Source organism: Pantoea stewartii (assembly GCF_011044475.1).
Classification (GTDB): domain Bacteria; phylum Pseudomonadota; class Gammaproteobacteria; order Enterobacterales; family Enterobacteriaceae; genus Pantoea; species Pantoea stewartii.
This window is the reverse complement of record NZ_CP049115.1, coordinates 3,845,337-3,902,106: the sequence shown is the minus strand read 5'-3', so window position 1 is coordinate 3,902,106 and position 56,770 is coordinate 3,845,337. Positions and strand designations below refer to the sequence as shown.

Genomic DNA, 56,770 nt, shown 5'->3' with positions numbered 1-56,770 from the left:
TTTGCGTCGGGCCTGGGCGTGGTCGAGCTGACGGTGGCGCTGCATTACGTCTATAACACACCGTTCGACCACCTCGTGTGGGACGTCGGTCATCAGGCTTATCCGCATAAAATTTTAACCGGCCGCCGCGATCGCATTGGATCGATTCGGCAAAAGAATGGCGTGCACCCCTTTCCGTGGCGGGGAGAAAGTGAATACGACGTCCTGAGCGTCGGTCACTCCTCAACCTCCATCAGTGCCGGGCTGGGCATGGCTGCTGCGGCCGAACGGGAAGGTAAAGGGCGCCGTACCGCCTGTATTATCGGCGACGGTGCCATCACCGCAGGCATGGCCTTTGAGGCCATGAACCACGCGGGCGATATTAAACCCGATATGCTGGTTATCCTGAACGACAACGAAATGTCGATTTCTGAAAACGTCGGGGCGCTGAATAACCGCCTGGCACAGATTTTATCGGGTAAGACCTACGCGCGTCTGCGCGAAGGAGGCAAGCGCGTACTGACCGGCCTGCCGCCGATTAAAGAGTTGGTAAAACGCACCGAAGAACACCTGAAAGGCATGGTGGTGCCGGGCACCCTGTTTGAAGAACTGGGGTTCAATTATATCGGGCCGGTCGATGGTCATGATGTCCTGACGCTGGTGAATACGCTGACGAATATGCGTAGCCTGAAAGGCCCGCAGTTCCTGCATATTATGACGAAAAAGGGTAAAGGTTATGCCCCGGCAGAGCAGGATCCGATCGCCTGGCATGCGGTGCCCAAATTTGATGTCGCCAGCGGCGAACTGCCTAAGAGCGCCGAAGGATTGCCGAGTTATTCGAAGATCTTCGGTAACTGGCTGTGCGAAACGGCGGCTGACGACGCTAAGCTGATGGCGATTACGCCCGCCATGCGCGAAGGGTCGGGTATGGTAGGATTCTCCCGCAAGTATCCCAACCAGTATTTTGACGTTGCCATTGCCGAACAGCACGCCGTGACCTTTGCGGCGGGCCTGGCCATTGGGGGCTATAAACCGGTTGTTGCGATTTACTCGACCTTCCTGCAGCGCGCCTACGATCAGGTTATTCACGATGTCGCGATTCAGAAGCTTCCGGTCCTTTTCGCGATTGACCGTGGCGGCATCGTTGGGGCCGACGGCCAGACGCATCAGGGTGCCTTTGATCTCGCCTATCTGCGCTGCATTCCGGATATGGTCATCATGACGCCGAGCGATGAGGACGAATGCCGCCAGATGCTTTATACCGGCTATCACTATCAGGCAGGTCCGGCTGCCGTGCGTTATCCACGCGGAACCGGCACTGGCGTTGCTCTGACGCCACTGCAAAGCCTGCCGCTGGGCAAAGGTGTGGTTAAACGTCGGGGCGAAAAGCTGGCGATCCTTAACTTCGGTACACTGCTGCCTGAAGCCAGCCACGTTGCCGAAGCGCTGAACGCCACTCTGGTGGATATGCGTTTTGTTAAACCGCTGGATGAAGCGTTAATTACCGAACTGGCCGCACAGCATGAGTCGTTGATTACGCTGGAAGAAGGCACGATTAAGGGCGGCGCAGGCAGCGGCGTCAACGAGTTCGTGATGGCGAAACGTCTGGGCATTCCCGTTCTCAATATTGGCCTGCCTGACGAGTTCATTCCCCCGGGCACGCAGGAAGAGATGCGTCACGACTACCACCTGGACGCAGACGGTATTCAGCAGCAAATCAGTCACTGGCTGGCGCAGTAGTTCCCCTCCCCCGCTCTCTGCGGAGAGCGGTATTCCTGCTATGCTTAATTCCCCTGGAAGGACATAGCAGGAGTCATGATGAAAACCGTTCCACTCGCGAATACTGATTTAAAAGTTTCCCAGCTCTGCCTGGGCTGTATGACATTTGGTGAGCCCACCCGCGGTAAACATGCCTGGACACTGCCTGAAGAAAGCAGCCGACCGCTTATCAGGCAGGCGCTGGAGGCCGGGATTAACTTCTTCGACACCGCTAACAGCTATTCAGACGGCAGTAGTGAGGAGATTCTGGGGCGAGCGCTCAGGGATTTCGCCCGCCGCGAGGAGGTCGTGGTCGCCACCAAAGTCTATTTCCCGCTGAGTAATCTGTCACAAGGCCTGTCCCGTAAAAACATTCTGCAATCCATTGATGACAGCCTGCAACGGCTGGGCATGGAGTATGTCGATCTGCTGCAGATTCACCGCTGGGACTATGACACGCCGCTCGAAGAAACCCTGTCGGCACTTGATGAGGTGGTGAAATCCGGCAAAGCACGTTATATCGGCGCCTCGTCCATGCACGCCAGTCAGTTTGCACAGGCCTTAACCATGCAGGCAGAACAGGGCTGGGCACGCTTCGTCAGCATGCAGGATCAGTACAACCTGATTCAGCGCGAAGAAGAACGTGAGATGCACCCGCTGTGCCAGCGTGAAAATGTTGCGGTCCTGCCATGGAGTCCACTGGCACGCGGTAAGCTCACCCGGCCATGGGGCGAAACCACCGCCCGCTCCGTTTCTGATGAGGTGATGAGCACGCTCTATGCTTCAACGGAGGAAAACGATGCGGCGATTGCGGCGCGCCTGGCGCAGGTAGCAGCCGACAAAGGCGTAACGCGAGCGCAGGTCGCACTGGCGTGGTTACTGAGCAAACCGGTGGTGACAGCGCCCATCATTGGCGCCTCTCGTGCAGAGCAGTTTGCTGAGCTGGTGGAAGCCGTGAACGTTGACCTGACAACGCAGGATATTGCCGCCCTGGAAAGTGAATATCAGCCTCACCCGGCAACCGGCTATCAGTGATACCAACGCAGCGTGTTCACAGGCGTGACGCGCTCATTCGGCCCGGCCGGGAGAGAGATAATGGTGAGACAACCGTACGCCGGTATTTCGGCTACGGTTGCAAAACGGTGATGATAAGGGGCGCAGGACAAACGCTTAACCGGCGAGATAAACCCCGGCACCATAAAGGATGGCTGCAGCAATAATACCCGCAATAATGTCATCGACCATAATGCCCATGCCGCCATGCACGTTACGGTCGAACCAGCGAATCGGCCAGGGCTTCCAGATATCCAGCACGCGGAACAGCACAAAACCGGCCACCACCCACTGCCAGCTGTTCACCGGAATGGCCATCAGTGTAATCCACATCCCGATAAACTCATCCCAGACAATGCTGCCGTGATCGTGAACGCCCATGTCTTTGGCGGTGCGATGGCAAAGGTAAACGCCCACGCTGATGCCTAGCAGCACGACCAGCGAATACAGATCGTGCGGAAGCAAGGTCAGCAGACACCAAAAAGGAATGGCGGCCAGCGATCCCACTGTACCGGGCATAACCGGGCTGAGCCCACTGCCAAAACCGGTCGCCAGTAAATGCCAGGGATTACGCATCCGCAGACGACCTTTGGCGATATGTTTATCTGATGTCAAAATGGTCGAATCCTTTAAAACGCACATCTGCCGGTTTGCCGTTTTCGAGCAGTGACAGCCCTTCTGACTCGGGTGCCATCTGCCCAATACAGGTATAAGGCACGCCAAGATGTCCCAGCGCCACGTCCAGTGCACCCCGATTCACTTCCGGCACACTGAAGCACAGCTCATAGTCTTCGCCGCCGCTGAGCGCCCAGCGCAGCACCTGTGACGCGTCAAAATTGTCACGCAGTGCCGGGGACAGCGGAAGCGCGTCAAGGTTGATACGTGCCCCGCAGCCGCTGGCTTTCAGCACATGACCTATATCAGAAATCAGCCCGTCTGAGATATCGATAGCGGAAGAGGCCAGCGAACGCAGTGACTGCCCCTGTAACACGCGCGGCATGGGCCGCAGGTGACGTTTAATCAGGGCTTCATGAATGGCCGGATCGTCAATGCGGCAGTGATGCTGCAGCAACGCCAGCCCTGCCGCGCTGTCGCCCAATGTACCGGTGACATAGATCCAGTCGCCGGGTTTTGCGCCCGAACGCTTTAACGCTTTGCCGTGAGGAATCAGCCCATGAATACCCAGCGTCAGGCTGAGAGGCCCCCGCGTCGTGTCTCCCCCCACCAGCTGCATATCGTAATATTCCAGCAGGTCAAACAGGCTTTCGCTGAAGCTGCTCAGCCAGCTTTCATTCACATCCGGCAAGGTCAGCGCCAGGGTTAGCCAGGCAGGATCAGCACCCATCGCGGCCAAATCGCTCAGATTCACCGCCAGTGATTTATAGGCTAAATCTGCAGGATGGATCGTGGGCAGGAAGTGGATACCGGAAACCAGCGTATCGGTGCTGACCGCCAGCGTTTGCTTTTCGGGCACGCTCAGCAGCGCGCAATCGTCGCCGATGCCGAGTTCGACATCACGGCGGCTACGCGTTCTGCGATTGAAGTAGCGTGCGATGAGTTCAAATTCACCACATGACATAATTGCGTTCCGCTTAACCATTAATGAAAAAGGCCGGCAAGCCGGCCTTATTGATTATTTGCGTTGGGGTCGAATTTGCGGACCGGCTTTATCCAGCACACCGTTGACAAATTTATGGCTGTCTTCAGCGCCAAATACTTTCGCCAGTTCGATACCTTCGTTGATGGCCACTTTATAAGGCACATCAGAACGCTTGCTCAGTTCATACAGCGACACACGCAGAATGGCTTTTTCCACCTGCCCCAGTTCTTCTAACTGGCGCGACAGATAGGGTTGCATCAATCCATCCAGGTACGCGCTGTTGGTCGCCACACCGGCCAGCAGTTCGCGGAAATAAGTAATATCGACGTCTTTAACGTCCTGTTCCGCCAGAAACTGGTATTCCACATCGGCAATGTCGTTGTTAGACAACTGCCAGGAGTAAAGCGCCTGGACAGCGCACTCACGGGCGCGACGACGAGCAGCAGGTTTCACAAAATTCCCCTTACAAAAATCAGGCTTTAATGGCTTTCAATACGTTGATCATTTCAAGTGCGGTCAGGGCCGCTTCGGCACCTTTGTTACCCGCTTTGGTTCCAGCACGCTCAATGGCCTGCTCGATATTTTCGGTTGTCAGTACGCCGAATGCCACAGGAATATCGCTGTCCATGGCAACACTGGCAATGCCCGAGCTGGCTTCACCCGCGACGTATTCGAAGTGCGCCGTGCCACCGCGAATCACGGTACCCAGCGCAATCACGGCATCGTGTTTGCCGGTTTTAGCCAGCGCACGCGCGGCCAGCGGCAGTTCGTAAGCGCCCGGTACCCAGACGACAGTGATATTGTCATCGTTGACCTGGCCGATACGCTTCAGGGCATCCACAGCGCCGTCTAACAGGCTCTCGTTGATAAAGTTGTTAAAACGCGCGATAACGATGGCAATTTTTGCCTCTGGCGTTGCAACGGCAGCTTCGATAACTTTCATACATATCCTTTCAGGGGTTTGTTTAGCCCCGCGCAGGGGGGCGGATTCTAACATACTCTTTGGCGGCGTGCTCTCGCTTTTCCGCCTCTGTTATTGCGGTATCAGAGTCAGACGGAGATCGCTGCCGACCTGGCGCACGTCGCTGAAGGCAAAAACCGGCGCGTCAGCCAACTGCGTCAGCCCCGTAAGCTGACACAAACCGCGCGCGTCATTACCCAGTAATTTCGGTGCCACATACACAATGAGTTCGTCAACCAGACCGGCCTGAAGCAATGCCCCTGCCAGCGTGGCACCGGCTTCAACCCAGACGCTGTTAATCTGGCGCTGGCCCAGCACCATCATCAGCGCCACTAAATCCAGTTGGCTGTCGCGTAAAGGAACCGGAATTTGCGTCACCGAGTCAGGCCAGCGCTGAGTGTCGGCCTGCTGTCGCATCAGCCAGGTTTCGCCCAATTGTTCTATAAGTTTGTGCTGCGGTGTTACGCGATTCTGGCTGTCGACGATGATGCGTACCGGCTGGCGTAAGGTCTGCGCATCAACCAGGCGCTGACTGTCGCTGTCCAGTTCGGCCCAGCGTACAGTCAGGGAAGGATCGTCGGCCAGCACCGTTGCGCTGCTGCTGAGAATGGCGGCGCTCTGCGCTCGCAAACGCTGGACATCGCGTCGGGCAGCCGGCGAGGTGATCCACTGGCTTTCGCCACTCGCCATGGCGGTGCGGCCATCCAGTGATGCCCCCAGTTTAAGCTGTATCCAGGGGAAGCCGGTCCGCATGCGTTTCAGGAATCCCCTGTTCAGGGCTTCCGCTTCCTGCATCATCAGTCCGTGGCTGACTTCAATGCCCGCCTGCTGCAGTCGATGTAATCCTCGTCCGGCGACCTGCGGATTGGGGTCCTGCATCGCGGCCACGACGCGTTTTACACCGGCCTCAATAAGCGCGTCGCAACACGGCGGCGTGCGCCCGTGATGACTGCATGGCTCCAGCGTCACATAGGCTGTCGCCCCACGCGCACGCGCACCGGCCATGCGCAGGGCATGCACTTCCGCATGCGGTTCTCCGGCGCGCTGGTGCCAGCCTTCGCCAACAATGTCGCCATCGCGTACAATGACGCAACCGACATTGGGGTTTGGCATGGTAGTAAAACGTCCGCGCCGCGCCAGTTCCAGCGCGCGCGCCATATAACGTTCATCGGTCATGATTTAATCCTGTAATCTGGCAATCTCTTCGCCAAAATCACGCACGTCCTCAAAGCTGCGATAAACAGATGCAAAGCGAATATAGGCCACTTTATCGAGTTTTTTTAGCTCGTCCATGACCAGGTTACCGATCAGCTTGCTGGGAATTTCACGTTCACCCGTCGCACGCAACTGTGTTTTGATATGGCTTACCGCACTCTCTACGGCATCCGCACTGACCGGACGTTTCTCCAGCGCTTTCATCATGCCGCTGGCAAGTTTGTCTTCATTGAAAGGTTCACGCACATCGTTGCTTTTCACCACGCGTGGCATGACCAGCTCAGCGACTTCAAACGTAGTAAATCGCTCATGGCACACCAGACACTGACGACGGCGCCGCACTGACGAACCCTCACTGACCAGACGAGAATCAATCACTTTTGTGTCTACAGCGGAGCAGAATGGGCAATGCATGACGTTTCCTGACACGAGATAAATGGGCCGTACAGTGTAGCGCGAACTGCAAGTCAACAAAATCGATTCCCGTGTTTTACCCCATCCGCTTCACAGACCGGATGGGAAATGCCCGCCCGCGTAAAACCCGCTACGCTTAAAGCGCTCAGGGCAAAAAGCGGAGAACGTAGCCACGTTCGTGCCGATCCGGGGTACTGCATCACCGGATACCTGCGCCACCGCGCTGGCCGGATGCCCGATATCAACCTGTTTCACCATGCATCATTACGCGTAACGCGAGGTGAAATCGGCACGCCAGCGGCTACGGCATTTTATCGCTCAGGGAAAGGCAATTTCAGAGCACACTTAAGGTAATCGGCGTGATTTCAGTTCAGGCTTCAACGCCATAAGCGGATGCTGATGGGTCCCGCGACAAGGGGCAATTATTACGTCATTTGAATAAAGGATAAAAAAACATGATGAACAGGATGGTTTGGGCACCCGCGGCCCTGTCACTGGTTCTGCTAAGTGGTTGCAGCACCCCAGCCCAGCCGCAGGTGAAACAACTGCACCGGGAAGTCAGTCAGCTTAATCAGCAGATGCAGCAACTCACCAGCCAGGCAAGTGCGGTTGAAATTCAGGGACAGCTGAACGCCCATTCACAGCAGGGCGCATGGCTGTTGCCGCAGGCAAACACGCCCGTGGCACTTCAAACGCAGGTTGGCACGCTGCGCCTGTCGCTCGCACGCATTGAGGCCGAGGCCGGCGGTACGCATGCTGACCTGACGCTTCGCACACAAGACAATTCACCGCTGCCCGGACTGCATGTGACAGTAGTCTGGGGCCAGCTCGATCCCGCAACCGGTAAGCCACTTGAGGCCGACAGCCTGACGCAAAACCTCAGCGTTCCCGCTTCACTGACGCCACGCAGTTCGGTCACCGTACCATTACGGTTAAAGGATGTGACGCCGGAGCAACTGGGTTATGTTCGAATTCACCAGGTGATCGCGGATACGTCCAGGCCCTGAAAACAAAAAAGCCGCCAGATTACGCTGGCGGCTTTTTTTATCGTACCAATACTACGGCAGGATCGAAGGCTGATCGGCGCCCTCTTTCTCCACTTTCTGTACCAGCATATGTTCGCGTTTCATGCCCAGCTTCAGCGCCAGCGCTGAAGAAACGTAGATCGACGAAACGGTACCGATGGTGACACCAATCAGCATGGTCAGTGAGAAGCCTTTCAGCAGCGCACCACCAAAGATGAAGAGGATCAGGATCATCGCCAGCGTAGTCAGCGAGGTGATCAGGGTACGGCTTAACGTCTGCGTCAGGGACACGTTCGTAATGTCATAAGAGGAGCCGCGACGGATCTTGCGGAAGTTCTCACGAATACGGTCCGAGACCACGATTTTATCGTTCAGCGAGTAACCGATGACCGACATCAGCGAGGCCACAATCGTAAGGTCAATCTCGACCCGGAACAGCGACAGCAGTCCACAGGTGATAATGACGTCATGCGCCAGCGCCAAAACCGTACCCAGTGCCAGACGCCACTCAAAGCGAATACCGATATAAATCAGAATCGCAATCAGTGCCGACAGCAGGGCTAACGCCCCGGCCTGCGCCAGATCGCTGCCCACGCTCGGTCCGACAAACTCGATACGTTTGACCGTCGCGTTTTGCTGCGTCGTCTGGTTGATAACCGTTACCACTTTATTACCCAGCTCGGTTCCCGCAGGCCCTGTGACCGGCGGCATGCGCACCATCACATCGCGGCTGCTACCGAAATTCTGGATCAACGGTTCCTGGAACCCGGACTTCACCAGCGCACCGCGGATGGCGTCGAGATCGGCCGGTTTCTCCAGATTGATCTCAATGACCGTACCGCCGGTGAAATCGAGCCCCCAGTTAAAACCGCGTACGCCAACAATGGCAATCGAGATGATGATTAACAGTCCCGAAATGATGAATGCCAGCGTATCCCAGCGCATAAAGTCAACGACTTTACGGCCGTGGTTTAACTGCTCAATGTTATATTCCTGTGCCACAACGCACTCCTCAGATAGACAGCTTCTTAACGCGCTTGCCACCGTACATCAGGTTGATAATGGCGCGGGTTCCGACGATCGATGTGAACATGGAGGTCGCAATACCGATAGCCGTTGTAATCGCAAAGCCCTTAATGGAGCCCGTACCAATTGCATACAGAATCACCACCTTAATCAGGGTCGTCACGTTCGCATCGACAATACTGGAGAAGGCACCTTTGTAGCCCTCATGAATTGCCTGCTGTACGGAACGCCCGTTGCGCAGTTCTTCTTTGATACGTTCATTGATCAGGACGTTTGCATCGACTGCCACCGCCAGCGTCAGCACAATACCGGCGATGCCTGGCATGGTCAGCGTGGCCCCCGGTAACAGCGACATAATGCCGACAATCAGCACCAGGTTTGCCAGCAGTGCGCTGGTCGCAATCAGGCCCACTTTCTTGTAGTACAGCACCATAAACAGGATGGAGGCGACCAGGCCCCACAGGCAGGCTTCCAGCCCCTGAGTAATGTTCTGCTGACCCATTGTCGGACCGATTGTCCGCTCTTCCACAATCTGGATAGGCGCAATCAAGGCCCCGGCGCGCAGCAGCAGTGACAGCTGACGTGCTTCGTTCGGGTTGCTGATACCGGTGATGCGGAAGCTGTTGCCCAGGCGTGACTGGATGTTGGCGACGTTAATCACCTCTTCCTGTTTCACCAGAATGGCGCGACCATTCGCATCTTTCTTACCGCTGTCTTTGTACTCCACAAACAGGGTCGCCATCGGTTTACCGATGTTGTCCTTGGTGAAGTTCGACATGATATTACCGCCCGCGCCATCGAGTGAAATATTCACCTGAGGCTGGTTGTATTCGTCCATGCTGGAGGTCGAATCGGTAATGTGGTCACCGGTCAGAATCACGCGTTTGTACAGCACGACAGGCTGGCCGTCACGCATGTCTTTGACCTCGGAATCCCCCGGCACGCGACCATTGGCGGCGGCGGTCGGATCAACGCTGGTATTGACCAGACGGAACTCCAGCGTCGCGGTTGCGCCCAGAATTTCTTTGGCGCGCGCCGTGTCCTGAATACCTGGCAGTTCTACCACGATGCGGTCAGAACCCTGACGTTGCACCAGCGGCTCCGCGACACCCAGTTGGTTCACACGATTACGCAGGATAGTGATGTTCTGCTGAACGGCATATTCGCGCGCTTCGCTGAGGCGAGCATCGGTCATGGTGGCTCGCAGAGCATCGTTACCGCTGTTGCTGATCACCAGATCCTGATGACGGGATGACAGCCACTTCACGGCAGCGTCACGGCTGGCTGCGTCACGGAAACGGATTTCCACGCCGTAGTTAGCAATCTTGCTGACGTTGGTATAAGGGATATTCTTTTCGCGCAGGTCGCTGCGCAGGCTGTCCGCATTCTGCTCTTGCAGTTTGCTCAGGGCAGTGTCCATATCCACTTCCATCAGGAAGTGCACGCCACCGCGCAGATCGAGGCCAAGTTTCATTGGCTGCGCCGCCAGCAGGGTAAGCCAGCGCGGCGTTGCGGGAGCCAGATTCAGCGCCACAACATAGTTTTCGCCCAGCGCTTTCATGATCGCTTCACGGGCGCGCAACTGCACATCCGTGTTAGAAAAACGCGCCGTAATCGCCCCGTTTTCCAGGGCAACAGACTTCGCCTGAATATTATCTTGTTTTAATACGTTCTGAATTTGATCCAACGTTTGCTCACTGGCGGCGCTTCCGCGCGCGCCAGTGATTTGAACAGCCGGATCCTCACCATAAAGGTTGGGAAGTGCATATACCAGGCCAATGACAAGCACCACGACCAGCATTATGTACTTCCACAAAGGATAACGATTTAACACGGCAGTTCCCTTAGGGAAGTAAAAATTACAGCGCCTTCATAGAACCTTTCGGCAGGACGGCAGCCACGAAATCACGTTTAATAACCACTTCGGTAGTGTCGTTTAGCGCAATCGCAATGTAGCCGGTTTCTGCCACTTTGGTTACGCGCCCCACCAGGCCACCATTCGTCAGCACTTCATCACCTTTGGAGATAGAATCCATCAGCTTCTTGTGCTCTTTTGCGCGTTTCTGCTGAGGGCGCAGGATCATGAAGTAAAAAATCAGGCCAAAGACGACCAGCATGATCACCAGAGAATACGGACTTCCCTGAGACGGTGCGCCTGCTGCAGCCACAGCGTCAGAAATGAAAAAACTCATTAAATTTCCCTCATTGATGAATTATCAGACGTTAAAGGCGGAACCGCTTTGCCCGTCCGTTGGTAGAACTCGGTAACAAAGCGCTCTAATTTACCCTCTTCAATAGCCTGGCGTAAACCTGCCATCAGGCGCTGGTAGTAGCGCAGGTTATGAATCGTGTTCAGACGCGCGCCCAGTATTTCGTTACAGCGATCAAGATGATGCAAGTAAGCACGGCTGTAATTGCGACAGGTGTAACAATCACACTCGGCATCCAGCGGCGACACATCGTCTTTATGCTTCGCATTGCGGATTTTTACCACGCCGTCCGTCACAAATAAGTGACCATTACGTGCATTACGCGTTGGCATCACACAGTCAAACATGTCCACGCCGCGACGCACGCCTTCGACCAGATCTTCTGGTTTGCCCACGCCCATTAAATAACGCGGTTTGTCCTCAGGGATCTGTGGACAAACATGCTCCAGGATGCGGTGCATGTCCTCTTTCGGCTCACCGACCGCCAGGCCGCCCACAGCGTACCCATCAAAGCCAATCTCTACCAGACCTTTCACAGACACATCACGTAAATCTTCGTAAACCGAGCCCTGAATAATACCGAACAGCGCGTTCTTGTTGCCCAGGCTGTCAAAGCGGTCACGGCTGCGCTGCGCCCAGCGTAACGACATCTCCATTGAGCGTTTCGCATAATCCCAGTCGGCCGGGTACGGCGTGCACTCATCGAAGATCATGACGATATCGGAGCCCAGATCGTACTGAATTTCCATGGATTTTTCTGGATCGAGGAAAATCTGATCGCCATTGATCGGGTTACGGAAGTGAACGCCCGCTTCGGTGATTTTACGAATGTCGCCCAGGCTGAAGACCTGGAAACCGCCGGAGTCCGTCAGGATAGGGCCTTTCCACTGCATAAAATCATGCAGATCGCCATGCAGCTTCATGATTTCCTGACCGGGACGCAGCCAGAGGTGGAAAGTATTGCCCAGAATAATTTGCGCGCCGGTATCCTGCACTTCTTCCGGCGTCATGCCTTTTACGGTGCCATAGGTGCCCACGGGCATAAACGCCGGGGTTTCGACCACGCCACGATCAAAAACCAGACGCCCGCGACGCGCGCGACCGTCTGTGGTATCAAGCTCAAATTTCACAAGACCTCCATCGGAGAAACAGTCCGATGTATGATTAAAAGTGGCGCATGATAACAACCACAGAAGCCGCTACACAAGCCAGCCAGCGAGTTAGCGTATGACAGGATTTATCGATTTCTGCTTCATTGTGCCAATTTTCTGGCACAAGTGTGGCGTACCTGCTCAGTCTCAGAGTAAAGGAAGCCTTGCCATTAGAATGTCTCAATGCCAGGATCAGTGAAAATTTATGGGAAAATTCTAATGGTAAAACTTTTCACCAAATACTTTTCAGTGGGTGTGATCAATACGGCCATCCACTGGATTGTTTTTTTATGTCTTTTGTACGGGGGGGCCAATCAGACGCTGGCCAATTTTGGCGCGTTTTGTGTCGCTGTTAGTTTTTCATTTTTTGTTAACGCCCGATGGACGTTCAAGTCTGAGACGACTGCTTTTCGCTATATGATTTACGTGCTTTTTATGGGTTCAGTAGCATCAGCAGTCGGTTGGGTTTCAGACAAATGCAGTTATCCTCCACTCCTTACTCTCATAGCTTTCTCGGCAATTAGTCTTGTTTGTGGCTTTCTCTACTCTAAATTCATAGTGTTCAGGGATTGAAAATGAAAATATCACTTGTCGTTCCAGTATTTAACGAAGAAGAAGCTATTCCAATTTTTTATCAATCCGTAAGGCATGAGCTTAAAGATTGGGAAGTCGAAATCGTTTTCGTTAATGATGGTAGTAAGGACTCAACTGAGAGCATTATTAATGCTCTGTCCTTATCAGACGAACTTGTTAAATCACTATCTTTTACTCGTAATTTCGGAAAGGAACCTGCTCTTTTCGCTGGTCTTGAGCATGCCTCAGGCGAGGCCATCATCCCTATAGATGTTGATTTACAGGATCCGATTTCGGTAATTCCTCAACTTATCGACAAGTGGCTATCAGGAGCTGACGTCGTTCTTGCAAAAAGGACTGACAGAAGCACAGATGGACATATGAAGCGTAAAACAGCTGAGTGGTTTTACCGCCTCCATAACCGTATCAGCTCCCCCAAAATAGAGGAAAATGTTGGGGATTTCCGGCTGATGTCCAGATCCACTGTAGAGCATATAAAGCTGCTGCCTGAGCGAAATCTGTTCATGAAAGGTATTCTGTCTTGGGTTGGTGGAAGAGTAGAGGTAGTAGAATACACCCGCGCTGAACGTGTTGCAGGGACGACGAAATTTAATGGCTGGAAGTTATGGAATCTTGCTCTTGAAGGTATAACCAGCTTTTCTACATTCCCACTTAGAATGTGGACATATATAGGCCTTTTTGTTGCTGGATTATCTTTCATCTACGGTGCATGGATGATTATAGATACAATGATTTTCAGTAACCCCGTAAGAGGATATCCATCTCTTATCGTATCAATACTCTTTCTTGGTGGTGTACAACTAATAGGAATTGGGGTCTTAGGAGAGTATGTTGGCAGAATATACCTTGAAGTAAAGCAGCGGCCTAAATATATTTTAAAGGAAGAGAAAAGCAATGGATGTCAGTATGAAAAATAGAGCTAATAGATCGATATTTGTAATGACTGCTGTTTTTATTGTGTCATTCATCCTTATTGTCTTACGCAGACCTGATATCATTTTCAATGCTCAACCATGGGCCGAAGATGGAGTTGTGTGGATTCATTTTATCCATAACAATGGTTTTCTTTCCACCATATTCGAGCCACAAAATGGATACTATCAAACAATTTCTAAACTTGTTTTTGGTATCGCTCTTCAGTTTGGTTTAGAAAATGCGCCATTAATAGCTAACGCGTGCGCAATTTCATTGCGCTGTTTTATGGTAATGTTTCTTCTCTCTTCTCGGTTCAAAAGTATCAATATCTGGTATCGCTTGGCTATGGCGACGTATTTCATAATGATGCCTAATGTTGACGAGGGTTACGTCAATATAACAAATGCTCACTGGTATTTATCTGTATATTTGATGATGGTGCTCATTGCTAAAAAACCCGATAGCAGGACTGGTATTTTACACGATTACTTAGTGCTTTTTATTTCAGCACTCAGCGGACCTTTTATAGTATTTGTGGCACCATGCATTCTGGTAAAAAGAATCTATGAAAGAGGTGGATTGTGGCCGGCAATTAAAGGAATTAACAGTTTTGACATTCTTGCAGCATTACTGACCTTGCTTCAGGTTGCGGCCATATTAACGACCTCTTCTGCTAACAGGACCTCCGCACCGCTCGGCGCAAGTTTTTCTCTGCTTTCTGACATAATAAACTATAGAATAGTTGTTGGAACATTTTTTGATAATGTTAAAACACTTTTCATTTCAAATCTTACAGCAATCAACATTGCCAGCTTTATAGTTTTTGCTGCCATTTTCATCGTCATCTTCGTCAAAGGTGGCAAAAATATTCGCATTTGTATGTTATTTCCAGTAATAATGATAGGCTTTTCTCTAGCGAAACCTATGATGGCTGACAATTCTGCTCAGTGGCCAGTTTTCCTGATACCTGGTGCCGGGCAACGATATTTTATTGTGACTAACATATTCTTCTTCGCGCTTGCCCTCTATATCCTTCACTGGCTGGCAAAAGGAAGATCATCTGCTGCTATCGTTGTAACTGTGATTATGGCACCATTATATGCATCTTACTTTAATATATATCCCCTTAAGGATATGCATTACAAAGAGCAAATTTCTGATTACAATCGCCTGACTGCCGGGCAGTCAATAAATATAAACATCAATCCCGGATGGTCTTTCAGTCTGATTAAGAAGTAATTTATTGCGCCCTTCGGGGCGCTTTTTCCTTATTAGATTAGCACAGACTTTTAGATTTTTTTCGCCAAACATAAAATTGAGCTATAACATTATTTAATATGATCACTTCAAAAAATTCCGGGCATAAATCTGTCTTCGACGTAGCGTTGTATTGAATAGCGCTTAGAATGTTTACTCAGGCTTTAAATAACAAACACATAAATTTTCTGTTCCATCCTTTTGAGTTTTGCTCTCTCTGTAAGCTCTCACAGCCTGATCACAAAAACCGGCACCTTAGGTGCGTCATAATCGTTTTATAGTTAAATATGAGTTGTGCCTTATTGCATTTCTTAGCGCCGTGAAATGTCGTTTACCTATTATTAATTTGGCATATGCATAAAGCCTAACCTTACGAAATGGCGTGTTCAGGACGGAACGCCGCTGATGGTTCTGAAGGAATTGGGAGGATGGGAGAAGCTGGAGATGGTTAACAAATACGCCCATCTGAGCGGTGAACATTTGAGCAAATTCAGCGGGGTTGTCACATTTCTGGCACAGAAGGAAAATGACGAGAGCACATCTGGCAGGACATCTCTCGTAAGTTGATGTTTTGAAGTGAAAATTAATAAACCCTGAACCGCCCTGTTAACATGAACATCGGAGAAACAGTCCGATGTTCAAAGTAAACAGATCAGGCGCCCACTTTTTCCAGCGGCGCCTGAGGGTTTTTGCTGATAAACATCGCGTCGCCGTAGCTGAAGAAACGGTATTCTTCTGCCACCGCAGCGCGATAAGCAGCCATGGTGTGCTGGTAACCGGCGAAGGCCGAGACCAGCATAATCAGGGTTGATTCCGGCAAATGGAAGTTGGTGATTAATGCATCGATCACCTGGTACTCGTAGCCCGGATAGATAAAAATTTGGGTATCGTCGAAGAACGGCGCAATCAGGGCATCCTGACTGGCTTTGGCGGCGCTTTCCAGCGAACGTACCGAGGTGGTGCCAACGGCGACCACTTTATTCCCCCGCGCCTTACAGGCCAGCACCGCGTCTACCACATCCTGCGGGACTTCAGCATACTCCGCGTGCATGTGGTGATCTTCAATCGTCTCGACGCGCACCGGTTGGAAGGTGCCCGCCCCAACGTGCAACGTGACAAAGGCCATTTCCACGCCTTTATCTTTGAGCGCCTGCAACAGTGGCTCATCAAAATGCAGCCCCGCCGTGGGCGCGGCGACGGCACCGGGTCGGGCGCTGTAAACCGTTTGATAAAGCTCACGATCCGCCTCTTCATCCGGGCGGTCAATGTACGGCGGCAGCGGCATATGGCCGACGCGGTTAAGAATGTCCAGTACGTCACGGTCATCGTCAAAGGCGATCTCGAACAACGCATCGTGCCGCGCCACCATAGTGGCTTTCACGCTCTCGTCGTCACCCAGCAGCAGCGCTGCGCCAGGCTTCGGCGCTTTCGATGCGCGAACATGCGCCAGCACGCGCTTGTCATCAAGCATGCGCTCGACCAGCATCTCAATTTTGCCGCCGCTTGCCTTGCGTCCGAACACCCTGGCCGGGATAACGCGCGTGTTGTTAAACACCAGCAGATCTCCGGGCTGGAGCTTATCCAGCACATCCGTAAACACGCCGTGAGTGAGCGCGCCGGTTGGGCCATCCAGCGACAGCAGGCGGCAACCACTTCGTTGCGCCTGGGGATAATGGGCGATAAGAGATTCAGGCAAATCAAAAGCAAAATCGGCGACACGCATGACAGACTTCTTACTCAGAAAAACAGGCGGCACAGTTTAGCGGAAAACCGAACAATTCTGAACAACTGGCTGCGTAAACGGAGTTGCGCTTATAATGCCGCATGAATTTTCTTGCGCATCTTCACTTAGCCCATCTTGCCAACAGCTCTTTGCTGGGCAATCTGATGGCCGATTTCGTTCGCGGCGCGCCGCACCAACACTGGCCTGAACCGGTGGCCGACGGCATTCTGATGCATCGTCGCCTGGACGTAATGACCGATGCCCTGCCGGAAGTGCGCGCGGCACGCCAGCTTTTCCGGGCAGAGACCTATCGCGTCGCCCCCATCACGCTGGATGTAATCTGGGACCATTTTCTGGCGCGCCACTGGGATCGCGTTCATCCGTCACAAACGCTGCAAGCGTTTACGGCCCGTGCCGAGCGCGAAATCGTCCCGCAACTGGCCGCCACGCCCGAGGAATTTAAAGAACTGAATGCGGTGATGTGGCGAGAACGCTGGTTCGAACACTACGCCGATCCCCTGCGCCTTGAACGCGTGCTGAATGGCATGGCCCGACGTCGGCCAAGGCTGGCGGCACTCAGCGACTCTTACCAGGACTTCACCGCCCATTATCCGGCCTTTGAAGCCTGTTTCTTTCAGTTTTATCCCCGCCTGATGCAGTTGGCCGCCAGCCGGCAGCTGTGATTCACCCTCTTTATCAGGTAAGACGCGGCTTACCTGATAACGCTGAAAAAGCACGCAAACAGTACACCGACGATATTGCCATTACTGGCGCACTACGGCTTAATAAGCCTTGCTTAACTATGCTTTGCGCTACTCTCACTGTCAGACCGCCTGTTCAGGCGCTTCCTGTATTCGATGTGTTTTAAAATCATAAGAGGGAAACATGTCATCCGCTTCACATTCTGAAATTGACGCGCGCTATCGCTACGCCTGCGAAATCGCCCGTGCCGCCGCAAGCCGCGCCTTGTCATGGTATCAACAGCGTCAAAAACTGGTGGTGGAACATAAAAGGGACCTTCAGGACGTGGTCAGTGAAGCTGACCGTAACGTTGAAGAATTAATTAAATCACTGATTGCAGAACGCTATCCCGAGGATGCGGTATTAGGTGAAGAGAGCGGTGGAGAAACAGGCGAGGCCCGCATTTTATGGGTCATCGATCCGATTGATGGCACCGCCTGCTTCGTCAATGGTCTGCATAACTGGTGCGTTTCGCTGGCCATCGTCTGCGAAGGTGAACCGGTGGTGGGCGTGGTTTGCGATCCCAATCATCAGGAGCTGTTTCACGCCCGCAAAGGCCAGGGCGCCTGGCTTAATGAGACCCGGCTTGAGGTTCATCAGGCCCGTCACCTCAACGAAGGGCTGTTGGGCATCAGTAATTCCAGCCGGGTGCCGGGAGAAAAGGTTACGCAGCTTATCGATGCGCTACTCAAACAAGGCGGGATGTTCATTCGCATCGGCTCCGGTGCCTTAACCAGCGCCTGGGCCGCTGCCGGTCGCCTGATTGGCTATTACGAAGCCCATATGCATCCCTGGGACAGCCTGCCGGGCATCGTGTTAATGCGGGAAGCGGGCGGCGTCACCAATGACTATATGCGCAATGATGGCCTGAAAAACGGCAATCCCGTTTTGCTGGCGAATGCCGTAATCTATCCACAGATTAAAGCCCTTCTCGCGCCCCAGGAACTGGAGGATGAATAATGTCTGCCTGTAGCCCCCTGCGCGTAGTCGCGCTCTGTGCGTTATGGTTCGCGGCGGGGTCGCTTTACGCGGCGCCAGAATACCAGTTAGAGAAAGTGGTCGAACTCAGCCGACACGGGGTGCGCCCGCCGACGCCGGGCAACCGCCAGGAGACCGAGGCAGCAACCGGACAGCCCTGGCCCCGGTGGAGTACAGCGGACGGCGAGCTGACGGGCCATGGCTACAGTGCGGTGGTGAATAAAGCGCGCTGGGAAGGCGATCACTATCGCCAGTTGGGATTACTTCCCGCGGGTTGTCCGGACGCGACAGCACTCTACGTACGCGCCAGCCCTCTTCAGCGAACGCGCGCCACTGCCGAAGCGTTGGTGGATGGCGCATTTCCCGGCTGCGGCGTGGCGGTGCATACCGTCACGGGCGACGTCGATCCGCTTTTTCAGACGGAAAAACTGCCCTTTGCCCGCATCGATCCGCAGCGAGAGATGGAAGAAAAGCGGCGTGTGGCGGGCGATTTAGCACAGCGACAGCAGCAGCTCCAGCCCGCCATTCAGGCGCTTAAACAGGCGGTCTGTGCGGCTAATCGCACGTGCCCGTTTTTTGATCGCCCCTGGCAGTTAAAGCAGACCAAAAGCGGCAGCGTCTATGTTGAAGGCTTAAGCACGCTGGCCGCCATGGTCGAGACGTTGCGCCTGGGCTACAGCGAAAACTTACCGTTCGCGAGGCTGGCGTGGGGCCACATCACTTCCGCTCAACAGATCACCGCCCTGCTCCCCCTGCTGACGGCCAGTTATGATCTCAGCAATGATGTGCTCTATATGGCGCAACGTCGTGGCTCGCTTCTGTTACAGCGGATGCTCGACGCCATTCAGGGGAACGATCCCGATGTACGATGGGTACTGCTGGTGGCTCATGACACGAATATCGCGATGGTTCGTCGCCTGATGGGATTTGAATGGCAACTGCCGGGGTATACGCGCGGTAATATTCCGCCGGGAAGCAGCCTGGTGATGGAGCGCTGGCGGGATACGCAAAGCAATCAGCGCTACCTGCGCGTCTATTTTCAGGCACAAAGTCTGGACGGGCTACGTCAGTTACAACCCATTAATGACCGTCATCCTTTGTTGCGTCAGGAGTGGCAGCAAGCCGGCTGCCATATCACCGACGTGGGTACACTGTGCCCGTTACAGGATGCGATTGCCGCGTTGGGTCAACAGCTGGACCGCAGCGCGATCGTTCCGGAATCCCTTATATTACCCGCGCAGAACGCATTAGCGCCCGTGTCGGGTTAACGGTGGGCTTTCTCTTATTTTTCGGCAACTTATTTAACGACGTACGCTTTTGCATTAGCATCGTTTCGTCAATCATCCCTCTGTTTGTTTCATTTGCTATGTGACGTTTTCGGCGAATCCTTTCGCCGATTTTATTTCGTCTTGTCAGTCGCCTTCGCGGCCGGGAATCAGGACGGCTTGCGCACCAGCTTATAACCCAGCAGCAACAGCACAATCCACACCATGCCCACGTAAAGTGAGATGCGCGTATCCGGAAAGTAGCCGATCAGGCCGATGATAAAGCATAAAAAGGCTACGCCGAAACCGGCTGTCCAGCTTCCGCCCGGGAGGGCAAATGTCAGCTGACGGGCTGCCGCTTTACCAATTTTGCGGCGAAACGCAATCTGGGACAGCAGAATCATAATCCAGACCCAGACGGTGGCAAAGGTGGCCAGAGAGGCAATGACCAGGAACACTTTCTCGGGCATCAGGTAGTTGAGCCAGACCGCAATCAGCATGGCAAACATCATAACTACTACCGTGACCCACGGAATCCCGCGTGCTGACACCTTCATAAACACTTTAGGCGCATGGCCCTGCTGCGCCATACCGTGCAGCATACGCCCGACACCGAACACATCGCTGTTAATCGCGGACAGGGAGGCCGTCAGTACCACAAAGTTGAGGATAGAAGCGGCAGCGGCAATACCCAGATGCTGGAAGGTCAGCACAAACGGGCTACCGTTGGTGCCCACCTGATTCCATGGATAGAGGGACATGATGACAAACAGCGTACCAACGTAAAACACCAGAATACGCATCGGCACGGAATTAATGGCGCGTGGGATGGAGGTCGCCGGATCCTTAGCTTCACCGGCCGTGATGCCAATAATTTCTATCCCGCCGTAAGCAAACATCACCATCTGAAGTGACAGCAGCATGCCAACGATCCCGTGGGCAAAAAAGCCGCCGTTGGTCCACAGGTTGTGAATGCCGGTCGGCTGGCCACCGTTACCGATGCCCCAGATGATCATGCCAAATCCGGCCAGAATCATCACAATAATGGTGGCGACTTTGAAGAAGGAGAACCAGAACTCCACTTCGCCGAACACCTTCACGCTCATCAGATTGACCGCACCGATGATCAGCACGACGCTCAGTACCCAGATCCAGTGCGGCACCTCCGGGAACCAGACACCCATATAAATACCAAATGCCGTGACGTCGGCGATGGCCACAATCAGAATTTCAAAGCAGTACGTCCAGCCGGTGATATACCCAGCCATTTGTCCAAGATAATCCTGCGCGTAACGAGAAAACGAGCTGGCCTGGGGATTATTAACGGACATTTCTCCCAGCGCGCGCATGATAATGTACGCCACCGCGCCGCCGATAATATAGGCGAGCAGAACGCTCGGTCCTGCCATCCTGATGGCGTCCGCCGAGCCATAAAACAGCCCGGTGCCAATCGCCGATCCCAGCGCCATAAAACGGATGTGGCGCGTGCTCAGTCCGCGTTTGAGCTTGTTGGTTTCTTGCATAACAACCTGTACCTGTGAAATGAAAAAACCACGGGCAAGCCCGTGGTTAAAGAAGAATCAATCTTAGCCGTTACGAGTGAACTGTCACCTGTTCCGGCCCTTTTAACCGATCAACCAACGCCACAAGCAGCAACATCACCAGTGAGGGCGGCAACCAGGCAAGCCCCTGGTCGGCTAATGGCAGATGCTGGCTGAATGCGGGTAACGCCTCTTTAAACCCGGTGGTTTTGATTGCGTCAAGGATACCAAACAGCAGGCTGACAAGCATAGTCGGAGCAATGATTCGGCTGCTTTTGTTCCAGATATTCTGGGTAAAACTCAGCACAACCAATACGATGCACGGCGGATAAATGGCGGTCAGCACCGGAATCGAGATCTGGATCAGATGACTCAGCCCCAGGTTGGAAACCACCATGGAGAACAGCCCCAGCACAAACACCAGTGTTTTGTATGACAACGGCAGATACTGGGCAAAAAACTCGGCGCAGGCACAGGTCAGGCCCACGGCTGTCACCATACAGGCAATAAAAATCAGCGCGGCAAGGAAGAAGCTGCCCATATCGCCAAAGGTGTGCTGTACGTAGGCATGCAGAATCGCGGCGCCGTTAGCATTTTGATCGACCAGCGCCCCGCTTCCTGCGCCCAGTTTAAACAGGCTCAGGTAGACCAGCGTCAGCCCTACACCCGCGATAATACCCGCCAGTACCGTATAACGGGTTAACAGTGCCGCGTTATCAATACCGCGTGAACGGGCCGCATTCACAATCACAATCCCGAATACCAGGGCACCCAGCGTATCCATCGTGAGATAGCCGTTCACGAAACCGCTGGAAAACGCAGCGCGCTGGTAGTCGGCGGTGGCCGGAATGGTGCCGCCTGCCGGCCACAGCAGGGCGGCAACGCCGAGCAGCGTCAGGGCGGCAATTTTCAGCGGTGCCAGAATATGCCCGACCGTATCCAGCAGTTTGCCGGGATAGAGCGAAATGCCCATCACCAGCACAAAGTAGATCAGGCTGTAGATGAACAACGGCAATGCACCGTCGCCGGTGATCGGCGCGATCCCGACTTCAAACGACACCGTGGCGGTGCGCGGCGTGGCAAAGAGTGGCCCCACCGCCAGATAGCAGACAGTGGCCAGAACCACCCCGGCAATTTTACCAATCGGTGTACTCAGCGCGTCAATCCCGCCGCCGACGCGCGCCAGCGCAATGACGGTGATGACGGGTAATCCTACAGCGGTAAGCAGAAACCCTAAAGCGGCCACCCAGACATGTTCGCCTGACTGAATACCGACCATAGGAGGAAAGATAATGTTACCCGCACCAACAAACAGGGCAAACGTCATAAGGCCCAGCGCGAGAATGTCTTTAACGGTTAAACGATGTGTCATACGGCCTGTCACTGATGTTGCGATGAAAGATAAGTTTGCGTTGCCCCCTCGCTGCGCCATGACAACGGCTGATCAGACCACAGCAGCGCATTATGCGCAGCGTCCGGTTTAGCGCAGGTGATTTGAGCTGCTTTTTTTCTGTTCACAGAGGGATAAATCGACAACGGCCGTAAGTAAAACGTTTATAGCGAAGAAAGGCAATACGAGATCGGAAAACCAGAGGCTTATTTCGTGATTTAAGTCAAAATTAGTGGATCACATCAATATTAGCAGCAAGCACATCAGATGATGTGCCTTAATAATAAACAGGCCATGGGAAATACCAGCGTGCTGACGTCTTTTTATGCACAAGTGGCGCATACATTGCGCCACACTGCGCACTTTTGACGCTTACCAGACCTGATTCGCCACATCCACAACCAGACGAATCTTCTGCCACTGTTCCGCTTCGGTCAGGCTGTTCCCCTCTTCCGTTGAGGCAAAGCCACACTGTGGACTAAGGCAGATCTGGTCAAGGCTGAGGTACTGCGTCGCCTCCTGTAAACGTGCTTTTACCTGATCCACGTCTTCGAGTTCGCCGACTTTGGTGGTAATTAAACCAAGCACCGCTTGCTGATGACCCGGCCGGATAAAACGCAGCGGTTCGAAACCGCCGGAACGGTGGTTATCATATTCCAGGAAAAACGCATCGACATTAACAGTGCCAAACAGGATTTCGGCCACAGGTTCATAGCCGCCTTCTGAAATCCAGGTCGAACGGAAATTGCCGCGGCAGACATGCAGACCGACGGTCAGATCGGCCGGTTTATCCTCCAGCGCTTTATTCAGCACGCGGGCGTAGGTTCGGGCCAGCTGCTCGGGATCGTCACCGCGCTCGCGGATCTCACGCTTTTGCTCGTCCGAGCACAGGTACGCCCACACCGTATCATCCAGTTGCAGATAGCGGCAGCCTGCCGCATAAAAGGCGGCGATTGCGTCTTTGTAAGTCTGTGCCAGATCGTCAAAGTACACATCAAGATCGGGATAAACCTCCGCGTCGATCACTTTACGTCCGCCACGGAAATGCAGCACGCTGGGACTGGGAATCGTCATTTTCGCCACGGCATCCCCTGCGATGCCTTGCAAAAAGCGGAAATGATCCAGCATCGGATGCCCGTCAAACCCCAGTTTGCCGGTCACTTTGACACCGTGCGCTTTGGTCTGTACGCCGTTGAACTGAATGCCCTGATCGGCTTCAAAATGTTCCACGCCTTTCAGGCCGTAGAAAAAGTCAAAATGCCACCAGCCGCGACGGAATTCCCCATCCGTGACCACTTTGAGGCCGTTTTCACGCTGTTTTGCCACCACATCACGGATGGCTTCGTTTTCAACCTCACGCAACTCGTCAGCGCTGATTTCCCCCGCCTGGTATTTCTCGCGAGCCTGTTTGATCGCGGCAGGACGAAGAAAGCTGCCAACGGTGTCGGCACGAAACGGGGCGGTTTGTCTTTGCATGATCACTCCTTGTCACGGCCAGATAATTTCGGCCGGGAATAGTTACATAATATTATTTTAGCCCTCTGGATGGCTAAACGTCTAAATGCAGAGTGACATGCTGTTCTCTCAGCGGCAAACGAATAAAATTCACGTCGCCTGAAAAAAATTCATGTTGCATCGTCGCCGTCGGCTTTTCTGTCAGCGGCCGCAGCACAGACAGCCTGATGGGGCTTACGGGTCCGGAGGCAGGCTGTTTCACGGTGACGCTACCGGCGTCTGTTGACGGGCAGGTGGGCGTTATTCGAGCGAAGCGCGAGCCTGAGCAATCTGCGCCGCAGAGAGCGGCAAATACCCGGCCTCGCTGACGCGCTGTTGACCCTGACTGGAAAGCACCTGTCGTAAAAAGGCATCGACCAGTGGCGGTAAAGGTTTACCTGGCGCTTTATTCACATAGAGATAAAGCGGACGCGACCATGGATAGCGGCCGGTACGGATAGTCTCTGGATCCGGTGCCACCGCGTCGCCGTTTTTGGTCACCACGGGCAGCAACCTGACGCCGCTCAGATGGAAACCAAAACTGGCATAGCCGATACTGCGGGGATTACCGGCTACGGCCTGTACCACGGCGGCAGAACCGGGAAACTCGGCCACGTCATTGCGGAAATCGCCCTGACACAGCGCCTGCTGTTTGAAAAAGCCCCATGTTCCCGAGGCGGAGTTACGGCCATAGCGCTGGATGGGACGCTGCTGCCATTCTGTCTGGTGCAGTCCCAGGTCACCCCAGCGTTGTGGAACCTGATGCGCGCCGCAAAGCCGGGTGATGGAAAAAACCGCATCGAGCTGCCGCGGATCAATTTCACGCAGCGGGTTACGTTGATTGACCACCACGACCAGCGCATCCATTGCCACCGGCACGGCCAGCGGCGGATAGCCATAGCGCGCCTCAAAGGCCTGGCGCTCATCAGCCTGCATCGGACGACTCATCGCGCCCAGTTGAACGGCCCCGGCGGTCAACGCAGTGGGCGCGGTAGACGACCCCGAAGCCTGAACCTGAACGTTCACGCCAGGCGCCTGACGGCTAAAGTCATCTCCCCATAACGTCATCAGATAGCCGAGCGTGTCGGAGCCGGCGCTACTGAGATTTCCGGACAGCATGACGGGCTGCGCCTGCCCGAGGGCTGGCAACAGCGAAAAGAACACCAAAAGAAAAACGCGCATCGTTCCGGTCCGTTCACGATTGATGAACGGCATTCTCCTGCATCCCGTTACTGACAATCAACCTTGGTGCCAGGGTAAATGTAAAACAGGTTTCCTGATGCGGGATGCTGGTGATCTCCAGCCGGGCATTATGGTGACTCAACGCATGTTTGACGATAGCCAGCCCCAGCCCGCTGCCGCCGGTCGCACGTGAACGCGCTTTTTCTACACGATAAAAGCGTTCGGTCAGGCGCGGAATATGCTCAGCGGGAATACCGGGACCGTTATCGCAGACCTTAAATACCGCGCCCTGCTTGCTGCGTAACCAACTGATATCAATTCGTGTGCCGTCTGGCGTATGGTTGACCGCGTTGTAGACCAGGTTGGAGATGGCACTGCGCAATTGCTCGTCATTGCCAAACACTTTCAGATGCGGATCGGTGTGAAAATGGATTTGATGTCGCCCGCCGCTCAGCGTTTCCGCTTCATGTTGCAGCAGTTTCAACATGACCGGCACATCAACTTTTTCTTTCATATTGATGACCGGGGCCGCCTCAATACGCGACAGCGTCAGAAGCTGCTTCACCAGGCTGTCCATTCGGCGGGTTTGTTCTGACATGGTGTGCAACGCTTTGTCACGCGAACGTTGATTCATGACCGAGTCATTCATCATCTCCAGATAACCCTGAAGCACCGTCAGCGGCGTGCGAAGTTCGTGACTGACGTTGGCGAAGAAGTTGCGTCGTGCACCTTCCAGCTGGTGCATTTGCGTTACGTCGCGGGCCACCATCAACCACTGGCCTTCGCTGTAGGGCATAACACGAAATTCCATGTGATGCTGGTTATTCAGCACCAGCGTCAGCGGCTTGTCGAAATCGCGCTGACGCAGATAACGTGAAAATTCAGGATAGCGCAGCAGATTAAGGATATTTTGCCCGTTATCTTCGGGCCAGCGCAGCCCGAGGTGCTGCTGTGCCAGGCCATTGCACCAGAAGATGGTGCCCTCTTCCGTTGTCAGGATAACGGCATCCGGCAGCGACTCTGCACCACTGCGAAACCGTTTGATCAGATGACCCAGCTCACGCCGCCGACGTCGGTTGCGCAGCTGCATTTGATACAGACCGTAAAACAGCGGTTCCCAGCTTGCCTGACCGGAAGGCGGGGTCATCGTGCGATCCAGCCACAGCCAGTGCGACAGCCGCATCAGGTTATAAAAATGCCACAGTAAAATACCGACTACGCTGAGTAACAACAGCCACGGCAGATAGCCGAACAACAGGCCGAGTACCAGCGCAGGCAAACACGCCAGCACCAGTTCGGACAATAATCGCTTCCAGGAGAGGCGTTCCAGCACGATTAAAGCTCCGTTTAAAAGCGGGCAGAGAAACGATAACCTGTTCCGCGGACGGTTTGTACCATGCGATCGTGACCGGTCAGTTCCAGCGCTTTGCGCAGACGGCGAATATGCACGTCAACTGTACGATCTTCAACATAGACGTTGGTGCCCCAGACGTGATTCAGTAGCTGTTCACGGCTGTAAACACGTTCAGGATGGGTCATAAAGAAGTGGAGCAGCTTGTACTCTGTCGGCCCCATCTCCAGCGGCGTGGTTTCCGACATCACCAGGTGCGAGGAGGGATCCAGGCTCAGGCCCTGCATTTCAATTACATCTTCGACCGCCATCGGCGAAATGCGACGCATCACAGCTTTGATACGGGCCATCAGCTCTTTCGGTGAAAACGGTTTGGTAATGTAGTCGTCGGCCCCGACTTCCAGGCCACGCACGCGATCTTCCTCTTCGCCACGTGCGGTCAGCATCATGACCGGAATATCACGCGTCATCGCTTCACGTTTAAGGTGTTTGATAAACTGAATGCCGCTGCCGCCAGGTAACATCCAGTCCAGCAGGATAAGGTCAGGCCAGGGTTCAATCAGCTTACTGACGGCGCTGTCATAATCTTCTGCCTCAATCGGCTGATAATCATTTTGTTCCAGAACGAAACATAACATCTCACGGATTGGAGCTTCATCTTCCACAACTAAAATGCGCTTAGCCATTATGACTCCTGCAGGTAGGACGGCTTTCACTGATATTTGCGGCGCCATTATGCGTCAGTTTTGTGACACTTTTATGAAAAAGTTAGCCATAAAAACCGGCCTGCAACAACCATTTATGACAACATGACGACATGTTTTGTGGCTTTAGTGATGGAGCCAGTATAATTGCCGGGCGATTTGTTATGGCAGGGAGTGTTATGCGCATTATCCATACCGCGGACTGGCACCTGGGGCAGTTCTTTTACAACAAAAGCCGGGCCGCTGAGCATCAGGCCTTTCTGGACTGGCTGCTGGCCCGGATTGAAGAGCATCAGGTGGATGCGCTGATTGTGGCAGGTGATTTATTCGATACCGGCACACCGCCCAGCTATGCACGTGAAATGTTCAACCGCTTTGTGGTGGCGTTACAACCCAGCGGCTGTCAGCTGGTGGTGCTGGCCGGGAATCACGATTCGGTGGCTACGCTGAACGAGTCGCGTGAACTGCTCGCCTGCCTGAATACCCGCGTGATTACCACGCCGCAGGACGGGGACGATGTGCTGATGTTAACGACGCGTCAGGGCGAACCGGGCGCGCTGCTGTGCGCCATTCCTTATCTGCGGCCACGCGATATTATGCGCAGCCAGGCCGGCCAGTCAGGACGCGATAAACAGCGCAGCCTGCTGGAGGCCATTACCGCCCATTATCAGCGCAGTTTTGCTGCCGCGCAGGCGCTGAATCTGGCGCTTCCCATCGTCGCGACCGGCCACCTCACTGCTCTCGGCGTCAGCAAAAGCGACTCAGTGCGCGATATCTACATTGGTACACTGGATGCCTTTCCGGCCTCGGCCTTTCCGCCTGCGGATTATATTGCGCTGGGGCATATTCATCGTGCGCAGCGCGTGACCGACAGCGATCATATTCGCTACAGCGGTTCGCCGATTCCGCTCAGCTTCGATGAACTGGGCAGCGAAAAAAGTGTGTTCCTGCTGGATTTCAGCCCGTCAGGCCTGACGGTCACGCCCCTGACCATTCCCCTGTTCCAGCCAATGCAGGTCCTGAAAGGCTCGCTGGCGCAAATCACCCGGCAGCTCAGCCAGTTTTCTGCGCCTGACGGGACCAAACCTGTCTGGCTGGATATTGAAGTGACCACGCAGGAATATTTAAGTGATTTGCAGCGTCAGGTAGAAGCGCTGACAGCTTCCCTGCCCGTAGACGTTTTGCTGCTGCGCCGCAGCCGTGAACAGCGCCAGCACAGTCTGGCACAGCTGGATAAAGAAACCCTGAGCGAACTGAATGTGGAAGAAGTGTTTGCCCGACGACTGGCGCTGGATGACGCGCTGGACGCGGATCAGATTGCCCAGACCACCCTGCGGTTTAAACAGACGCTGGCGGATCTGGAGGAACAGCCATGAAAATTCTGACGCTGCGCTTCAAAAATCTTAACGCGCTCAAAGGTGAGTGGTTTATTGATTTTCGCACCGAGCCGTTTGCCAGCAACGGGCTGTTTGCGATTACCGGCGCGACGGGCGCCGGTAAAACTACGCTGCTGGACGCCATCTGTCTGGCACTGTATCACCAGACGCCGCGCCTGGGCGGCATCTCTCAGGGGCATAACCCCCTTATGACACGCGACTGTGCCGAGTGCCTGGCGGAGGTCGAGTTTGAAATTAAAGGCGAAGCCTGGCGGGCATTCTGGAGCCAGAACCGCGCGCGCGGCACCGCTGACGGTAAACTGCAGGCTCCCCGCGTTGAGCTGGCACGCTGCGCCGATAATCAGATTGTGGCAGATAAAGTGAGCGATAAGCTCAAACTTACGGAAACGCTGAGCGGGCTGGATTTTGCGCGCTTCACCCGCTCAATGATGCTGTCACAAGGCCAGTTTGCGGCGTTTCTTAACGCCAAAGCCAATGAGCGGGCAGAACTGCTGGAAGAACTGACCGGAACCGAAATTTATGGTCGTCTGTCCATGGCCGTGTTCGAACGCCACAAAGCGGCCAAAACGGCGCTGGAACTGTTACGCAGTCGGGCAGGCGGCATGGCGCTGCTTGATGAGGCAACCCGTACTGCACTGCACCAGCAAAAAAAGGCCCTCAGCGACACTGAACACCAGCTGACTGCCGCGCTTGCCGTGGCGCAGGCGCAGCAACAGTGGCAGCAACAGCATCAGCAGGCTATTGCGGATACAGAGCAGGCAACCGCGGCCCTCGCTGCGGCAGAGCACACCAGTCAGGCGGCAGAGCCGGATCGTCAACGTCTGGCGCGCAGTGAACCGGCGGAGAAACTGCGCGGTCCGTTGCAGCAACGTGACAGTCTGCTGGCCGAACGCAACGCGATGCGGGAACGTCAGCAGCAGCTCAGCCAACAGATGCACACGGCCACACAGGCGCATCATGTGTTGCAGCAACGCTATGCGGAAACGGACACGGCGCACGAACAGTGCCGACAGCAACAGCAGCAGCAGGAAACGCTGTTGACCGGGCAGGTCATTCCGCTTGATCAGTCTCTCTCTGCCTTATACGAGCACATTCAGCAGCTACAGCAGGATGCCGAACGGCAACAGCAACACTGCGCTCAGCGCGAAGCCGCGTTACACAGCGAAGCCCGCCAGGTGCGCCACCTGCAAGAGACGATTGCCCAACAGCATGCCCTACGTGAGCAGTTAGCTGACATGCCGCAATGGGGTGAACACCTTCCGATCTGGAAAGAGCGTTTTGCCCAACTGACCCGCTATGAAGCGGCACAGGCTGAGCTGGATCAGCAGATACAGCAGCAACAGCGCCACATTCATCAGCGCCAGGGGGATATTGAGCAGCTGGCACAGCAACTCACGCCACTGGATCAGGCCGCACAGCAGGCGCAGCAGTCCTTGTCTCAGGCTGAGCAAGCACTAACTTCCCTTCAGAACGCGCATCCACCTGAAGCCTTACGTCAGGCACTGAGCCAGCATCAGCAACAGCGCGAGGCGCGCCATGCGCTGACGATAGTGGCCGCGCAGTGGCAACCCCTGCATCAGCAGCGCACGCAGTACGAAAAACGCCTGCATGAACTTGAGACGGCTCAGCAGCAGGCTGAAAGCGCACTGCTGACGTTAAGAGAAGCCTGGCGACGGGAAAAACAGCAGCTCAGCGACGTAGAGAAAATTTGCCAGCTCGAAAGCCAGATTGCTGACCTGGAACAGTACCGCGCCCGGCTTGAAGCCGGGCAGCCCTGCCCGTTGTGCGGTGCCTGCGAGCATCCTGCGGTCGAAACCTATCGTGCTCTGGAAGTTAGTGCTAACCAACAACGTAAAGCCGAGCTGCAAAAACAGGTAGACGCGTTGAGTGAAACCGGGACGGCAAAGAAGGAGCAGATAAAGCAGCTACAGGCTCAACAGCAATCCCTGCGTGAAGAAATCACGGGTCTGACCCAACAACTTGATGCCCTTTCTCAACAATGGCAGGAACTGAGCAGTGAGCTGGCGCTCACCTTCCCGCTGACAGATACGGATGCAAGGATCGCGTGGCAGCAGGCGCAAAATCGCCACGAGCAGACGCTTACGGCCCGGCTTGACGCACTGGAGCAAGCCGAGCGCGCGGTGCTGGCGGCCAAAGATCACCACCTGCGGCAGCACCAGACATTACAACAGCATCAGCAAACGCTACTGTTGACTCAGCAGCAACTGGAAAGCCAGCACCAGGCGCTTCAGGCGTTACAGCAACAGCAGCGTCAGGCCGCAGAAAACGGCCAGCAGCTGGAAGCCGCGCTGGCACAGCAGTTCAGCGACGTGGCGTTGTCTTTACCTGAACGTACGGCGCGCGACAGCTGGCTGGCAACCCAACAAGAGCGCTGGCAGCGCTGGCAAGAGAGTGAGCGGTTGCTTGCTAACCTGCAGCCGCAACTCGCACGGGCGGAAACACAGGCTGACGCGCTGCAACAGCAGTTACAGCTTGAGCAGCAACGCCTGGATCAGCAGCGGCAGCAGCTCACCGCGTTACAGCAGCAGGCACATGAAAAACAGCAGCAGCGTCAGGCCCTGTTTGGCGATTGCGATGTGGCTCAGGCGCGCCAGCAGATGCAGGCGCTCGTCGATCAGCACGAGGCGCAACTTACGCAGCAGCGCAACGCACTGCATCAGTCACAGGCAGAGGTCAGCCGTCTTAATGGCCAGTTGACGCTGCTGGAAAGCCAACTGCAGAGCCTGTCCGGGCGCGTCACGGAAGCAGAACAACGCTTCAGCGCCGCGCTGGCGGCGGCCGAATTCGCTGATGAAACGCACCTGCGCGCGGCATTGCTGGATGAACAGGCGGCGCAGCAACTGCGTCAGCAGCTTCAGCAGATTGACCAGCACCGTCTGCACCAGCAGGCACGCCTGGCAGAACTGCAGCAGCGGCTGGCGGCACATCAGCAGCAAAAACCGGCTTTGATGCCGGATTCACCGAACGTGCTGGCGGCAGAACTGGCGCGCTTACAGCTGTCCCTGCGTGAAAATGCAAACCAGCAGGGCCAGGTACAGCAGCAGTTAGACAGCGATGCCAGCCTGCGAAACCAACAGCAAACGCTGCTGGCGCGTATTGCGCAGGATGAGACGGCGTTAGCGCAATGGACCCTGCTTAACGATCTTATTGGCTCGGCAACGGGCGATAAATTCCGGCGCTTTGCCCAGGGGCTTACGCTCGATCACCTGGTGGCCCTGGCCAACCGTCAGTTAGATCGCCTGCACGGTCGCTACTTTTTACAGCGACGTGCCAGCGATGTGCTGGAACTGGATGTGGTGGATACCTGGCAGGCCGACAGCGCCCGCGATACGCGCACGCTGTCCGGCGGAGAAAGTTTCCTGGTGAGCCTGGCGCTGGCGCTGGCACTGTCTGACCTCGTCAGCCATAAAACCCGCATTGAGTCGTTATTTCTGGATGAGGGCTTTGGTACGCTGGATGCCGAAACGCTGGACACCGCTCTGGATGCCCTGGATGCGCTTAACGCCAGTGGCAAAACTATTGGCGTCATCAGCCATGTTGAAGCCATGAAAGAGCGCATTCCCGTTCAGATTAAGGTACGCAAAATGAATGGCCTGGGTTACAGCACCCTTGACATCCCCGGCCAGTAAGAGGTTAACCATGTTGAGATGGACCGGTATTTTCGCGGTTGCCCTGCTGCTTTTAGCAGGCTGCAGCCAGCCGCACGGCGCTGAGGCCAGGCACTGCGCGCCGAACATGACGCAGACTCAGTGCCAGGCCGTCGACCACTATATCGCGCAGGTGAATGCCGTGGTGATGCGCAATTTTCATCACGCGCAACGTTACGCAGGCCAGCGCTGCCTGGTGACGGCACAACGCCGCGCGGACGGCCGCTATAGCGTCATGCGCACAGAAGGAAATGAATCGTTATGCCTGAGCGCCTGGCAAAGCGTGAGTAGCGCGCGTGATATGCCCCTTCCGCCTCAGGGCGCGCCCCGGCAATGGGTATTTGCTTTTGCCCCGTAACCATAACGCGGCAGCACGCGCCATCGCGGCCTGAACGTGAATGCGGATGCGCCCTTTCGGAAAGTCCTGAACCGGCGGTACAGCCTGACGGTGATCAAGCCTGAAAACTGGCGGTTCACCGTCCACAACGGATTACTCAGGCCAGAGCCAGGCGGCTCCGCGAACACCGCTCGAATCCCCGTGTACGGCTTTCAGTACCGGCGTTTCACATTCGCCGCCAAATACCCATTTTTTCATCAGTGTGGGGACGGTCTGGTACAGACGATCCACGTTGCTCATACCGCCGCCCAGAACAATCACATCCGGATCGATCAGGTTAACCACCTGGGCCAGCGATTTGGCCAGGCGCATTTCGTAGCGGCTCATAGCCAGTTCCGCCACCGGATCCTGCTGTGCCAGCAGGTGAACAATCTCGGCACCTTTGCGTGTAACGCCGCTCAAACGCTGATAGTCAGTGGCAAAGCCGGTGCCCGAGACAAAGGTTTCAATACAGCCCTGTAGTCCGCAATAACAGGGCACTTCAGCGCGATAGCGCAGTTCATCTTCGTCCATCCACGGCAGCGGATTGTGGCCCCATTCGCCCGCATTACCATTGCCACCGATACGGGATTCACCGTTTATCGCCACGCCCGCCCCCGAACCGGTGCCAATAATCACTCCAAAGACCAGCGGCTTACCGGCACCCGCGCCGTCAACGGCTTCGGATACGGCCAGACAGTTCGCGTCGTTGGCAATGCGGACGTCACGATTCAGCGCGTGCGCCAGATCCTTGTCCAGCGGCTGTCCGTTAAGCCAGGTTGAGTTCGCGTTTTTTACCCGCTGCGTGTAGGGCGAAAGCGTGCCGGGAATACCGAGGCCTACCGTGCCCGTCTGTCCGGTCTTTTCTTCCGCCAGACGCACCAGATCGACAATAGCCTGTACCGTAGCGGCATAGTCGTTTCGGGGCGTGGAAACCCGATGGCGAAACAGCTCGCTTCCCTCGCTGGACAACGCAATCACTTCTGTTTTGGTGCCGCCCAAATCAATGCCGATGCGCACGGTTTATTCCTCATTATTCGTTAGGGGATTCTTACACTAAAAGGCGATGCCCTTAAAGGCAATGAAACCGCATCGATGTTTCGCTATCATGCGCACACTTAGTGAGATTTGTGCGCCCGATCGCGCCACGGTAAGGAATCCTGATGTTGTGGTTTAAAAATATGATGGTTTATCGTCTGAATCGTGACATTCCGTTGTCCGCAGACGACATGGAAAAACAGCTTGAGGCATTCACCTTCTCGCCTTGTGGCAGCCAGGACATGAGCAAGACCGGTTGGGTGTCACCGATGGGAAACCGCAGCGACGCGCTGACCCATGTGAATAACGGTCAGATTGTCATCTGCGCGCGCAAAGAAGAGAAAATTTTGCCTTCACCGGTGGTGAAGCAGGCGCTGGAAGCCAAAATTGACAAGCTTGAGGCAGAACAGAGCCGTAAGCTGAAAAAAACCGAAAAAGATTCGCTCAAAGATGAAGTGCTGCACAGCCTGTTGCCGCGTGCCTTCAGCCGTTTCAGCCAGACGTTTATGTGGATCGATACCGTTAATAATCTGATCATGGTGGACTGCGCCAGCGCGAAAAAAGCCGAAGATACGCTGGCCCTGCTGCGTAAAAGCCTGGGTTCACTGCCGGTCGTACCTCTGACGCTGGAAAGCCCGATTGAACTGACGCTGACCGAGTGGGTACGTTCCGGCGATCTGCCCGCAGGCTTTGCCCTGATGGATGAAGCCGAGCTGAAAGCGATTCTGGAAGACGGCGGCGTGATTCGCTGTAAAAAACAGGACCTGGTATGCGACGAAATCGCCAACCATATCGAGGCCGGCAAGCTGGTGACAAAACTGGCGCTCGACTGGCAGGAACGGATTCAGTTCGTCCTGTCGGATGATGGTTCCGTGAAGCGCCTGAAATTCAGCGATACGCTGCGTGATCAGAACGACGATATCGATCGGGAGGATTTTGCTCAGCGCTTCGATGCCGACTTTATCCTGATGACCAGCGAACTGGCCGCTCTGACCAGTAATCTGATTGAAGCGTTGGGTGGTGAGGCTCAGCGGTAAAACAGGCGGCCGCAAAAGATGCGGCCGTTTTTTTCAGTCTTTCAGATAGCGGCAAAGATAAGAGCTGGGCTCGCCTACCTGCAGATGAAACTCGCTGTGACCCGGCACGTTAAATACCGATCCCGCCTCGAACCATTTCCACTCTGTTTCCCCCGGCAGCAACACTTTCATTGATCCACTGACCACGGTCATCTCTTCCGGCTGGGCAGTGCCAAAGGTGTATTCGCCTTCTGCCATCACACCAACGCTGGCACGACCGGTGCTCGCACTGTCAAAACCGATGGATTTAACTTTTCCGTCAAAATACTCACTTACGTTGAGCATAAATCTTCCTCACAGCACATTAGGGTGACTGGCAGTGTAGAAGCGAACTTGCTGATCTGTCACGCGAAATAATGAGCGAATGTGATCGCTGGCGGTGACAAGGGACGGGGATAAGACGGGCGCGCATCGACGGCATCCTTGCCAGCGCGACGGCTTACTCTTTTTCTACATCTTCGTAACGTTGTTTCGCATCATGCGCTTCCTGCTCTGAATCGTGCTCACTGATGAGTGAATCCGGCTTCGGATGATCGGCTCGCAGTTGCCAGGACGTGACTTTTTTACCTTCGGGGCCTTTTTCCACGGTCACAACGCGCGCTTCTCTGGGGTAAGGAGGTCTTGACGGCATCATTTGTCCCTCTTGGCTGAATGACATTCCACACGACAGGCGGTTGCCCGTCATGGAATAAGTATAGTCAAAAAGGCGTAAATCGCGGCGGGAAGGAGATAAATCTGACGGTTAGCTGGCGCGTGCCAGCGATAACGACTGCAGAATTTGCTCAACAACGCGCTCCGGCGGCTGCATCGCGTCCACTTCATGATGAGCGGCCATACGGTACAGGTGGGCACGGGCGCGCAGCACCTCTGTCATCTCTTCTGCGATGGGCCGTCCGGTCAGCGTCGGGCGCTGCGCAGCTTCAGGCTGGCTTTCCAGACGTCGCGCAAGCACCTCAGAAGGCGCACTTAACCAGATAACCTGACCATGTTCGCGCATATAGCGGCGGTTGACCTCTGCCAGCACCATGCCACCACCGGTCGCGATGATGGTTGAGGGCGCCGTCACGGCTTTCAGCGACTCGGTCTCCCGCGCACGAAAGCTTTCCCAGCCTTCCGCCGCGACAATTTCAGCCACGGTACGCTGGGTCGTGAATTGCAGGTGGTGATCGGTATCGCGGAAGGCATAACCCAGCGCATGAGACAGGGCTTCACCGATGGTGGTTTTTCCGCAGCCGCGCGCACCAATCAAAAAAATGGACAAGGACATCTGGGCACTTCCTCCGCCGTACAGCCCATAACAGCTGCAGGTCTGGCTTAAATAATACGCGCATCATAGCGGGAAATGATGGCGGCCTCTACCCATTGAGCGTATTTTACGCACAGTCAGACAACCCATTGCATTAAGCTTTTTATAAACAATGAATTAACCATGCACATTTTGTGCATGAACACCGTATTTTTGTCTCTGCAACATTTGCTTACCGCCACGAATTTACATTGCTGCTCATCGCCCCCATATACTGTTTACAGTCGCAACGGGAGAGTAATCATGCAACGCGAAGAACAACAACTGATTGAAAATCTGTTCAGCCGTTTGAAACAAGCGGAAAGCCAGACAGCGGCGCGCGATGCTGCTGCCGAACAACTCATCAAACAACACCTGCAGGAACAACCAGGCGCGCCCTACTACATGGCGCAGGCCATTCTGATTCAGGAAGCGGCCCTTAAAAAACTTAATGAACGTATTAAGGAACTGGAAAACCAGCTGGCGCAACAACAGGCGCAGCAGCAGCCGAAGAGCAGCGGTGGATTTTTATCCAGCCTGTTTGGCGGCGGCAGCGCCCAACCGCAGCCAGCTCAGCCGCAGTGGAACAGTGCGCCGCAACAGGCACCGCAACCGCAGCAACCTTATGCCAGCGCCCCGGCGCCACGTGGCAGCGGCTTCCTGGGCGGCGCCCTGCAAACCGCCGTTGGGGTGGCAGGTGGTGTGGTCATGGCCGATATGCTGACCAGCATGTTCCATCATTCTCAGCCGCAGGAAATCGTTAACATCATCAACGAGCAGCCGTTGCCGCAGGTGGACGACAGTCTGAATACCTTCAACGGTGGCAACGATCAGTCGTTCCTTGACCAGAACGGGGCGGATAATCAGTCGTTCCTGGATCAAAGTAACGGCTGGAGTGATTCCTACGCCGGCAACGGCGACCTGAATGATTTTGGCGGCAATGACTTCGACGACGACGACAACTTCGTCTGATTTAGCGCTGGCGTTGTCGGAGCCAGCTGTCTAGTTCATTGGCAAACTGCTGGCGGTCCCGTGGGCTTAATGCGGCGGGGCCGCCTGTCTGAACACCGCTGGCGCGCATGGTGTCCATAAAATCGCGCATGGTCAGTCGTTCGCGAATGGTTGCTGGTGAATAGCGCTCCCCGCGTGGATTCAAGGCTGCCGCGCCCTTCTCAATCACTTCCGCGGCCAACGGAATATCGGCCGTAATCACCAGATCGCCGACGTTTACGCGCTTAACAATCTCATTGTCCGCCACATCAAATCCCGCAGGCACCTGCAGTGTTCGCAGCCAGGGCGAAGGTGGCACCCGCAGGGACTGGTTAGCCACAAAGGTCACCACGGTTTGCGTTCTGTCCGCTGCCCGGTACAGCACGTCCTTAATCACGTTAGGACAGGCATCAGCATCAACCCAGATAGCCATCGTTATTCCTTGTTCTGCAAAAGAGTGACGATGGTAACCTGTTTTGCTGATCGGGTTGAGTGAAAAACACAGTCCTCTTTAACGCAGAACCTGCTTTAGCCGACCTGGCTGCACCGCCCCTGCGCCTTAATACGCAGCGCACCGCGCCATGTCCTGGCACGGTTAAACGCCTCCGGTCAGCGGGGTGACAGCAGGTCGTTCAGCACGGGGCTAACTTGTTATTAATTCTGTCTGCAGTAAGCTACATCGTTGATATATGTAAACAGCAAAGGAGACGGTGATGCAGGAAAAGAAAATCGGATTTATTGGCGGAGGCAACATGGCCAAAGCCATCATTGGCGGCCTGATAAACAGCGGGCAAGTTGCACCGTCAGCGATCTGGATTTATGACCGTAAAGCCAGCACTAATCAGGAAATGGCCGAACAATACGGTATCCATGCGGCTGAGAGCGCAGAAGCGCTGGCGCAGCATGTTGATGTCCTGTTTGGTGCGGTAAAACCGAATGTCATCCTCAGAATTCTGAATGATCTCGCCACCTGCATGAAAAAAGAGACGCTGGTTGTCTCCATTGCAGCAGGCGTTACCCTGGACAATCTGGCCTCCGTACTGGGACACGATCGAAAAATCATTCGGGCCATGCCGAATACCCCGTCTCTGGTGGGAGAAGGGATGACCTCGGTCACGCCCAATGCGCTGGTTGAACAGAGCGAACTCGATGAGGTCGTTGCAATGTTTAAAAGCTTTGGCCAGGCGGCGGTAGTGGATGAATACCTGATTCATTCCGTGGTGGGCGTGAGTGGTTCGGCACCGGCTTACGTGTTTATGTTCATTGAAGCCATGGCCGATGCTGCGGTGGCAGGTGGCATGCCGCGGGCGCAGGCCTACCAGTTTGCGGCACAGGCCGTAAAAGGTTCGGCACAGATGGTACTGGAGACCGGCAAACACCCGGGCGAGTTAAAAGATATGGTCTGCTCGCCGGGCGGCACCACGATAGAAGCGGTCAAAGTTCTGGAAGAAAAAGGTTTTCGCTCCGCCGTGATTGAGGCGATGCAGCAGTGCATGGCGAAATCAGAGAAGCTGAGCCGCAGTTAACCCGCGGCGTCTGGCAACGGCAGTGCGCGTTGCCAGACGCCTCCCCACTAGCCGGCGGAACGGTAGTCCTGATAAAGCGCCAGCGCCTGCTTCACCGTCATGGGTTGCTGCATGTTGTCAACCAGCGCGGCGGTCAGAGTGTAAAGGCCACAGGAGAAAACCGCCGCCAGTTGCCCTTCTTTGCCATAAAACGCCATGAATTCCTTTTCTTCCAGCGAGCCCACCGACTGGTAGTCATCCCAGTCCGCCGCATGGCCAAGATATTCATAGCGCGTACCGTAGTGCGCGGTCCAGAAAAACGGCACCCGATCAAAGTGACGGATATTGCCCAGCATATTGATGGCCGCTGTCTGTCCTTGTTGTTCGGCAACACGAAAGTGTTCGATTCGCAACGGCCCCTGGGGAGAAGGATACGTGGCGATATCGCCTGCCACCCAGACATTCTCGGCCACCCGGAGTTGTTCGTCCGTTTGCAGGCTGCCATCCTCCAGCAGCGGCAAATCATGAATAAAGTGTGTGGCGGGTTTAACGCCGGTCGCAAACAGCACCACATCGGCGGCAATATGCTTGCCCGTTTTTAGTCGTACCGCGTTAACATGGTCTTCGCCCAGCAGGGCATCGATCTCGCCTTCGATAAACTTTACGCCGTTCGCCTGATGGAGCTGATAAAAATAGCGACCCACGGCTTCGCCAAACTGTTTCGCAAACGGCAGCGGATGACGCGCAATGACGGTGACATCAATGTCGCGATTACGCAGTGAGGAGGCCAGTTCCATGCCGATAAAGCTGTTGCCGATAATGACAATCTGTTGAGTGTCATCGACCGCCTGCAGTAAGTCTGCGGTGTGCTGTTTACTGCGCAGGATATGAACGCCAGCCAGATCGCGCCCGGCCAGCGCAGGTTTGACGGGCGCGCCACCTGTGGCAATCAGGAGCTTATCGAATTGCAGCGTCGTACCGTCAGCAAATATTATCCGGTGCTGATGGTTATCAATCCGCTCCACGCGCTTTTGCAGGCGTTCTACGTGCGCCATGATGTCCTCACCCAGCAGTGAGGGCACCTCATCGATGTCCATTTTGCCCGAGGGGACAAATTTGGTTAACGCCGTGCGATCATAGGGTGCATCAGGCTCCTGCTCAATCAGGATCAGCCGCCCTTTAAACCCCTCGTGACGTAACCGCCATAGCGCCGCACTCCCGGCTGCGCCACCACCCAGCACGACAAAGACCGGCGCAGCGGCTCCACTGCCTATCGCAGTCGCAGGCGACATGGCTTTGGGATTCACCAGAACCGCCTCGTTTTCAATGCGCACGGGATACTGTTTGAGATCGGCCAGCGCGAGCGGCTCACACATTTTGCCACTGTCCAGTTCAAAAGTGGCTTTATGCCAGGGACAGATCAGCCGGTTTTCACAAATGGCACCCTGCTCAAGGGGTGCGCCGGCATGGGGACACTTCGCCTGGTAAGCGTGTACGTTGTCGCCATCACGAATTAACAGCAGCTCTGTTTCCCCGAGCTTTTTTTTAACCGGCTGGCGGTGCGGTAAATCCTTCAGAGCGACCACAAATTGATAGTTCACGACATAGCTCCTTCTCCGACTGTCACGGCTGAACGCGCAGATCAACAGGGCTTCTGCGCAAATGCCTGTAAACAGTAAGTGTGGCAAAGGATCGGCCAGACTTCGGTTTTAACGTCAGGATTTTTTGCTAACTGTTTGTTTAAGCGGAAATTAAAAATACGTGAGGATGTGACAGCGCAGGCAGGAGAAAACTAAAGCGGCCACCGAAATGGCCGACCGAACGTTAACTTTTCTTCAGACACTGACTCATGAAGGTTTTGCGTGCTTCCCCCGTCAGCTTTTTATCACCGGCCTGCAGATTACAGGTTTTCATTTTTACCTGCTGCGGCGACATGTCGGCGACCTTACTGTCCTTTTTCAGGCAATCGCTCATAAATTTCTTTCGCACATCGCCTTTCAACGCTTGTGACGTGGCATGTTCATTACACATGGCCATTTTTTGCTGTTGTGCCGTTTTTTCAGCCGCACTGGCGCTGCCGCCCACCAGTAAGCCTGCTAACACTAGCGTCATTAAACCGCGTTTCATTGTATTCACTCCCTCTTGATGAAAACAGATTAATTCTGGCACGTTACACGCTATACGGAATACGTTTATCAGGGAATAAGGCAGATATCGCAAATCTGAATTGTCGGTGGCACTTTTCAGATACGCGGACGATTAAGTAAGCGCGTGACATAACGTTTTAGCAGGACCGTATTTTTATCATTATGATCTACATCGGCATTCATCATGGCGGTTTCAATACTGCTGACGATAGCGTGATGCTGCTCGGGTGGAAGCAAACGCAGCATCGCGGTAACCACGATTTCCAGCGCTTCGATCTGTGCAACCTGCTCTTTTGACGCCTCTTCTTTTTCTGCCAGGGTGATTAGCAACTCAGCAATCAGGTTTTTCATGCCGGGGCCCCTTCGTGTAAGACAAATAAAAATTAGCATTCGTCAGATTAAAAAACAAAGTGATTTTTCAGCCCGCTTTGCGCCCGACTCAGGCCATTTTGTCGCTACGGTTTTATTGCATTTATTTTGCCGGAAAACGAAACGTTGTTATCGCAATGAAATAACACGCTGACTCACTCAGTCGAAATAAAATAAAGATTCCCGGCTGGCTTTTTTTAGCAGAGATTCTTTTCTTACAAGCGATAACGGCCGTTTTCATTCCCGTTAACGTGAGAAAAATCTCCCCGCGATTGCGGGCAGTCGGTCCCCCTGTTCCTTAACCTTCCACCTGGACAACAGGATGCCTCCCGGCCCGATAATGACGGGCTACTCAGCCCTTTGGCTGCGCCAAAAACGCACCTGATTCAGTGCAACAGCTTGTCTTTCATCAAGATAATCTGAAAAAATGCCTTATTGCATATTAGCACTATTCGATTTTCACTCATCACATCTGAAAAATATTTCAGGCTGTTACTGACAATCCTCTCTGGCCCACCTATGTTTAAAAAACCGCCAGGTACGGGCGGGACGTTGGCTGTTCTGACCAACGAAACGCTCCCGATAAAACCCTTGCCGTTCTTTCCGGGAGCCCATCATTCAGTAGCTTCTGCCTGCTGCGCCGTTGCGCACCGGGCAAAGGGTCTGTTTGCGGAGACGGGGAATGAGCGTCCAATCTAATAGTGCCAGTCGTGCTATCACTGATTACTTCAACAGCCCGGACTGGAACGTGCTGCCGGAGTCCGATCTGCTGGCCGTTATCCTGCGTGAACTGATGGAAGCAGGCCAGCCGACAACGAATAAGGCAATAATCGCACGCGTCATTAATAAACTGGAGTTTGAAGGGGATGAGCAGCGCCTGCAGCGTTACCGGGGTTTACTGGCCCAGTTGATGGAAGCGCGGCCACGTGAGTAGGCCGCCTTTATGCTATTTCACCCAACGGAGCTGACGGGCTTCACTTACACTGGCACGGCCGCTGCTGCGTTGAAACAGGCAGAGTTCACGCCCACGCCGGTTTTTCATTTGCTTCTGTGGGTAATGCCCCTCAAGTAACAAGGCGCTGTAACCCACGCTGTCATCATAGTCGATGGGCTGTCCCACGATTTTTACCTTACTTAGCGTACTGGCATTAATACAGGCCTGCCGCATGACCTGTTGGTTTTCCTGCCATGCCGTCGGGCTGGAAGCCAGTGCGACCGGACTGATCAGCAACAGTAATGACAGTGAGAGGCGTGGACGAGAGTACATGCGTTGCTCCTTCCAGACTGAGCCAGAAAAAAATTCCCGCCAGAGCGGGAATAAACAAGACGAGCATTGCAAATTGATGTGACGAGGAAATCCCGATCCTGCTGGCTCAGTGCGACCAGACGACCACAGGCTGAAGACAGCAGAATACCGGCCTTATCTTCCTCTGTTCCCATGACACCTCAATGACAATGCGCGGTTTATTTAACGCTTAACCACAATAGACCTGGGTGATAGTACCGCTTTTGTCTGCCAGAAAGTTCAGGCGGGCGAAATTAAAATCCATCGTGACGGCAGAATTCCACGGAATGGCGCGCACCTTCTGACTGAAACGCTGTTGCTCAAGGGCGGACAGCGGTTTGCCGACAAAGTTTTGGTAATGAGAGGCACCGCAACTGTCCGCTTCCTTGCCGGGCGGGACGGCTGCCGTATCAGGCTGCGTGGTGGACTGACAGGCCGTCAGCAGTAAGAAGCCGGTTGCCACCAGCACTTTTCCGTAATGATTCACGTATGTTCTCCTGTAACCGTGTTAAACCCTGACCTGAAGCGTAACAAGCCCCACCACCGGGTTGAATCGTTAAAATCAAGCGATTCACACATTATTAAGCATTAAATGCTGCCTTATTGCCAAATAACCAGTGTAAAGGCACTTACCGTTCAGAATTTCAAATACAAGGCGCTAACCTTACTAAGAATTATCTTAGGAGGCTACTATGGAACTTGTGATTTTTATCTGCTTTGCCGTCGTGATGACACTGATTGCGGTTCGGGTGCGATAAGCGGCCCGTTTGCGGGTGCGGTTTCACGTCTGACAGGCTGGGCGACCTGACAGGCGACAGAGTGTAACGCAGGCAAGGTACTGATTTTTAACTGATTAACCCAGACTCATTTACGTAGCGTAATAAACAGCTAACATTGTGTGATCGGCTCTCTCGACAGCGATTTGAGGCATTGCTACTATGCGTTTATCTTCGCTGGCTGGGTCGCCTATGAACACCAATTCCGACAGAGTGACGTTGACACTGTTTTATGTCGGCAGCTTTGTTGTTTATTACCTCGTTACCATGTTGATTACCCTGTTTCCTAATTACGGTATTCTGCGTAATGACGGTTTACTGGTGCCTGTGCTTTGCCTGTTTGAATTTGCCGTTATCTATCCGCTGTATCGCTTTTATTGCCAGCGTCGTACCGATATTCCTCTGGGCTTTTTGCGTTCCGGTCAGACTTTACTGTTTATTGGCGCGCTGTTTATTTTAATGGTGGCACAAACGCAGTATTTGCAGCCGGAAGGCTGGCTGGTCGCACAAACTCAGCAGGGGCCCAGTTCGATGCTTATCCTGCTGTTGACCGCCGTCTTACTGGCTCCTGTGTTTGAGGAAGTGTTGTTTCGCGGCTTTTTATTACAGGGATTTCTGTTGTGGGCACCTAACAGCCGTTTTGCCTGTGTATTACTGACCTCGTTACTGTTTGCGCTCATGCATACGCAATATGTCCACTGGGAAACGGTAGTGGCGCTGACGCTGTTTTCTATGCTGCTTTGCTACGCCCGGCTGCGCAGCAATACGCTGGCCCTGCCGGTCTTTCTGCATACGCTGAATAATCTGATTGCGATTCTGCCTGCCTGGTATTTCGCCTGATCCCGCTACCCTTTTTGTTACCAGGTCATCACTAACCTGCGTAAAATCAGCGTGTATCTTTTACTAACAGGGAGGGATGGTCAGAAAGCCCATGATTACCATGCTGGATGTGGCCCGCAAGGCCGGCGTCTCTAAAGCCACCGTCTCGCGCGTGCTGGCGGGAAATCGCTACGTCAGTAAGAGTACGCAACAGAAGGTCTTTCAGGCTGTGGCGGAAACCGGTTATCGCCCTAACCTGCTGGCGCGTAGCCTGGCGACGCAGAAATCCCAGAATATCGGGCTTATCGTTACCCATTCTTTATTCAATGGGCCTTACTTCAGCGAATTGCTGTTTCAGGCTGCTACGTTGGCGAATAACTATGGCCGGCAGCTTATTCTGGCGGATGGTAAAACCAGCGCTGACGATGAACGTGCCGCCATTGAGTTTCTGCTCGACCTGCGCTGTGACGCCATCATTATCTATCCCCGTTTTCTGGATACCGCTGCGCTGGATGCCATTATTGAGCAGCACGCCATTCCCGTTATGGTGGTGAATCGTCAGTTGCAGCGTCATCCGGCACACTGCGTCTGGGCCACCCATCAGCAGAATACCTTTCAGGCCACCCGCTATTTGATTACGCGCGGCCATTACGACATCGCTTTCATTACGGGTCTGGCAGGCTCACCGACCGCTGCGGCCCGCCTGGCCGGTTATCAGCAGGCGCTTGACGAGCATGGCTTAGCGGACCGTGCGCTGATCGTGCAGGGTGCATGGACGCCCGCCAGCGGCATGGCGGCGGCAAAAACGCTGCTTGAATCGGACATGCCATTTAGTGCACTGATGGCCAGTAATGACGATATGGCTATTGGGGCCGCGCTGGCGCTGAACGCTGCGGGCAAACGGCTGCCGGAGGATGTCTCCCTGCTGGGCTTTGATGATATTCGTATGGCGGAATTTTTTCTGCCGCCGCTCACCACGGTACATGTGCCGGTCGCAGAGATGATTCAGCACACGCTGGCGCAGCTGGTGGCGATGCTGGAAGGGGAAGCGGTCACGGCCTTGCCGCCGTTTAGCGGCCACCTGATCGAACGGGCCTCGGTCACTGACGGGCCTTATAAACAGTAAGGCGCGGCATCCCTGCCGCGCACCATCAGTAGTCGACTGAATCGTTCAGCGTTGCGCCATTACTGCGAATCAGTTTCTGGTACCAGAAAAAACTCTTCTTACGGTAACGTGCCAGATCCTTTAAATCTTTTTCATCGCGGTTGACGTAAATAAAGCCGTAACGCTTGTTGATGCCCTGATGCGTACTTACCAGATCTATTGCCGACCAGGGACAATAGCCAAACAGTTCCACCCCATCGGCAAGTGCCAGCTGCAGTTGCGCAATGTGTTCGCGCAGATACGCAATACGGTAATCATCATGTACCTTATTATCGGCCTCCAGCCGATCAAAGGCACCCAACCCGTTTTCGGTCACGATAAGCGGCAAAGCATAGCGGGCATAAATCTGGCGCGCCGTAATGCGAAAACCCACCGGATCGATATACCAGCCGAACTGATTTTGCCGGAGATGCGGATTGTCACATCCCACATAAACCGACCGATCAATGCCCGCCATTTGCTGATCGGGCCGAGGTTTATTTTCGCTTTGCTCACCCTCGCCTTCGGCTCCCACCGTCGCGGACGCATAATAATTAAAGGCGATAAAATCCGGCTTGCCTGCGGCGATGATGGCCATGTCATCGTCTTCGATCGTCGGTAACCAGCCGCGCTGCCTCAGGAAAGCCCAGACCACGGCGTTATAGCGACCATGGACCGCCAGATCCAGATAGAGCCAGTTGCGAATTGCAGAGAAATTGTCGGCTGCCAGCACATCTTCCGGCCGCGCACTGGCGGCATAGACGCAGGAGATATTGGGTGCCGGGCCAATTTTGGCATCCGGCAACCGTTCATGGCAGGCGATCATCGCTTTTGCCTGTGCCAGCATCATATGGTGATTCTGCTGATACAGCGTTTTCTGCGGATCGGCGGTGCCGGGTGGCAACGTACCAATCACATCGCCCTTGAGGATCATCATGTTCTGTTCGTTGATGGTCAGCCAGTACTTAACCTGACGACCATAGTGCTCAAAGCAGGTGATGGCAAAACGCTCAAAGGCCGCCACTGTACGCCGTGAAGACCAGCCGCCCGCCTGCTGCAACGCCCAAGGCAAATCAAAATGATAAAGGGTGACCAGCGGCGTAATGCCGTACCGACAGAGTTCATCGATCACCTGCTGATAAAAAGCCACGCCCGCCGGGTTCAACGCACCATCGCCCTCCGGATAAAGACGGCTCCAGGCAATGGAAAAGCGGTAGGTTTTTAACCCCATCTCCGCCAGCAGCGCGATGTCCTCTCTGAAACGATGATAGTGATCGCTGCAAACGGTAAAATCGGTAAGGTCCTGATGGAAGGTTGCCTGGTCAATGACGGAAGGCCCTTTGCCCTCTTCATTCCAGGCCCCTTCAACCTGATAAGCTGAGGTGGACGCGCCCCAGAGAAAGTCCCTGGGAAACGCGGGCAATGTCGAATGTTGCATATAACCTCCTGTTTAACGTGCGGCTAACTCCCGGCGCAGTTGAATGATCTCCTCAGCCAGTTCGCGACAGAGCATTGCGTTCATCAGGTGGTCCTGAGCATGGACCATAATCAGACTGACCGGAATCTTTCCGCTGCCCTCATCAGCGCCAATGAGCTGCGTCTGCGTTTGATGGGCTGCTTTGGCCGCCGCGGTTGCGGCACTGAGCATACTGTCCGCCTGCGCCCAGTTTTGCTGCCGCGCCGCCCGCAACGCCTCCATCGAACAGGAGCGAGCTTCGCCTGCCTGGATAATCAGTTCGATTACCGTGCTTTCATCGATTTCCATGGGTTACTCCTTAACCGGTTGCGCTGCGGCAGAGGGTTGCTCTTGCTGCAGCAGTTGACGCTCGTACATTTTGAAAAACGGGTAGTAGATCAGCGTGGCAATAGTGACCAGCACGGCAATTAACACAATGACGCGCCAGTCCCAGCCGGTTGACCAGGCGGCCCCAATGGGGGCGGGCGTCGTCCACGGAGCCAGTGAGATCACGTGATTAATCAGGTTCGTTTTGGTGGCGATCCAGGCAATGACGGCGTTGACTAACGGGGCAAGAATAAAAGGGATAAACAGAATGGGGTTCATCACGACCGGTGAACCAAAAATGACCGGTTCGTTGATGTTGAACATGCTGGGCACCACACTCAGTTTTCCAATCGATCGCAGATGTGCTGACTGACTGCGTAAGTAAAGCAACACCAACCCCATCGTCGAACCGGAGCCACCGATAACAATAAAAAACTGCCAGAAGGGTTCAATAAACACGTGGCTGATGGGTTCTCCCGCGTTCAGCGCCTGCTGATTCAGACCGAGATTGGTCAGCCAGAAAGCCTGCAATATGCCCCCGACAATCACCGCCCCATGAATGCCTGCAAACCACAGCAGATGGCACAGCAGTACCGCCACCAGCACGGCAGGCAGTGAATCAGAGGCAGAGATGATCGGCGAGAAAATAGCCATGATGGCCTGAGGCAGCAACATGCCGAACTGCGCCTGTACCCACAGGCTCAGGGGAAACAACGTGATAAAAATCGTGATAATCGGGATGAGCAAATCGAACGACTGACGGATCTTCGGCGGCACCTGCTCGGGCAGTTTGAAACCGATGTTGTATTTCTGCAGAACGTGCATCAGCTCGGTCGCAAAGAGCGCGACCAGAATGGCGGTAAAAATGCCCTCCCCGCCCAGCGAACCAACCGGCAACGTTTTGCCGCTCTGCGGTGCCGCCACCACCAGAAACGCCATCAGCGACAGACTGGCCGCCATAAAGCCATTCATCTTATAACTGTTCGCCAGGTTATAGGCGATGGCACTGGCGATATAGAGCGCCATAATGCCCATCGTCATGTTGTACGGCATCATGATTTGTTCTTCATGCGCCTTTACCATGCCCAGCCACCACTGTGCGAACGCCCAACTGCTGTCTGCCGAAAAAGGCGGATGAGCAAACAACAGCATAAACGAGCCCACGATCAGAAACGGCATGGAGGCAATAAATCCGTCCCGGATAGCGATGACATGACGCTGGCTGGAAAGACGGCCCGCCAGTGGGCTAATACGGTTTTCGATGACGCCGAATAGAGATTCACTGAAGTGGCTCATTGCCTGACTCCTTGCTGAGGCAAAAGAGAATAACCTGCCTGACGCAGTGCGGGTTTCGCGTGATATATCCCGGACCTCCCTGGTGTCAGGTATGAATAAGCTTTAGTGCGTCGCTTAATATTTTTTCACCATTCATCATGCCGTAATCCATACTGTTGATGACCGCAACCGGCTTGCTGTATTGCTGGGCGATCGGTTGAAAATCGGCCAGCTTGTATTTGATTTGTGGCCCGAGCAGACAGCAGTCGTAATCGGCGATATCGTCTCTAAACTCTTCAATCCCCACAGCTTTTATCTCGACGTCCAGCCCTTGCTGTTGCGCCGCCTTTTCCATTTTCTGCACCACCATACTGGTGGACATGCCCGCAGCACAGCACAGTAAAATCTTCGTCATGGTGTATTCCTCTTTGTAGTGAATGATTAACGAATACACAGGGTGAAAATTTTCTGCAACCGGTTTCAGATTTGCGTATCAGAAGTGTGAGAAGTATCAAAAAGCGAGCATTAAAGAGGTTCGGGGCGAATAAACACCTGAATAAGCCTTATCAGGAAGCCCGTTTCTCGTCATGCTGAGGCAATAAAACGGCGGTTCACTCAGCCATATCGTCGGCGCTGTCCATCGCAGTGATGGGTAAGAATTCACTGCCTGATAAGCGGGTAACGCGTATAATTGCTCAGAGCAATCCGATACCGACTGCCGTAACACGGGCGTCCGGCGGCAATTAGCTATACTGGTGATATATAAAGGAACACTCACCCTTCTCGCAGTACGCGGACCGGGATAAGGAGTCGGTTATGTTAATTGGTTTTGTGTTATTGGTCAGCGCGTGTGGACACGATGCCTGTGAAGCTTTACCGGTATCGGAACGCATTTATCCGACGAAAACCGCCTGTGAAGTCATGGCAAATCGTATCCATAAAGTGCGTCCTAACGTCGTGCTGATATGTGGCGAAGTGCATCGTTAAGAAAGCGGTACAGGGCGAATGGCACAAAAAGTAGCCGATGACATTGCAAGGTTGCCGCTTAACGTTCAAAATATAAGCTGTTCTACACCAACACAGTTGTGAATCCCATGAAAAGTAGTCGTCCCCGCCGTCCTACCGGGCGTTGGGTTTATTACATTTTGTATGAAGGCATTCTGTGGCCCTGTCCGGTTCGCTGGGAATGGGAAAGCGGATACGGTGGCTGGCTGCCGTTTTACTACTCACCTACGTTTGAGTTTGTCGCGGGCGATCCCGGCAAGGCGTACCGTATTGCGCGCACGGATGTACGTGTGAAGCGGAGTGAAGAGATTTACGCCTGATTGCTGTCATGCATTCCATGGCAGCCACGAGGCGGTAAGAAGGAAACAGATTACCTCCAGCAGCAGTACCACCATCAGCAACACGCCGAGTTTGTGGCGCGACAGCCAGGTTTTCAGCCCCATAGCATTGCGGCCCTGTGGATCAGCAGCAGTCCGCCACCCATGCTCAGCAAAACCCGCCCCCCTTTTCCGTCTTTTTTGCCATTTCAGTGTTCGTCTGAAGAAAGCGAAAATGCGCCCTGAGGCGCATCCGGATGCTGCAAGATTGCTGCGGGAGCCGCCAGAAGGCGACTCAGGTAAGCGATCAGTTGTTCAGCGTGTAATCGAGTGTGATCTCTGCATTAAGCACCTGCGAAACCGGACAGCCGGCTTTAGCTTTATTGATAATTTCATCAAAGGTGTCGTTATCAATGCCCGGCAGCGAGATGGTGCTGGTCAGCGCCACTTTCGTAATCGCGAAGCCTTCACCTTTTTTGTCCAGCGACACATCGGCACTGGTATCAATGCTTTCAGGTTCATGGCCTGCGTTACCTAACATGAGCGACAGTGCCATTGAAAAACAGGCGGCATGTGCTGCGCCGATAAGCTCTTCCGGATTGGTGCCTTTCTGCCCTTCGAAACGGGTGTTAAAGCCGTAAGGTTGCTGGTTCAGTACACCACTTTCTGTGCTGACTGTGCCTTTGCCTTTGATATCGCCTTCCCAATGCGCCGAACCTTTCTTATGAATGGTCATATCATTCCTCCTGTTGGTAAAGAAGGTAAGTATAGACAACGTCGCTCAGTTTGCCGGGCATGAGGCCGGATGCAGGGCCACTTCGCCCAGCAACGCATTCGCCTGCACCAGCGACGTCTGGTTGATATCGGCTATACACTTCGCGCCTGTTAAGGTCATCGCGACTTTCATTTCGTTTTCAATCAGCGTCAGCAGATGTTCGACGCCACGTTGGCCATGTGTGGCCAGCGCGTAAACAAAGGCCCGTCCCAGCAGAACAGTATCTGCGCCCAACGCAATCATGCGCACCACATCAAGCCCATTACGGATGCCACTGTCGGCAAGTATCGTCATATCCCCCTTCACCGCATCCGCGATGGCCGGTAAGGCACGAGCCGAAGACAACACGCCGTCCAGCTGGCGTCCGCCATGGTTTGAGACCACAATGCCATCGGCACCAAACCGCACCGCATCGCGGGCATCTTCCGGATCCAGAATGCCTTTAATCACCATTGGCCCGTCCCAGAACTCACGGATCCATTCCAGATCTTTCCAGGAAATCGACGGATCGAAATTCTTTGCCAGCCAGCCAATATAGTCTTCCAGCCCGGTCGGTTTGCCCAGATAGGTGGAAATATTGCCCAGATCGTGTGGTCGGCCCTGTAGCCCAACATCCAGTGCCCAGCGTGGGTGCGTGACAGCCTGCCAGTAGCGGCGCAGGGCCGCGTGCTTGCCGCTCATGCCCGAGTGCGCATCGCGATAGCGTGCGCCCGGCGTTGGCATATCAACGGTAAACACTAACGTGGTGCAGCCCGCCGCTTTCGCCCGCTCAAGGACGTTACGCATAAAGCCGCGATCGCGCAGCACATACAGCTGAAACCACATGGGCCGACTGATTTGCGGTGCCACTTCCTCAATCGGGCAAACGGAGACGGTCGATAAGGTAAACGGAATCCCTTTGCCCGCCGCAGCGCGCGCGGCCTGCACTTCCCCCCGACGCGCGTACATGCCACACAGCCCAACCGGTGCCAGCGCGACGGGCATGGACAGCGTTTCACTGAACAGCGTGGTTTCCAGGCTGAGCGCCGACATATTCCGGAGAATGCGCTGGCGCAGCGCCACGTCTGACAGATCGGCAACATTCCGCCGTAGCGTATGCTCTGCATAGGCACCGCCATCCAGATAATGAAACAGAAAAGGCGGTAAAATGCGCTGCGCGGCGGCGCGATAGTCACTGGCGGCAGAGATGATCATCAGCGGTTTTCCTTGTGATTGTGCAGGTCATGACCCGGCAAACGCGTAATTCGCGCCTGCCTGGCTTCGTCTTCATCAAGTGTTTTCATCGTGGTGTGAACAAAACCCAGATGATCCATGGCGGCTGACCGGGCAGCCTCGGCATCGCCCAGTAAAATCGCGTCGAGCATCGCCCGGTGCTGATCGGTCAGGCGGTCAAAAATCACCGGTCTGATGTACATCAGCTTACGACTGTGCAGCATGGACGAGTGCAGTAAATCGAATAACCCCCGCATGGTTTGCAGCAGCACGATGTTATGTGAGGCTTCTGCGATGGCCAGATGAAAGCGCAGATCGGCCTGCCCGGCCAGATGGGGATCGTCACTCTCTTTCATCGCCAGCGTGGCATCAAAGGCGTACCGCAGACGCTCTTTATCTGACTCGGTAGCCCGTAGTGCCGCATGCCAGGCCGTGCTTCCCTCTATCGCATGGCGCGCTTCAAGAATGTCGTAACGGTAGTCTGGATCGTTGGCGAGAAGCTGACGAATGGGCTCGACGATGCGCTGCTCAGACCAGGGCTCCTGCGGCTGACGCAGCCAGGTACCGTCACCGCGCCGACTCATCAAAACGCCGCTGCTGATCAGTTGCTGAATAGCTTCACGCAGCGACGAACGGGAAACGCCCAGCGCGGCCGCCAGCTGACGCTCGGCGGGCAAACGCATGCCCGGCTCAAGCTGATGATCGCGGATATAGTGCTTAAGCCGCATCGGTAAAGGATCGTTTGGTGTCATGGGATCATCCAGGGAAAAACGTAAGCCTGCAGCGTGGTCATCACCCCAACCAGGCCGGTGAAGATCAGGCTGTGCTTTACGGTGAAGCGGAACAGATCGGACTCTTTGCCGACCAGACCGACCGCTGCACAGGCAATAGCGATCGACTGGGGAGAGATCATTTTACCGGTGACGCCACCCGTGGTATTCGCTGCCACCAGCAGGATATCGGAAACGCCAATCTGCTGCGCCGTGGTGGCCTGCAACGCGGCAAACAGCGCGTTGGAGGAGGTATCCGAACCGGTAAGAAACACGCCAAGCCAGCCCAGAAAGGGGGAGAAAAAGGTAAAGGCATGGCCCGTGTGCGCTAAGGCCAGCGCCAGCGTGGCTGATAAACCCGAGTAGTTCGAGATAAAGGCAAAGGCCAGCACCATACCAATGGAGTAGATGGGCAACATCAGGGATTTCAGTGTTTCGACAAATGTCCCGACTGCCGCTCTGGGTTTCATTTTCAGAAAGATAATCGCCACAATTGCCGCAATCAGAATGGCAGTGCCGGTTGCAGACAGCAGATCCAGTTTAAAAATGGCGGGCCAGGCGCTGGGCTGTGCCACAACCGGCGGTATCCGGGTAATCCAGTCATGCAGGCCAGGGACGGGAATGCTCATCACCCAGTTGGCCAGTGCACCCCCTTTGGCAAACAGCGCTTTAAAGGGCGGGATACTCCACAGCGTTACCGTTGCGGTGAGAAACAGGAAGGGCATCCAGGCGCGAATGACCTGCTTTGTCGTATACGTCTGCTGACGTGCGGGTTGCGTCGCCGTCTGATTTTCGGCATCGCTGAAGCGAAAGATGCGAACCGGCTGCCAGACGCGCAGAAACAGAGTCAGGGAAACCAGTGATGCCAGCGAAGAGATAATATCGGGTAACGCCGGGCCCAGGAAATTTGAACTCAGGAATTGGGCTATCGCGAACGACCCACCCGCAACCATCACCGCCGGCCAGGTTTCTTTCACCCCGCGCCAGCCATCCATGATCGCCATGATCCAGAACAGCACGATGACGGTTAAAAAAGGCAGCTGGCGTCCGGCCATCTGACCGATGGCAAAGCTGTCCAGACCGGTAACCTGCCCGGCGACAATAATGGGAATACCCATCGCACCAAACGCCACCGGCGCGGTATTCACGATCAGGCATAACCCTGCGGCATAAAGCGGATTAAAACCCAGCCCTACCAGCAACGCAGCCGTGATCGCCACCGGCGCACCAAAACCTGCCGCGCCCTCTAAAAAGGCACCAAAGGAAAAACCGACAATCAGCATCTGTAAGCGCTGATCCGGCGTGATCGACAAGATGGACGCGCGAATGATATCGAACTGTCCCGTCCTGACCGAGATTTTATAGACAAAGACCGCGGCCACGATAATCCAGGCAATGGGCCACAGGCCGTACAGGAAGCCGTAGGCCGCTGAGGCCAGCGCCTGCTGCCACGGCATATGATACAGCAGCAGCGCAACTCCCAGCGCCAGCATGACAGTGATGGTGGCAGCCTGATGGCCTTTCATCTTTAGCTTAATCAACGCAAAAAAGAAAAACAGAACAGGCAGTAACGCAATCAGGCTGGAGAGCCAGATGTTATTGAGCGGATCATAATTTTGCTGCCAGACCTGCATGCCGTTATCTCCAGAAAGGTGATGAGAGCGATGCGCGACGGGCATAAACACAGGGCGCATCTGTCACGCCCGCTCTGCTTATTGGTCCTACCAATTTTGCCAGTTAGGGCTTATCCGTTACAGATACTTAACCCGCTGTTAACCCAAGGCAACAGTTACGGCTTTAATTTTAACGTTATGTGAACCACTGAAAAGGTTTAGCTGTTTTGGTCGGACCAATCACGGTTGTGTAAAGGCGTATTTGTAACTTTGCGGATGAAAACGCAGATTTAACCCGACCAGTCCAATCGTAACGCCGCACTGGAGCCACCAGATCGTGGAGAAATCCCCGGTCAGTGCATGTAACTGACCGGCGATAAAGGGCATACTGCCGGCAATAATAAAGCCAATCCCTTGCATGAACGCCACCAGTCGTCCGCCCGCATGCGGATGCGCCAGATGGTCCAGCGCCAGCACCAGCGCCAGGGGAAAAGCACCACCCAGACCCACGCCCGCCATTCCCACCCACAGCCATGGATGGTAAAGCGGTGCAAACAGGAGGCCAAGCATACCGCTTAGCTGAAAAATCAGCGTTAACAGCAACAGCGGCCGTCGATCCGGGCCGCGCGTCAACAGCGGAAACACCATCGCCCCGGCGACCTGGCAGGTAATCATCACGCCCAACAGGCTTCCGCCCGCCTGTGCGCTCCAGCCGAGTTGATGGTAGAAATCAGGCAACCATGCTACGCAAATGGCATAACCGCCATTCACTAAACCAAAGCTGAGCGCCAGCATCCAGGCGCGCGCGTTGCGCCATAGTGAAGGCATCACGACCGACGCGCGCGCTGGCGACGTCACCCCGGGCATCCACGCCCAAAGCAGGATGGCCAGCAGCGCAGGCACGGCCCAACTGCTGAGGGCCATCTGCCAGCTCAGGTGAGCACTTAACCACGGTGTTAATGCGGCACCCAGTCCGCCCCCGCCCATCAGGGCCGCAGACCACAGCCCGGTCATCATCGCACTGCGTTGTGGAAAGCGTTGGCGGATAAAGCCCGGCATCGCCATTTGCACTATCCCGATACCAATGCCGCCCGGTAGCGTGCTCCCTACCAGCGATTCGCCTTGCGCCACAAAAAGGCGGCTGAGGAGCGCCAACACTAACAGCGCCAGTCCGCCACACAGCAGTCCGCGCAGTTGAACACGCTGCATAAGTGGTGCGCTGATTAACGCTATCGCTCCCATCATCATCATGGGAATCGCAGGCAGCAGTGACGCTGCCAAGGCGGAGAGCCCAATGCTTTCGCGTAACTGATCCAGCAACGGACTGACGGAGGTCATCAGTGGACGCATATTCAGTCCCGCCAGCACCAGGGCGGTAACGATCACAATATTCTCTTTTTTCATGGGCCATCCTGGAAGTAAACCTTGTCAGCCTGACAGCTGTGGTTACTATTTGGAAATGGAATATCATCATGACAGGCAGTGGAAAAATGAATCGCCAGCCTATGTTCACGCCCCAGCAGCTTCTGAGCTTTGTTGCGGTCTGCGAAACCGCCAGCTTCACCCGTGCCGCCGATCGCGTGCACCTGTCGCAATCAACAGTGAGCCAGCAGGTGCGGCGACTGGAAGAGAGGGTGGGAAAAGCCCTGCTGGCTCGCTCATCACATCAGGTAACCATCACGGAGGAAGGCGAGAAGCTGCTGGGTTATGCCCGCCGTATCATTGCCCTGAATGGCGAAGCACTCGATGTGTTGAGCGATAAGTGGCGCGATGGTGTGCTGCGGCTTGGCGTTCCGGAAGATTTTGCGGCCCCTACGGCTGCCCTGCTGGCGCAGTTCAGTCGCGAACATCCCCATATGCGGCTGGATGTGATGAGCGGGATGCAGGTAGAACTACGTCGGGCCTGGCAGCGGGAGGAACTGGATATCATGCTGATTAAGCAACCTTACGGTGAACGCCCGCTGGCTTCCCGACCCGAGCCGCTGTTATGGCTGGACAGCGCCGCATATCCCTGCTTTGAGCATTCGCCGGTGCCGCTGGTCCTGTTTCCTCAACAGGGACTTTATCGCGAGGAGATCTGCCAGACGCTGGATGGGCTGGGCCGCAGCTGGCGCATCGGTTACAGCAGTGCCAGCCTTGTGGCCCTGTCTGCCGCCAGTGCCCAGGGCCTGGGCGTTACGCTGTTGCCTGCCAGCTGTCGTCTGCCTGCACACCGTGTGCTGGGCGACCAGCAGGGCTTGCCGGTGATTGACACTTTTGAGCTGGCGCTGTTTTGTCGCCAGCCGGATGAGGCGCTTCAGCGCCAGCTGGCAGAGGCACTGGTGACATTTGCCGATCTGCACTGGCAGTGAGTTTTTCACTGACAGGCAGTGGTAAAGGACGCTGTAAAACCAGAAACCGCGTGCAGATGCGGACGCGCCCCCTGTCAGAAAGCTGGCATGGGGCGCGGACAGCCGAATGAAGGCGACGCTAAACCCGAGCCTCCCTCGTCTGTGACATTAACGCCATCGCAAGCGTATAGAGATGGGCGCCATCAGAAGCCACCGGATCGTCTTCGGCATAACATCCAATCATAGAGGCCACTTTATCTGCCGATAAGCTTTCCCCATAGAGATGCA

57 protein-coding genes and 1 pseudogene (1 of these 58 running past the window's edge) are annotated in these 56,770 nt (G+C 54.7%); 22 read left to right on the top strand and 36 right to left on the bottom strand.

The window, feature by feature from the left end; translation table 11 throughout:
- Together dxs and G5574_RS18340 are read left to right on the top strand one after the other, a co-directional pair.
- Positions 1-1,719 carry the 3' portion of a 1-deoxy-D-xylulose-5-phosphate synthase gene (gene dxs / locus G5574_RS18345; protein WP_164483019.1) on the top strand. Its footprint begins 147 nt before the window's first position, so only the last 1,719 of its 1,866 coding nucleotides appear in the window; the start codon falls outside the window, past its left edge; it ends in the stop codon at positions 1,717-1,719.
- A gap of 78 nt (positions 1,720-1,797) precedes the next feature.
- Positions 1,798-2,772, top strand: a complete 975-nt coding sequence (locus tag G5574_RS18340; RefSeq protein WP_033738643.1) for an aldo/keto reductase — start codon at positions 1,798-1,800, stop codon at positions 2,770-2,772.
- 135 nt (positions 2,773-2,907) lie between these two features.
- On the opposite strand, the gene pgpA is transcribed toward G5574_RS18340, so the two are convergent.
- From pgpA to nrdR, 6 genes are all read right to left on the bottom strand, one after another.
- The gene (pgpA, locus tag G5574_RS18335; RefSeq protein WP_392391906.1) at positions 2,908-3,432 is read right to left on the bottom strand and encodes a phosphatidylglycerophosphatase A; all 525 of its coding nucleotides are present in this window, start codon (positions 3,430-3,432) and stop codon (positions 2,908-2,910) included.
- Positions 3,392-4,369, bottom strand: a complete 978-nt coding sequence (gene thiL, locus G5574_RS18330) for a thiamine-phosphate kinase (RefSeq protein WP_033738641.1) — start codon at positions 4,367-4,369, stop codon at positions 3,392-3,394. The genes pgpA and thiL overlap by 41 nt, the downstream gene beginning before the upstream one ends.
- Positions 4,370-4,423: 54 nt before the next feature.
- Entirely contained in the window at positions 4,424-4,843 is a 420-nt protein-coding gene (nusB, locus tag G5574_RS18325) for a transcription antitermination factor NusB (protein WP_006117983.1), read from the bottom strand.
- A 19-nt stretch (positions 4,844-4,862) separates the two neighbouring features.
- Entirely contained in the window at positions 4,863-5,333 is a 471-nt protein-coding gene (gene ribH / locus G5574_RS18320; RefSeq protein ID WP_006117984.1) for a 6,7-dimethyl-8-ribityllumazine synthase, read from the bottom strand.
- A gap of 90 nt (positions 5,334-5,423) precedes the next feature.
- Positions 5,424-6,527, bottom strand: a complete 1,104-nt coding sequence (gene ribD, locus G5574_RS18315) for a bifunctional diaminohydroxyphosphoribosylaminopyrimidine deaminase/5-amino-6-(5-phosphoribosylamino)uracil reductase RibD (RefSeq protein WP_164483018.1) — start codon at positions 6,525-6,527, stop codon at positions 5,424-5,426.
- A 3-nt stretch (positions 6,528-6,530) separates the two neighbouring features.
- Complete coding sequence (nrdR, locus tag G5574_RS18310; protein ID WP_006117986.1) at positions 6,531-6,980, bottom strand: transcriptional regulator NrdR; 450 nt, start codon at positions 6,978-6,980, stop codon at positions 6,531-6,533.
- A gap of 458 nt (positions 6,981-7,438) precedes the next feature.
- On the opposite strand from nrdR, the gene G5574_RS18305 reads away from it, so the two are divergent.
- Positions 7,439-7,987 (top strand): SadB/YajI family lipoprotein, encoded by a 549-nt coding sequence (locus tag G5574_RS18305; protein ID WP_164483257.1) that lies wholly within the window; start codon positions 7,439-7,441, stop codon positions 7,985-7,987.
- 51 nt (positions 7,988-8,038) lie between these two features.
- Here G5574_RS18305 and secF read toward each other — a convergent pair whose 3' ends face one another.
- From secF to tgt, 4 genes are read right to left on the bottom strand one after another with little or no spacing between them, the layout of a single operon-like run.
- On the bottom strand, positions 8,039-9,007 hold the full coding sequence (secF, locus tag G5574_RS18300) for a protein translocase subunit SecF (RefSeq protein ID WP_006117989.1): 969 nt from the start codon (positions 9,005-9,007) through the stop codon (positions 8,039-8,041).
- Positions 9,008-9,017: 10 nt separating this feature from the next.
- Complete coding sequence (secD, locus tag G5574_RS18295) at positions 9,018-10,865, bottom strand: protein translocase subunit SecD (RefSeq protein WP_072021736.1); 1,848 nt, start codon at positions 10,863-10,865, stop codon at positions 9,018-9,020.
- A 25-nt stretch (positions 10,866-10,890) separates the two neighbouring features.
- Entirely contained in the window at positions 10,891-11,223 is a 333-nt protein-coding gene (yajC, locus tag G5574_RS18290) for a preprotein translocase subunit YajC (protein WP_006117993.1), read from the bottom strand.
- Entirely contained in the window at positions 11,223-12,371 is a 1,149-nt protein-coding gene (tgt, locus tag G5574_RS18285; protein ID WP_054634410.1) for a tRNA guanosine(34) transglycosylase Tgt, read from the bottom strand. The genes yajC and tgt overlap by 1 nt, the downstream gene beginning before the upstream one ends.
- Positions 12,372-12,611: 240 nt before the next feature.
- Between tgt and G5574_RS18280 the strand changes: the two genes are divergently transcribed.
- The 4 genes and pseudogenes from G5574_RS18280 to G5574_RS23775 all read left to right on the top strand — a co-directional run.
- Positions 12,612-12,965 (top strand): GtrA family protein, encoded by a 354-nt coding sequence (locus G5574_RS18280; RefSeq protein ID WP_033738784.1) that lies wholly within the window; start codon positions 12,612-12,614, stop codon positions 12,963-12,965.
- A 2-nt stretch (positions 12,966-12,967) separates the two neighbouring features.
- Entirely contained in the window at positions 12,968-13,903 is a 936-nt protein-coding gene (locus tag G5574_RS18275) for a glycosyltransferase family 2 protein (protein ID WP_033738636.1), read from the top strand.
- Positions 13,893-15,140 carry a glucosyl transferase gene (locus G5574_RS18270; RefSeq protein WP_164483017.1) on the top strand — a complete coding sequence of 416 codons (1,248 nt, stop codon included), beginning with the start codon at positions 13,893-13,895 and terminating at the stop codon, positions 15,138-15,140. Before G5574_RS18275 ends, G5574_RS18270 begins: the two co-directional genes overlap by 11 nt.
- 396 nt (positions 15,141-15,536) lie before the next feature.
- Positions 15,537-15,725: pseudogene (locus G5574_RS23775) on the top strand (site-specific integrase); the annotation flags it as partial.
- An 85-nt stretch (positions 15,726-15,810) separates the two neighbouring features.
- On the opposite strand, the gene queA reads toward G5574_RS23775, so the two are convergent.
- Complete coding sequence (gene queA, locus G5574_RS18260; RefSeq protein ID WP_006117567.1) at positions 15,811-16,881, bottom strand: tRNA preQ1(34) S-adenosylmethionine ribosyltransferase-isomerase QueA; 1,071 nt, start codon at positions 16,879-16,881, stop codon at positions 15,811-15,813.
- Positions 16,882-16,982: 101 nt separating this feature from the next.
- On the opposite strand from queA, the gene G5574_RS18255 reads away from it, so the two are divergent.
- The 3 genes from G5574_RS18255 to G5574_RS18245 all read left to right on the top strand — a co-directional run bounded on the left by G5574_RS18255 (position 16,983) and on the right by G5574_RS18245 (position 19,868).
- The gene (locus tag G5574_RS18255; protein ID WP_006117568.1) at positions 16,983-17,564 is read left to right on the top strand and encodes an acyl carrier protein phosphodiesterase; all 582 of its coding nucleotides are present in this window, start codon (positions 16,983-16,985) and stop codon (positions 17,562-17,564) included.
- Positions 17,565-17,766: 202 nt separating this feature from the next.
- Positions 17,767-18,582, top strand: a complete 816-nt coding sequence (locus G5574_RS18250) for an inositol monophosphatase family protein (protein ID WP_006117569.1) — start codon at positions 17,767-17,769, stop codon at positions 18,580-18,582.
- The gene (locus tag G5574_RS18245) at positions 18,582-19,868 is read left to right on the top strand and encodes a histidine-type phosphatase (protein WP_164483016.1); all 1,287 of its coding nucleotides are present in this window, start codon (positions 18,582-18,584) and stop codon (positions 19,866-19,868) included. Before G5574_RS18250 ends, G5574_RS18245 begins: the two co-directional genes overlap by 1 nt.
- Positions 19,869-20,035: 167 nt before the next feature.
- On the opposite strand, the gene proY is transcribed toward G5574_RS18245, so the two are convergent.
- The 6 genes from proY to phoB form a co-directional block, all read right to left on the bottom strand.
- Positions 20,036-21,388, bottom strand: coding sequence for a proline-specific permease ProY (gene proY, locus G5574_RS18240; protein WP_164483015.1), 1,353 nt, complete (start codon positions 21,386-21,388; stop codon positions 20,036-20,038).
- Between the two features lie 70 nt (positions 21,389-21,458).
- Positions 21,459-22,778, bottom strand: coding sequence for a branched-chain amino acid transport system II carrier protein (brnQ, locus tag G5574_RS18235; RefSeq protein ID WP_164483014.1), 1,320 nt, complete (start codon positions 22,776-22,778; stop codon positions 21,459-21,461).
- A 390-nt stretch (positions 22,779-23,168) separates the two neighbouring features.
- Positions 23,169-24,272, bottom strand: coding sequence for a cobalamin-independent methionine synthase II family protein (locus G5574_RS18230; protein WP_058708271.1), 1,104 nt, complete (start codon positions 24,270-24,272; stop codon positions 23,169-23,171).
- A 279-nt stretch (positions 24,273-24,551) separates the two neighbouring features.
- Positions 24,552-25,472, bottom strand: coding sequence for a PstS family phosphate ABC transporter substrate-binding protein (locus tag G5574_RS18225; RefSeq protein ID WP_133745044.1), 921 nt, complete (start codon positions 25,470-25,472; stop codon positions 24,552-24,554).
- Positions 25,473-25,485: 13 nt separating this feature from the next.
- Positions 25,486-26,805 (bottom strand): phosphate regulon sensor histidine kinase PhoR, encoded by a 1,320-nt coding sequence (phoR, locus tag G5574_RS18220; RefSeq protein ID WP_164483013.1) that lies wholly within the window; start codon positions 26,803-26,805, stop codon positions 25,486-25,488.
- Between the two features lie 14 nt (positions 26,806-26,819).
- A complete protein-coding gene (gene phoB, locus G5574_RS18215; RefSeq protein WP_164483012.1) occupies positions 26,820-27,509 on the bottom strand; it encodes a phosphate response regulator transcription factor PhoB in 690 nt (229 codons plus the stop codon).
- 197 nt (positions 27,510-27,706) lie between these two features.
- Between phoB and sbcD the strand changes: the two genes are divergently transcribed.
- From sbcD to G5574_RS18200, 3 genes are read left to right on the top strand one after another with little or no spacing between them, the layout of a single operon-like run.
- A complete protein-coding gene (sbcD, locus tag G5574_RS18210) occupies positions 27,707-28,903 on the top strand; it encodes an exonuclease subunit SbcD (protein WP_164483011.1) in 1,197 nt (398 codons plus the stop codon).
- Positions 28,900-32,574, top strand: coding sequence for an SbcC/MukB-like Walker B domain-containing protein (locus tag G5574_RS18205; RefSeq protein WP_164483010.1), 3,675 nt, complete (start codon positions 28,900-28,902; stop codon positions 32,572-32,574). The genes sbcD and G5574_RS18205 overlap by 4 nt, the downstream gene beginning before the upstream one ends.
- 10 nt (positions 32,575-32,584) lie before the next feature.
- Positions 32,585-32,950 (top strand): cell envelope integrity TolA family protein, encoded by a 366-nt coding sequence (locus G5574_RS18200; protein WP_164483009.1) that lies wholly within the window; start codon positions 32,585-32,587, stop codon positions 32,948-32,950.
- Positions 32,951-33,082: 132 nt separating this feature from the next.
- On the opposite strand, the gene mak is transcribed toward G5574_RS18200, so the two are convergent.
- Positions 33,083-33,988 (bottom strand): fructokinase, encoded by a 906-nt coding sequence (gene mak / locus G5574_RS18195; RefSeq protein WP_006117580.1) that lies wholly within the window; start codon positions 33,986-33,988, stop codon positions 33,083-33,085.
- 143 nt (positions 33,989-34,131) lie between these two features.
- Between mak and rdgC the strand changes: the two genes are divergently transcribed.
- Positions 34,132-35,043, top strand: coding sequence for a recombination-associated protein RdgC (gene rdgC, locus G5574_RS18190; RefSeq protein WP_033738615.1), 912 nt, complete (start codon positions 34,132-34,134; stop codon positions 35,041-35,043).
- A 33-nt stretch (positions 35,044-35,076) separates the two neighbouring features.
- Here the strand turns inward: rdgC and ppnP are convergent, their stop codons facing one another.
- The 3 genes from ppnP to aroL form a co-directional block, all read right to left on the bottom strand.
- Positions 35,077-35,367 (bottom strand): pyrimidine/purine nucleoside phosphorylase, encoded by a 291-nt coding sequence (gene ppnP / locus G5574_RS18185; RefSeq protein WP_006117582.1) that lies wholly within the window; start codon positions 35,365-35,367, stop codon positions 35,077-35,079.
- Positions 35,368-35,521: 154 nt separating this feature from the next.
- On the bottom strand, positions 35,522-35,713 hold the full coding sequence (locus G5574_RS18180) for a YaiA family protein (RefSeq protein WP_006117583.1): 192 nt from the start codon (positions 35,711-35,713) through the stop codon (positions 35,522-35,524).
- A gap of 111 nt (positions 35,714-35,824) precedes the next feature.
- Positions 35,825-36,349: a shikimate kinase AroL gene (gene aroL, locus G5574_RS18175; RefSeq protein WP_006117584.1), complete on the bottom strand. Its 525-nt coding sequence runs from the start codon at positions 36,347-36,349 to the stop codon at positions 35,825-35,827.
- A gap of 282 nt (positions 36,350-36,631) precedes the next feature.
- Here aroL and G5574_RS18170 point away from each other — a divergent pair, with 282 nt between their 5' ends.
- Complete coding sequence (locus G5574_RS18170; RefSeq protein ID WP_164483008.1) at positions 36,632-37,339, top strand: DUF2076 domain-containing protein; 708 nt, start codon at positions 36,632-36,634, stop codon at positions 37,337-37,339.
- Between the two features lies 1 nt (position 37,340).
- Here the strand turns inward: G5574_RS18170 and G5574_RS18165 are convergent, their stop codons facing one another.
- Complete coding sequence (locus tag G5574_RS18165; RefSeq protein ID WP_006117586.1) at positions 37,341-37,790, bottom strand: YaiI/YqxD family protein; 450 nt, start codon at positions 37,788-37,790, stop codon at positions 37,341-37,343.
- Positions 37,791-38,070: 280 nt separating this feature from the next.
- Between G5574_RS18165 and proC the strand changes: the two genes are divergently transcribed.
- Positions 38,071-38,883 (top strand): pyrroline-5-carboxylate reductase, encoded by an 813-nt coding sequence (gene proC / locus G5574_RS18160; protein WP_164483007.1) that lies wholly within the window; start codon positions 38,071-38,073, stop codon positions 38,881-38,883.
- A 47-nt stretch (positions 38,884-38,930) separates the two neighbouring features.
- Here the strand turns inward: proC and G5574_RS18155 are convergent, their stop codons facing one another.
- From G5574_RS18155 to iraP, 3 genes are all read right to left on the bottom strand, one after another.
- Complete coding sequence (locus G5574_RS18155; protein WP_058708266.1) at positions 38,931-40,463, bottom strand: FAD-dependent oxidoreductase; 1,533 nt, start codon at positions 40,461-40,463, stop codon at positions 38,931-38,933.
- Between the two features lie 223 nt (positions 40,464-40,686).
- Positions 40,687-40,989: a PsiF family protein gene (locus G5574_RS18150; RefSeq protein ID WP_164483006.1), complete on the bottom strand. Its 303-nt coding sequence runs from the start codon at positions 40,987-40,989 to the stop codon at positions 40,687-40,689.
- 116 nt (positions 40,990-41,105) lie between these two features.
- Positions 41,106-41,360, bottom strand: a complete 255-nt coding sequence (gene iraP / locus G5574_RS18145) for an anti-adapter protein IraP (protein ID WP_006117590.1) — start codon at positions 41,358-41,360, stop codon at positions 41,106-41,108.
- 700 nt (positions 41,361-42,060) lie between these two features.
- Here iraP and G5574_RS18140 point away from each other — a divergent pair.
- Positions 42,061-42,312 carry a biofilm development regulator YmgB/AriR family protein gene (locus tag G5574_RS18140; RefSeq protein ID WP_006118140.1) on the top strand — a complete coding sequence of 84 codons (252 nt, stop codon included), beginning with the start codon at positions 42,061-42,063 and terminating at the stop codon, positions 42,310-42,312.
- Positions 42,313-42,324: 12 nt separating this feature from the next.
- Here the strand turns inward: G5574_RS18140 and G5574_RS18135 are convergent, their stop codons facing one another.
- Together G5574_RS18135 and G5574_RS18130 are read right to left on the bottom strand one after the other, a co-directional pair.
- Positions 42,325-42,645, bottom strand: a complete 321-nt coding sequence (locus G5574_RS18135) for a hypothetical protein (protein WP_006118139.1) — start codon at positions 42,643-42,645, stop codon at positions 42,325-42,327.
- Positions 42,646-42,853: 208 nt separating this feature from the next.
- The gene (locus G5574_RS18130) at positions 42,854-43,150 is read right to left on the bottom strand and encodes an I78 family peptidase inhibitor (RefSeq protein WP_033738606.1); all 297 of its coding nucleotides are present in this window, start codon (positions 43,148-43,150) and stop codon (positions 42,854-42,856) included.
- 481 nt (positions 43,151-43,631) lie between these two features.
- Here G5574_RS18130 and G5574_RS18125 point away from each other — a divergent pair, with 481 nt between their 5' ends.
- Positions 43,632-44,279: a CPBP family intramembrane glutamic endopeptidase gene (locus G5574_RS18125; protein ID WP_033738779.1), complete on the top strand. Its 648-nt coding sequence runs from the start codon at positions 43,632-43,634 to the stop codon at positions 44,277-44,279.
- A 91-nt stretch (positions 44,280-44,370) separates the two neighbouring features.
- Entirely contained in the window at positions 44,371-45,384 is a 1,014-nt protein-coding gene (locus G5574_RS18120) for a LacI family DNA-binding transcriptional regulator (RefSeq protein WP_164483005.1), read from the top strand.
- A gap of 25 nt (positions 45,385-45,409) precedes the next feature.
- Here G5574_RS18120 and G5574_RS18115 read toward each other — a convergent pair whose 3' ends face one another.
- From G5574_RS18115 to G5574_RS18100, 4 genes are all read right to left on the bottom strand, one after another.
- Positions 45,410-46,840, bottom strand: coding sequence for a glycoside hydrolase family 1 protein (locus G5574_RS18115; protein ID WP_058708263.1), 1,431 nt, complete (start codon positions 46,838-46,840; stop codon positions 45,410-45,412).
- 12 nt (positions 46,841-46,852) lie between these two features.
- On the bottom strand, positions 46,853-47,167 hold the full coding sequence (locus tag G5574_RS18110) for a PTS lactose/cellobiose transporter subunit IIA (RefSeq protein ID WP_006118134.1): 315 nt from the start codon (positions 47,165-47,167) through the stop codon (positions 46,853-46,855).
- 3 nt (positions 47,168-47,170) lie between these two features.
- Positions 47,171-48,481: a PTS sugar transporter subunit IIC gene (locus G5574_RS18105; protein ID WP_033738601.1), complete on the bottom strand. Its 1,311-nt coding sequence runs from the start codon at positions 48,479-48,481 to the stop codon at positions 47,171-47,173.
- Between the two features lie 85 nt (positions 48,482-48,566).
- Positions 48,567-48,875, bottom strand: a complete 309-nt coding sequence (locus G5574_RS18100; protein WP_006118087.1) for a PTS sugar transporter subunit IIB — start codon at positions 48,873-48,875, stop codon at positions 48,567-48,569.
- A gap of 401 nt (positions 48,876-49,276) precedes the next feature.
- On the opposite strand from G5574_RS18100, the gene G5574_RS18095 reads away from it, so the two are divergent.
- Together G5574_RS18095 and G5574_RS18090 are read left to right on the top strand one after the other, a co-directional pair.
- Positions 49,277-49,447 (top strand): hypothetical protein, encoded by a 171-nt coding sequence (locus G5574_RS18095; protein ID WP_006118086.1) that lies wholly within the window; start codon positions 49,277-49,279, stop codon positions 49,445-49,447.
- 107 nt (positions 49,448-49,554) lie between these two features.
- Positions 49,555-49,785: a hypothetical protein gene (locus G5574_RS18090; RefSeq protein ID WP_006118085.1), complete on the top strand. Its 231-nt coding sequence runs from the start codon at positions 49,555-49,557 to the stop codon at positions 49,783-49,785.
- Between the two features lie 304 nt (positions 49,786-50,089).
- Here the strand turns inward: G5574_RS18090 and G5574_RS18085 are convergent, their stop codons facing one another.
- The 5 genes from G5574_RS18085 to G5574_RS18065 all read right to left on the bottom strand — a co-directional run bounded on the left by G5574_RS18085 (position 50,090) and on the right by G5574_RS18065 (position 55,556).
- Positions 50,090-50,518, bottom strand: coding sequence for an OsmC family protein (locus G5574_RS18085; protein WP_164483004.1), 429 nt, complete (start codon positions 50,516-50,518; stop codon positions 50,090-50,092).
- A 45-nt stretch (positions 50,519-50,563) separates the two neighbouring features.
- On the bottom strand, positions 50,564-51,751 hold the full coding sequence (gene lldD, locus G5574_RS18080) for an FMN-dependent L-lactate dehydrogenase LldD (RefSeq protein ID WP_058701167.1): 1,188 nt from the start codon (positions 51,749-51,751) through the stop codon (positions 50,564-50,566).
- Positions 51,751-52,521 carry a transcriptional regulator LldR gene (gene lldR / locus G5574_RS18075; RefSeq protein WP_033738599.1) on the bottom strand — a complete coding sequence of 257 codons (771 nt, stop codon included), beginning with the start codon at positions 52,519-52,521 and terminating at the stop codon, positions 51,751-51,753. Before lldR ends, lldD begins: the two co-directional genes overlap by 1 nt.
- Positions 52,518-54,173: an L-lactate permease gene (gene lldP / locus G5574_RS18070; RefSeq protein ID WP_033738598.1), complete on the bottom strand. Its 1,656-nt coding sequence runs from the start codon at positions 54,171-54,173 to the stop codon at positions 52,518-52,520. Before lldP ends, lldR begins: the two co-directional genes overlap by 4 nt.
- 219 nt (positions 54,174-54,392) lie before the next feature.
- Positions 54,393-55,556, bottom strand: a complete 1,164-nt coding sequence (locus G5574_RS18065) for a cyanate transporter (protein ID WP_164483003.1) — start codon at positions 55,554-55,556, stop codon at positions 54,393-54,395.
- A gap of 86 nt (positions 55,557-55,642) precedes the next feature.
- Here G5574_RS18065 and G5574_RS18060 point away from each other — a divergent pair, with 86 nt between their 5' ends.
- Positions 55,643-56,503, top strand: a complete 861-nt coding sequence (locus G5574_RS18060) for a LysR family transcriptional regulator (protein WP_164483256.1) — start codon at positions 55,643-55,645, stop codon at positions 56,501-56,503.
- The last annotated feature ends 267 nt before the right edge of the window (positions 56,504-56,770 follow it).

Bases quoted from the DNA above. Each gene is read 5' to 3' on its own strand.
- G5574_RS18250 (WP_006117569.1), top strand. From the start codon at position 17,767: ATGTCATCCGCTTCACATTCTGAAATTGACGCGCGCTATCGCTACGCC.
- G5574_RS18085 (WP_164483004.1), bottom strand. From the start codon at position 50,518: ATGACCATTCATAAGAAAGGTTCGGCGCATTGGGAAGGCGATATCAAA.
- G5574_RS18095 (WP_006118086.1), top strand. From the start codon at position 49,277: ATGTTAATTGGTTTTGTGTTATTGGTCAGCGCGTGTGGACACGATGCC.
- queA (WP_006117567.1), bottom strand. From the start codon at position 16,881: ATGCGTGTCGCCGATTTTGCTTTTGATTTGCCTGAATCTCTTATCGCC.
- G5574_RS18170 (WP_164483008.1), top strand. From the start codon at position 36,632: ATGCAACGCGAAGAACAACAACTGATTGAAAATCTGTTCAGCCGTTTG.
- G5574_RS18255 (WP_006117568.1), top strand. From the start codon at position 16,983: ATGAATTTTCTTGCGCATCTTCACTTAGCCCATCTTGCCAACAGCTCT.
- sbcD (WP_164483011.1), top strand. From the start codon at position 27,707: ATGCGCATTATCCATACCGCGGACTGGCACCTGGGGCAGTTCTTTTAC.
- pgpA (WP_392391906.1), bottom strand. From the start codon at position 3,432: ATGTGCGTTTTAAAGGATTCGACCATTTTGACATCAGATAAACATATC.
- G5574_RS18340 (WP_033738643.1), top strand. From the start codon at position 1,798: ATGAAAACCGTTCCACTCGCGAATACTGATTTAAAAGTTTCCCAGCTC.
- brnQ (WP_164483014.1), bottom strand. From the start codon at position 22,778: ATGACACATCGTTTAACCGTTAAAGACATTCTCGCGCTGGGCCTTATG.
- G5574_RS18245 (WP_164483016.1), top strand. From the start codon at position 18,582: ATGTCTGCCTGTAGCCCCCTGCGCGTAGTCGCGCTCTGTGCGTTATGG.
- G5574_RS18150 (WP_164483006.1), bottom strand. From the start codon at position 40,989: ATGAAACGCGGTTTAATGACGCTAGTGTTAGCAGGCTTACTGGTGGGC.
- yajC (WP_006117993.1), bottom strand. From the start codon at position 11,223: ATGAGTTTTTTCATTTCTGACGCTGTGGCTGCAGCAGGCGCACCGTCT.
- G5574_RS18110 (WP_006118134.1), bottom strand. From the start codon at position 47,167: ATGGAAATCGATGAAAGCACGGTAATCGAACTGATTATCCAGGCAGGC.
- rdgC (WP_033738615.1), top strand. From the start codon at position 34,132: ATGTTGTGGTTTAAAAATATGATGGTTTATCGTCTGAATCGTGACATT.
- G5574_RS18280 (WP_033738784.1), top strand. From the start codon at position 12,612: ATGGTAAAACTTTTCACCAAATACTTTTCAGTGGGTGTGATCAATACG.
- G5574_RS18230 (WP_058708271.1), bottom strand. From the start codon at position 24,272: ATGCAAAGACAAACCGCCCCGTTTCGTGCCGACACCGTTGGCAGCTTT.
- aroL (WP_006117584.1), bottom strand. From the start codon at position 36,349: ATGTCCTTGTCCATTTTTTTGATTGGTGCGCGCGGCTGCGGAAAAACC.
- G5574_RS18180 (WP_006117583.1), bottom strand. From the start codon at position 35,713: ATGCCGTCAAGACCTCCTTACCCCAGAGAAGCGCGCGTTGTGACCGTG.
- G5574_RS18275 (WP_033738636.1), top strand. From the start codon at position 12,968: ATGAAAATATCACTTGTCGTTCCAGTATTTAACGAAGAAGAAGCTATT.
- proY (WP_164483015.1), bottom strand. From the start codon at position 21,388: ATGCAAGAAACCAACAAGCTCAAACGCGGACTGAGCACGCGCCACATC.
- G5574_RS18305 (WP_164483257.1), top strand. From the start codon at position 7,439: ATGAACAGGATGGTTTGGGCACCCGCGGCCCTGTCACTGGTTCTGCTA.
- thiL (WP_033738641.1), bottom strand. From the start codon at position 4,369: ATGTCATGTGGTGAATTTGAACTCATCGCACGCTACTTCAATCGCAGA.
- lldP (WP_033738598.1), bottom strand. From the start codon at position 54,173: ATGCAGGTCTGGCAGCAAAATTATGATCCGCTCAATAACATCTGGCTC.
- lldR (WP_033738599.1), bottom strand. From the start codon at position 52,521: ATGACACCAAACGATCCTTTACCGATGCGGCTTAAGCACTATATCCGC.
- G5574_RS18060 (WP_164483256.1), top strand. From the start codon at position 55,643: ATGAATCGCCAGCCTATGTTCACGCCCCAGCAGCTTCTGAGCTTTGTT.
- phoB (WP_164483012.1), bottom strand. From the start codon at position 27,509: ATGGCTAAGCGCATTTTAGTTGTGGAAGATGAAGCTCCAATCCGTGAG.
- G5574_RS18270 (WP_164483017.1), top strand. From the start codon at position 13,893: ATGAAAAATAGAGCTAATAGATCGATATTTGTAATGACTGCTGTTTTT.
- ppnP (WP_006117582.1), bottom strand. From the start codon at position 35,367: ATGCTCAACGTAAGTGAGTATTTTGACGGAAAAGTTAAATCCATCGGT.
- G5574_RS18165 (WP_006117586.1), bottom strand. From the start codon at position 37,790: ATGGCTATCTGGGTTGATGCTGATGCCTGTCCTAACGTGATTAAGGAC.
- ribH (WP_006117984.1), bottom strand. From the start codon at position 5,333: ATGAAAGTTATCGAAGCTGCCGTTGCAACGCCAGAGGCAAAAATTGCC.
- G5574_RS18120 (WP_164483005.1), top strand. From the start codon at position 44,371: ATGATTACCATGCTGGATGTGGCCCGCAAGGCCGGCGTCTCTAAAGCC.
- G5574_RS18225 (WP_133745044.1), bottom strand. From the start codon at position 25,472: ATGCGCGTTTTTCTTTTGGTGTTCTTTTCGCTGTTGCCAGCCCTCGGG.
- G5574_RS18090 (WP_006118085.1), top strand. From the start codon at position 49,555: ATGAAAAGTAGTCGTCCCCGCCGTCCTACCGGGCGTTGGGTTTATTAC.
- G5574_RS18125 (WP_033738779.1), top strand. From the start codon at position 43,632: ATGAACACCAATTCCGACAGAGTGACGTTGACACTGTTTTATGTCGGC.
- G5574_RS18205 (WP_164483010.1), top strand. From the start codon at position 28,900: ATGAAAATTCTGACGCTGCGCTTCAAAAATCTTAACGCGCTCAAAGGT.
- proC (WP_164483007.1), top strand. From the start codon at position 38,071: ATGCAGGAAAAGAAAATCGGATTTATTGGCGGAGGCAACATGGCCAAA.
- nrdR (WP_006117986.1), bottom strand. From the start codon at position 6,980: ATGCATTGCCCATTCTGCTCCGCTGTAGACACAAAAGTGATTGATTCT.
- G5574_RS18065 (WP_164483003.1), bottom strand. From the start codon at position 55,556: ATGAAAAAAGAGAATATTGTGATCGTTACCGCCCTGGTGCTGGCGGGA.
- G5574_RS18135 (WP_006118139.1), bottom strand. From the start codon at position 42,645: ATGTACTCTCGTCCACGCCTCTCACTGTCATTACTGTTGCTGATCAGT.
- ribD (WP_164483018.1), bottom strand. From the start codon at position 6,527: ATGACCGATGAACGTTATATGGCGCGCGCGCTGGAACTGGCGCGGCGC.
- iraP (WP_006117590.1), bottom strand. From the start codon at position 41,360: ATGAAAAACCTGATTGCTGAGTTGCTAATCACCCTGGCAGAAAAAGAA.
- G5574_RS18115 (WP_058708263.1), bottom strand. From the start codon at position 46,840: ATGCAACATTCGACATTGCCCGCGTTTCCCAGGGACTTTCTCTGGGGC.
- G5574_RS18105 (WP_033738601.1), bottom strand. From the start codon at position 48,481: ATGAGCCACTTCAGTGAATCTCTATTCGGCGTCATCGAAAACCGTATT.
- G5574_RS18140 (WP_006118140.1), top strand. From the start codon at position 42,061: ATGAGCGTCCAATCTAATAGTGCCAGTCGTGCTATCACTGATTACTTC.
- G5574_RS18200 (WP_164483009.1), top strand. From the start codon at position 32,585: ATGTTGAGATGGACCGGTATTTTCGCGGTTGCCCTGCTGCTTTTAGCA.
- G5574_RS18100 (WP_006118087.1), bottom strand. From the start codon at position 48,875: ATGACGAAGATTTTACTGTGCTGTGCTGCGGGCATGTCCACCAGTATG.
- lldD (WP_058701167.1), bottom strand. From the start codon at position 51,751: ATGATCATCTCTGCCGCCAGTGACTATCGCGCCGCCGCGCAGCGCATT.